Source organism: Schleiferilactobacillus harbinensis (assembly GCF_008694105.1).
Taxonomy (GTDB): Bacteria; Bacillota; Bacilli; order Lactobacillales; family Lactobacillaceae; genus Schleiferilactobacillus; species Schleiferilactobacillus harbinensis.
The window spans coordinates 2,065,497-2,122,414 of the sequence record NZ_CP041364.1 but is presented as its reverse complement, the minus strand read 5'-3'; the positions used below and the strand labels follow the sequence as shown (position 1 = coordinate 2,122,414).

The 56,918-nt window shown below is 52.0% G+C and carries 56 protein-coding genes and 3 pseudogenes (2 of these 59 cut by a window edge); 40 read left to right on the top strand and 19 right to left on the bottom strand.

The features are described 5' to 3' along the window. From FMM01_RS10550 to FMM01_RS10540, 3 genes are all read left to right on the top strand, one after another. Positions 1–544 carry the 3' portion of a ketopantoate reductase family protein gene (locus tag FMM01_RS10550; RefSeq protein ID WP_150392490.1) on the top strand. The gene continues 416 nt to the left of window position 1, outside the view, so the window shows 544 of its 960 coding nt (coding positions 417–960); the start codon falls outside the window, past its left edge; the stop codon is at positions 542–544. An 84-nt stretch (positions 545–628) separates the two neighbouring features. After that, positions 629–1,024 (top strand): iron-sulfur cluster biosynthesis family protein, encoded by a 396-nt coding sequence (locus FMM01_RS10545; RefSeq protein ID WP_146993987.1) that lies wholly within the window; start codon positions 629–631, stop codon positions 1,022–1,024. 282 nt (positions 1,025–1,306) lie between these two features. Then, on the top strand, positions 1,307–2,506 hold the full coding sequence (locus FMM01_RS10540) for a hypothetical protein (protein WP_150392489.1): 1,200 nt from the start codon (positions 1,307–1,309) through the stop codon (positions 2,504–2,506). A gap of 130 nt (positions 2,507–2,636) precedes the next feature. On the opposite strand, the gene FMM01_RS10535 is transcribed toward FMM01_RS10540, so the two are convergent. Continuing rightward, positions 2,637–3,053, bottom strand: coding sequence for a type II toxin-antitoxin system CcdA family antitoxin (locus FMM01_RS10535; RefSeq protein ID WP_150392488.1), 417 nt, complete (start codon positions 3,051–3,053; stop codon positions 2,637–2,639). 196 nt (positions 3,054–3,249) lie between these two features. Here FMM01_RS10535 and FMM01_RS10530 point away from each other — a divergent pair, with 196 nt between their 5' ends. The 4 genes from FMM01_RS10530 to FMM01_RS10515 are packed head-to-tail and all read left to right on the top strand — an operon-like array spanning position 3,250 to position 5,832. Further along, positions 3,250–4,059, top strand: coding sequence for an ABC transporter ATP-binding protein (locus FMM01_RS10530; RefSeq protein WP_150392487.1), 810 nt, complete (start codon positions 3,250–3,252; stop codon positions 4,057–4,059). A gap of 2 nt (positions 4,060–4,061) precedes the next feature. Then, a complete protein-coding gene (locus FMM01_RS10525; RefSeq protein WP_150392486.1) occupies positions 4,062–4,934 on the top strand; it encodes an ABC transporter permease in 873 nt (290 codons plus the stop codon). Between the two features lie 25 nt (positions 4,935–4,959). Further along, positions 4,960–5,418, top strand: coding sequence for a LytTR family DNA-binding domain-containing protein (locus tag FMM01_RS10520; RefSeq protein WP_150392485.1), 459 nt, complete (start codon positions 4,960–4,962; stop codon positions 5,416–5,418). A gap of 12 nt (positions 5,419–5,430) precedes the next feature. Beyond that, positions 5,431–5,832, top strand: a complete 402-nt coding sequence (locus tag FMM01_RS10515) for a DUF3021 domain-containing protein (protein ID WP_150392484.1) — start codon at positions 5,431–5,433, stop codon at positions 5,830–5,832. A gap of 42 nt (positions 5,833–5,874) precedes the next feature. On the opposite strand, the gene FMM01_RS10510 is transcribed toward FMM01_RS10515, so the two are convergent. Then, entirely contained in the window at positions 5,875–6,198 is a 324-nt protein-coding gene (locus tag FMM01_RS10510; RefSeq protein WP_027829029.1) for a magnetosome magnetite crystal formation protein family, read from the bottom strand. Between the two features lie 135 nt (positions 6,199–6,333). Here FMM01_RS10510 and FMM01_RS10505 point away from each other — a divergent pair, with 135 nt between their 5' ends. Then, complete coding sequence (locus tag FMM01_RS10505) at positions 6,334–7,098, top strand: Fic family protein (RefSeq protein ID WP_150392483.1); 765 nt, start codon at positions 6,334–6,336, stop codon at positions 7,096–7,098. A gap of 55 nt (positions 7,099–7,153) precedes the next feature. Here the strand turns inward: FMM01_RS10505 and FMM01_RS10500 are convergent, their stop codons facing one another. Together FMM01_RS10500 and FMM01_RS10495 are read right to left on the bottom strand one after the other, a co-directional pair. Further along, positions 7,154–7,735, bottom strand: coding sequence for an SOS response-associated peptidase family protein (locus FMM01_RS10500; protein WP_223849928.1), 582 nt, complete (start codon positions 7,733–7,735; stop codon positions 7,154–7,156). A 103-nt stretch (positions 7,736–7,838) separates the two neighbouring features. After that, a complete protein-coding gene (locus FMM01_RS10495; RefSeq protein ID WP_150392481.1) occupies positions 7,839–8,747 on the bottom strand; it encodes an ArsR/SmtB family transcription factor in 909 nt (302 codons plus the stop codon). Between the two features lie 193 nt (positions 8,748–8,940). Here FMM01_RS10495 and FMM01_RS10490 point away from each other — a divergent pair, with 193 nt between their 5' ends. The 6 genes from FMM01_RS10490 (at position 8,941) to FMM01_RS10465 (ending at position 15,193) form a co-directional block, all read left to right on the top strand. After that, positions 8,941–10,200 carry an ABC transporter substrate-binding protein gene (locus tag FMM01_RS10490; RefSeq protein ID WP_027829026.1) on the top strand — a complete coding sequence of 420 codons (1,260 nt, stop codon included), beginning with the start codon at positions 8,941–8,943 and terminating at the stop codon, positions 10,198–10,200. A gap of 13 nt (positions 10,201–10,213) precedes the next feature. Further along, positions 10,214–11,125, top strand: coding sequence for a carbohydrate ABC transporter permease (locus FMM01_RS10485; protein ID WP_051225378.1), 912 nt, complete (start codon positions 10,214–10,216; stop codon positions 11,123–11,125). A 15-nt stretch (positions 11,126–11,140) separates the two neighbouring features. Continuing rightward, on the top strand, positions 11,141–11,986 hold the full coding sequence (locus FMM01_RS10480) for a carbohydrate ABC transporter permease (protein WP_027829024.1): 846 nt from the start codon (positions 11,141–11,143) through the stop codon (positions 11,984–11,986). Positions 11,987–11,995: 9 nt separating this feature from the next. Continuing rightward, on the top strand, positions 11,996–12,379 hold the full coding sequence (locus tag FMM01_RS10475) for a hypothetical protein (RefSeq protein ID WP_027829023.1): 384 nt from the start codon (positions 11,996–11,998) through the stop codon (positions 12,377–12,379). Between the two features lie 25 nt (positions 12,380–12,404). Further along, the gene (locus FMM01_RS10470; RefSeq protein WP_150392480.1) at positions 12,405–14,225 is read left to right on the top strand and encodes a glycoside hydrolase family 2 protein; all 1,821 of its coding nucleotides are present in this window, start codon (positions 12,405–12,407) and stop codon (positions 14,223–14,225) included. Between the two features lie 161 nt (positions 14,226–14,386). After that, entirely contained in the window at positions 14,387–15,193 is an 807-nt protein-coding gene (locus FMM01_RS10465; protein ID WP_150392479.1) for a manganese catalase, read from the top strand. Positions 15,194–15,699: 506 nt separating this feature from the next. Here the strand turns inward: FMM01_RS10465 and FMM01_RS10460 are convergent. Continuing rightward, entirely contained in the window at positions 15,700–17,610 is a 1,911-nt protein-coding gene (locus FMM01_RS10460; RefSeq protein ID WP_150392478.1) for a M13-type metalloendopeptidase, read from the bottom strand. A 112-nt stretch (positions 17,611–17,722) separates the two neighbouring features. Here FMM01_RS10460 and FMM01_RS10455 point away from each other — a divergent pair. From FMM01_RS10455 to FMM01_RS10415, 9 genes and pseudogenes are all read left to right on the top strand, one after another. Continuing rightward, positions 17,723–19,146 (top strand): annotated as a pseudogene (locus FMM01_RS10455) (MFS transporter). Positions 19,147–19,218: 72 nt separating this feature from the next. Then, positions 19,219–19,986: an SDR family NAD(P)-dependent oxidoreductase gene (locus FMM01_RS10450; RefSeq protein WP_150392476.1), complete on the top strand. Its 768-nt coding sequence runs from the start codon at positions 19,219–19,221 to the stop codon at positions 19,984–19,986. A gap of 150 nt (positions 19,987–20,136) precedes the next feature. Beyond that, positions 20,137–20,904 carry an SDR family NAD(P)-dependent oxidoreductase gene (locus FMM01_RS10445; RefSeq protein ID WP_027829018.1) on the top strand — a complete coding sequence of 256 codons (768 nt, stop codon included), beginning with the start codon at positions 20,137–20,139 and terminating at the stop codon, positions 20,902–20,904. 291 nt (positions 20,905–21,195) lie between these two features. Next, positions 21,196–22,188, top strand: a complete 993-nt coding sequence (locus FMM01_RS10440) for a LacI family DNA-binding transcriptional regulator (protein WP_051225375.1) — start codon at positions 21,196–21,198, stop codon at positions 22,186–22,188. A gap of 141 nt (positions 22,189–22,329) precedes the next feature. Then, positions 22,330–23,199 (top strand): ABC transporter permease, encoded by an 870-nt coding sequence (locus tag FMM01_RS10435; protein ID WP_223850064.1) that lies wholly within the window; start codon positions 22,330–22,332, stop codon positions 23,197–23,199. Positions 23,200–23,215: 16 nt separating this feature from the next. Continuing rightward, a complete protein-coding gene (locus tag FMM01_RS10430) occupies positions 23,216–24,145 on the top strand; it encodes a carbohydrate ABC transporter permease (RefSeq protein WP_150392474.1) in 930 nt (309 codons plus the stop codon). A 36-nt stretch (positions 24,146–24,181) separates the two neighbouring features. Further along, positions 24,182–25,816: a type 2 periplasmic-binding domain-containing protein gene (locus FMM01_RS10425; protein ID WP_223849927.1), complete on the top strand. Its 1,635-nt coding sequence runs from the start codon at positions 24,182–24,184 to the stop codon at positions 25,814–25,816. 58 nt (positions 25,817–25,874) lie between these two features. Next, positions 25,875–26,489 (top strand): YesL family protein, encoded by a 615-nt coding sequence (locus FMM01_RS10420; RefSeq protein ID WP_186810134.1) that lies wholly within the window; start codon positions 25,875–25,877, stop codon positions 26,487–26,489. Between the two features lie 18 nt (positions 26,490–26,507). Next, positions 26,508–27,446, top strand: coding sequence for an ROK family protein (locus FMM01_RS10415; RefSeq protein WP_027829013.1), 939 nt, complete (start codon positions 26,508–26,510; stop codon positions 27,444–27,446). 55 nt (positions 27,447–27,501) lie between these two features. Here the strand turns inward: FMM01_RS10415 and FMM01_RS10410 are convergent, their stop codons facing one another. The 5 genes from FMM01_RS10410 to FMM01_RS10390 are packed head-to-tail and all read right to left on the bottom strand — an operon-like array spanning position 27,502 to position 31,575. Continuing rightward, on the bottom strand, positions 27,502–28,152 hold the full coding sequence (locus FMM01_RS10410; RefSeq protein ID WP_223849926.1) for a TetR/AcrR family transcriptional regulator: 651 nt from the start codon (positions 28,150–28,152) through the stop codon (positions 27,502–27,504). After that, positions 28,136–29,026, bottom strand: a complete 891-nt coding sequence (locus FMM01_RS10405; protein ID WP_027829012.1) for a lysophospholipid acyltransferase family protein — start codon at positions 29,024–29,026, stop codon at positions 28,136–28,138. The genes FMM01_RS10410 and FMM01_RS10405 overlap by 17 nt, the downstream gene beginning before the upstream one ends. Further along, positions 29,023–29,985, bottom strand: coding sequence for a glycosyltransferase family 8 protein (locus tag FMM01_RS10400; RefSeq protein WP_150392473.1), 963 nt, complete (start codon positions 29,983–29,985; stop codon positions 29,023–29,025). The genes FMM01_RS10405 and FMM01_RS10400 overlap by 4 nt, the downstream gene beginning before the upstream one ends. Next, positions 29,972–30,820, bottom strand: coding sequence for a glycosyltransferase (locus FMM01_RS10395; protein ID WP_150392472.1), 849 nt, complete (start codon positions 30,818–30,820; stop codon positions 29,972–29,974). The genes FMM01_RS10400 and FMM01_RS10395 overlap by 14 nt, the downstream gene beginning before the upstream one ends. Then, the gene (locus FMM01_RS10390; RefSeq protein WP_146993969.1) at positions 30,817–31,575 is read right to left on the bottom strand and encodes a 1-acyl-sn-glycerol-3-phosphate acyltransferase; all 759 of its coding nucleotides are present in this window, start codon (positions 31,573–31,575) and stop codon (positions 30,817–30,819) included. The genes FMM01_RS10395 and FMM01_RS10390 overlap by 4 nt, the downstream gene beginning before the upstream one ends. A 157-nt stretch (positions 31,576–31,732) precedes the next feature. On the opposite strand from FMM01_RS10390, the gene FMM01_RS10385 reads away from it, so the two are divergent. Further along, complete coding sequence (locus FMM01_RS10385) at positions 31,733–32,260, top strand: DUF7679 family protein (RefSeq protein WP_150392471.1); 528 nt, start codon at positions 31,733–31,735, stop codon at positions 32,258–32,260. Here FMM01_RS10385 and FMM01_RS10380 read toward each other — a convergent pair. Then, complete coding sequence (locus FMM01_RS10380; protein WP_146993968.1) at positions 32,257–33,105, bottom strand: metallophosphoesterase family protein; 849 nt, start codon at positions 33,103–33,105, stop codon at positions 32,257–32,259. The two genes, FMM01_RS10385 and FMM01_RS10380, sit on opposite strands and share 4 nt — an antisense overlap. A gap of 135 nt (positions 33,106–33,240) precedes the next feature. Here FMM01_RS10380 and FMM01_RS10375 point away from each other — a divergent pair, with 135 nt between their 5' ends. Continuing rightward, a complete protein-coding gene (locus tag FMM01_RS10375) occupies positions 33,241–33,774 on the top strand; it encodes a GNAT family N-acetyltransferase (protein ID WP_190973343.1) in 534 nt (177 codons plus the stop codon). 85 nt (positions 33,775–33,859) lie between these two features. On the opposite strand, the gene FMM01_RS10370 is transcribed toward FMM01_RS10375, so the two are convergent. Genes FMM01_RS10370 through FMM01_RS10360 form a run of 3 tightly spaced genes read right to left on the bottom strand, consistent with a single transcriptional unit; the run spans position 33,860 to position 35,738 of the window. After that, on the bottom strand, positions 33,860–34,750 hold the full coding sequence (locus FMM01_RS10370) for a DUF4097 family beta strand repeat-containing protein (RefSeq protein ID WP_150392469.1): 891 nt from the start codon (positions 34,748–34,750) through the stop codon (positions 33,860–33,862). Continuing rightward, positions 34,747–35,394: a DUF1700 domain-containing protein gene (locus FMM01_RS10365; protein ID WP_150392468.1), complete on the bottom strand. Its 648-nt coding sequence runs from the start codon at positions 35,392–35,394 to the stop codon at positions 34,747–34,749. The genes FMM01_RS10370 and FMM01_RS10365 overlap by 4 nt, the downstream gene beginning before the upstream one ends. 2 nt (positions 35,395–35,396) lie before the next feature. Continuing rightward, the gene (locus FMM01_RS10360) at positions 35,397–35,738 is read right to left on the bottom strand and encodes a PadR family transcriptional regulator (RefSeq protein WP_063516016.1); all 342 of its coding nucleotides are present in this window, start codon (positions 35,736–35,738) and stop codon (positions 35,397–35,399) included. 168 nt (positions 35,739–35,906) lie between these two features. Here FMM01_RS10360 and FMM01_RS10355 point away from each other — a divergent pair, with 168 nt between their 5' ends. Further along, on the top strand, positions 35,907–36,392 hold the full coding sequence (locus FMM01_RS10355) for an NUDIX hydrolase (protein ID WP_150392467.1): 486 nt from the start codon (positions 35,907–35,909) through the stop codon (positions 36,390–36,392). 44 nt (positions 36,393–36,436) lie between these two features. Here FMM01_RS10355 and FMM01_RS10350 read toward each other — a convergent pair whose 3' ends face one another. Next, positions 36,437–37,876, bottom strand: coding sequence for a DUF4874 domain-containing protein (locus FMM01_RS10350; RefSeq protein WP_150392466.1), 1,440 nt, complete (start codon positions 37,874–37,876; stop codon positions 36,437–36,439). A gap of 190 nt (positions 37,877–38,066) precedes the next feature. Here FMM01_RS10350 and FMM01_RS10345 point away from each other — a divergent pair, with 190 nt between their 5' ends. The 6 genes from FMM01_RS10345 (at position 38,067) to FMM01_RS10320 (ending at position 44,640) form a co-directional block, all read left to right on the top strand. After that, entirely contained in the window at positions 38,067–39,707 is a 1,641-nt protein-coding gene (locus tag FMM01_RS10345) for an extracellular solute-binding protein (RefSeq protein WP_146993962.1), read from the top strand. A 72-nt stretch (positions 39,708–39,779) separates the two neighbouring features. After that, the gene (locus FMM01_RS10340) at positions 39,780–40,718 is read left to right on the top strand and encodes an ABC transporter permease (protein WP_150392465.1); all 939 of its coding nucleotides are present in this window, start codon (positions 39,780–39,782) and stop codon (positions 40,716–40,718) included. An 18-nt stretch (positions 40,719–40,736) separates the two neighbouring features. Next, entirely contained in the window at positions 40,737–41,624 is an 888-nt protein-coding gene (locus FMM01_RS10335; protein ID WP_150392464.1) for a carbohydrate ABC transporter permease, read from the top strand. Positions 41,625–41,643: 19 nt separating this feature from the next. Then, positions 41,644–42,354: a response regulator transcription factor gene (locus FMM01_RS10330; RefSeq protein ID WP_027828598.1), complete on the top strand. Its 711-nt coding sequence runs from the start codon at positions 41,644–41,646 to the stop codon at positions 42,352–42,354. After that, positions 42,351–44,033, top strand: a complete 1,683-nt coding sequence (locus tag FMM01_RS10325; protein ID WP_150392463.1) for a sensor histidine kinase — start codon at positions 42,351–42,353, stop codon at positions 44,031–44,033. The genes FMM01_RS10330 and FMM01_RS10325 overlap by 4 nt, the downstream gene beginning before the upstream one ends. Beyond that, entirely contained in the window at positions 43,993–44,640 is a 648-nt protein-coding gene (locus FMM01_RS10320; RefSeq protein ID WP_150392462.1) for a YesL family protein, read from the top strand. Before FMM01_RS10325 ends, FMM01_RS10320 begins: the two co-directional genes overlap by 41 nt. Before the next feature lie 56 nt (positions 44,641–44,696). Here FMM01_RS10320 and FMM01_RS10315 read toward each other — a convergent pair whose 3' ends face one another. After that, a complete protein-coding gene (locus FMM01_RS10315; protein WP_150392461.1) occupies positions 44,697–45,941 on the bottom strand; it encodes a glutamate-5-semialdehyde dehydrogenase in 1,245 nt (414 codons plus the stop codon). Beyond that, positions 45,938–46,762: a glutamate 5-kinase gene (proB, locus tag FMM01_RS10310; RefSeq protein WP_150392460.1), complete on the bottom strand. Its 825-nt coding sequence runs from the start codon at positions 46,760–46,762 to the stop codon at positions 45,938–45,940. The genes FMM01_RS10315 and proB overlap by 4 nt, the downstream gene beginning before the upstream one ends. A gap of 336 nt (positions 46,763–47,098) precedes the next feature. Between proB and FMM01_RS10305 the strand changes: the two genes are divergently transcribed. Continuing rightward, a complete protein-coding gene (locus FMM01_RS10305) occupies positions 47,099–48,109 on the top strand; it encodes a linear amide C-N hydrolase (protein ID WP_150392459.1) in 1,011 nt (336 codons plus the stop codon). 51 nt (positions 48,110–48,160) lie between these two features. Here the strand turns inward: FMM01_RS10305 and FMM01_RS10300 are convergent, their stop codons facing one another. Next, on the bottom strand, positions 48,161–49,402 hold the full coding sequence (locus FMM01_RS10300) for an MFS transporter (protein WP_419554997.1): 1,242 nt from the start codon (positions 49,400–49,402) through the stop codon (positions 48,161–48,163). A gap of 151 nt (positions 49,403–49,553) precedes the next feature. Between FMM01_RS10300 and FMM01_RS10295 the strand changes: the two genes are divergently transcribed. From FMM01_RS10295 to FMM01_RS10275, 5 genes and pseudogenes are all read left to right on the top strand, one after another. Next, a complete protein-coding gene (locus FMM01_RS10295) occupies positions 49,554–52,115 on the top strand; it encodes a sigma 54-interacting transcriptional regulator (protein ID WP_150392457.1) in 2,562 nt (853 codons plus the stop codon). A 126-nt stretch (positions 52,116–52,241) separates the two neighbouring features. Continuing rightward, the gene (locus FMM01_RS10290) at positions 52,242–52,667 is read left to right on the top strand and encodes a PTS sugar transporter subunit IIA (protein ID WP_190973342.1); all 426 of its coding nucleotides are present in this window, start codon (positions 52,242–52,244) and stop codon (positions 52,665–52,667) included. Positions 52,668–52,686: 19 nt separating this feature from the next. Beyond that, entirely contained in the window at positions 52,687–53,178 is a 492-nt protein-coding gene (locus FMM01_RS10285; protein WP_150392456.1) for a PTS sugar transporter subunit IIB, read from the top strand. Between the two features lie 21 nt (positions 53,179–53,199). Then, a complete protein-coding gene (locus FMM01_RS10280; RefSeq protein WP_150392455.1) occupies positions 53,200–54,036 on the top strand; it encodes a PTS mannose/fructose/sorbose/N-acetylgalactosamine transporter subunit IIC in 837 nt (278 codons plus the stop codon). Then, positions 54,033–54,275: pseudogene (locus FMM01_RS10275) on the top strand (PTS system mannose/fructose/sorbose family transporter subunit IID); the annotation flags it as partial. The gene FMM01_RS10280 and the pseudogene FMM01_RS10275, both read left to right, overlap by 4 nt. A 188-nt stretch (positions 54,276–54,463) precedes the next feature. Here FMM01_RS10275 and FMM01_RS10270 read toward each other — a convergent pair. Then, positions 54,464–55,909 (bottom strand): DDE-type integrase/transposase/recombinase, encoded by a 1,446-nt coding sequence (locus tag FMM01_RS10270; RefSeq protein WP_150392454.1) that lies wholly within the window; start codon positions 55,907–55,909, stop codon positions 54,464–54,466. A gap of 144 nt (positions 55,910–56,053) precedes the next feature. Between FMM01_RS10270 and FMM01_RS10265 the strand changes: the two are divergent. Both FMM01_RS10265 and FMM01_RS10260 read left to right on the top strand, forming a co-directional pair. Further along, positions 56,054–56,650, top strand: a pseudogene (locus FMM01_RS10265) (PTS system mannose/fructose/sorbose family transporter subunit IID); the annotation flags it as partial. Next, positions 56,651–56,918: the 5' portion of an MgtC/SapB family protein gene (locus FMM01_RS10260; protein WP_150392453.1), read on the top strand. It continues 437 nt past the right edge of the window; 268 of the gene's 705 nt are visible here — the first part of the coding sequence; its start codon is at positions 56,651–56,653; its stop codon lies beyond the right edge, outside the window.

Sequence of the window (56,918 nt, the reverse complement as noted above, 5' to 3'; positions counted from 1 at the left end):
GAAGGGTGACGGCGGCGTGACGCTGGAAGCCCTCGGCAGCAACGAGGCCCCATTCTTCAAGCAAGTCGTTCAAGTTTTGCAGGATGCCGGGTTGAAGCCGACTGCCTCCCATGATGTGCTGGCCGCTATCTGGCGTAAAGCCGCATTGAACTCGGTATTGAATACGTATTGCACGATTCTGGACTGCAATATCGGTGAATTCGGGCAATTGCCGGACCACGATGCCATGATCGACGGCGTTCTGAGCGAATTCAGCCAAATTGCTGCCAAGCAGCACGTGCATTTCGACGCGGCCGACACGAAACAATTGATCGTGGCGCAATTCCCAGATGACAAGAATGGGCTGCATTATCCGTCCATGCACCAAGACATGGCCAAAGGCCGTAAGACAGAGATTGATTTCTTGAACGGCTATATTGCCAAGGTTGGCGCGCGGGAGCATATTGACACGCCAATCAACGCAATGCTGACCGCACTGGTGCACAGCAAAGAGAAGTTGAACGAATTACAAAGCAGTCGGGAGAAAGTCGCGACGCCGGTTTAACTTGGGGTTAAGAAAGTCGAGCTGATGCCTCGGCTTTTTCTTCCGGTTGACCGGTGGCGTACAATTAAATTGGAGGCGACAAAGATGGCAGAAATCAAATTAACGGATTCCATGGCCCAATTACTCAAGGGTGACCGCTTTGCTGGCAAGACTTTGCTCTTAGTCACAGATGATGGCGGCGGTAAGTATTCCTTGCAGGGCGGGGCGTGCAGCATTGGCGCTAACTTCACGGTGATCATTTTGGATCAGCCGGACCCTGATTATAGCGTACCGCTGAAAAACGATGCCGGGATTCCCTTGTATACGTCCAACTATGACCTGACTTTTCTGGGTCATGGCTTGACGATGGATTATCAGCACTACACGATTTCCTTGAAGGATGATTCCGGTCTGCTGGACGGCGGCATGCGAATCGCGAAGGGCACTGATGTATTGGCGGCCTTCAAGCAAGGGATTACGGTCAGCGGCGCGACGTGCTAAGTATACGATAGAGTATAGCAATAATACCCGTTTTAGCTGAATGCTGGAGCGGGTATTTTTATACCAACTTTTTTAAAAGGAACGCACGTTATTGCTTTCTGACGGTTCGGTCGATTACGTATAATTAAATTAGGGAACGTTCGTTTGTCCCACCCGAAAAAATTCGAGCTGATAGGACAGAAAGGACAGAGTGCCAATGCGCGATAACTTACAAGCTATGGGGCCGAGCAGCGCCATACCTTCACTGCCACATTTGAACGCACAGGATACAAGACAAAAGAAATGCGATATGCCACTTATTATCGACCTACTCTGCTGGTCAATGACGTGACTGACGAACAAGGCAAGGTGTTGACCGATCACTTGTGGTTTAACTATACGTTGGGTTTTCAAAAACTCGGTCATTTGGAAAAGGGTGATCGGCTGCAATTTGATGGCCGAATCACGACTTATACCAAGGGGTATCAAGGGTGGGACGCTGAACTCAGTGCCGAGCATCCGATTGAGACGGATTACAAGATTGAACGACCGACCAAGATCAAGTTGTTGGGTGTGTGTGAAGAGCGGCCGCCGCTGCCAAAAGATAATTGGGATCTGGTACAGCAGATCATGGACGAAAATGCGGCGTTTTATCAAGCGCGCGACGCCCAAGTTGCAACGGAACGGGCTGCCCGGGAAGCGGCAAAACTCGAGAAAGCGAAACAGGAATTCCGAGAAGAGAAACGACGTGAGGAAGCTGAGCGGGCGGCTGAAGAAGCGGCAGCGCAGGCGGAGGGGCGAGCATATCGGTTTGCAAGATTTTCAGTCACTGTCATGCCGCAACCGCACTGCAATGAGCAGGGGGACCTTGTCTGGCCCCGTGATCGGACACCCCGAGAGTACAGCCGGTATCGCGTTGTTGATAGAATCGATGGGCGGGTGTTGGCTGATAATCATGGTCATGGCTATCTGAACGGTCCCAAAGCATTGCGGGCGTACCAGCGGCAACTGCGTCAAGACGAAGAAACGCGACTGACTCAGGAGTGGTTGGAGAAACAGCCCAGCGACCTGCTATGGGCTTGGGTACAAGCTGCCCAAGTCAGTGAACCGATGCTGACAGCCGGTCAGCTGCGGGTACAGATGAAGCAGCGAGTGGCAAAGGCTATTGGTAATCCACTCACTGAGCAGGCAAGCGATATTTCCTTTGACGCTTTCTTCAGAAATTGGTGGCGTCAAATCCGTGATGCACTGGGGCAGATCATCAGCAAGCGACGTCATGAGTTTCTGGCAGCTCAGCCGCCAGAATTGCCGACGGCTTGGTTCCAAGAAGCGGTTGCGGCGGGTGTCCAGCGGGACGACCGGCAACAGTATGTGTTGACCAAGATGACCGAGTACATTAGTGGGCTGTCCCTTGAACAACAGGTGCCGCCAACAGATGGCTTATTGCGGCGTTGGCAGAAATTAGCTCGGCGCGCGACGCGGCAAGGAAGGCGTCGTAATTAAGCGGGGTAATCTGATGGAAGCAGTGAGTTAAAAGGAACTGCCGGCGACTTCTACAGATTTTTGCGCATGAACTGAATCCGTTGAGAGTTTATTAGATGCAGCGTGGGCCAGCCAATTTAACGATGTCGCATTATTTTGGGGAGCTTTTATCGTTCATACGCGCGTGTTTTTCGGCCAAGGTTTCAGCCAGGGCCGCTGAAAGATTGATATCGGCAGCCTCCGCCCAAGCCGCCAGATCAGCAGGAATTGTCACGTTCTTCCGGACGTGGCGGCGTAATTGGCGTTGCTTGGCCGACAAGTTCGCACTGATTACTGCCGTGAAGTCTTCATCTGCAAGCGTGAAGGTTTTGGGGTTTGCCGGTTTAGGCAAATCCTTCCGGTTGTAATTCATTTCGGCCAACACATCGCTGGCCATCACATAAGCGTCCGCCAGCCCGTACCCTTCAGTAAAAGTATGCGGGAGATCTGGGAATTTCACGAGATATAGATCACGGGCGTCGCGGGTAGGGTGAAAGATGGCGGGGTAGGCAATAAATTTATCGGTCATTGTAGGGGAACCTCCTAGGATCCAAGTCAATTGTCAACGCAAACACATGCGCTACTCCAATATTACGCAACTGGATATGGGGTTGTCACTATCCGGCGCATAATTACCACTTACCCCGCAATTTCGACCACTTACCGCAAATCGTGGGACGCCGCCCCATTCTCCTGCTAATCTACAGGCATAGGAGATGAGCGCAATGTTACTCACTGCAAAGAACTTAACGAAGACGTACGGTGATCACGTCGCTGTGAATGGCATCAACTTAACGATTGAAAAGGGCAGCCTCACCGCTGTTTTGGGACCGAACGGGGCGGGCAAGTCAACGACGATCAATATGCTGACGGGGCTGCTGGCGCCTACCGCAGGGATGGTTAGTTACGCCGATGAAACCAAAATCGGTGTGGTATTCCAAAGCAGCGTGCTGGATAAAAATCTGACCGTGACTGAAAACTTGCGGATTCGGGCCAAACAATACCGGGATGTACCGGCAAGCCGGGTGGCTGTATTAATTGAGGAACTGGGTTTAACTGATTTTCAAAACCAGCCCTATGGCACATTATCCGGCGGCCAGCGGCGGCGCGTGGACATTGCCCGGGCATTGCTCAATGCACCGACGATCCTGTTCCTGGATGAACCAACTACCGGTTTGGATATTCAAACCCGGACCGCAATTTGGTCATTGCTCCATGCGCTGCAGCAATCGCAGCAGCTAACCATTCTGCTGACGACCCACTATCTGGACGAGGCCGACCACGCGGACATGGTGTATATCGTTGACCGCGGGCAGGTCATCGCGCAAGGAACCGCGGCAACGATTCGCACGCAATATGCCCAAAATGTGTTAACGGTGACGACAGCTGCGGGGGAGCAGGTCCATCATCCCCAGACGGCGCAGGCGGCAATGGCCTTTCTCGCTGCGCACAAACAGGCGATTTTGAATTTTGAGTATCGGGCAGGCACCATGGATGACGCCTTTATGGCGTTGACGGGAAAGGAGATGCGGTAATCATGACAGCAATGATTCGACGCAATTTATTACTCTATTTTCGAGATCGAGCCGGCGTGTTTTTCTCCTTACTAGGAGCCTTGATTTCGTTCGTACTTTACTTAGTATTTTTGAAAAAAAGCATTCTCACGGAATGGAGTGCCGCGCCTAACGCCAACCAGCTGCTGGATCTGTGGCAGATTGGCGGGACGATGACGATCATGGGCATTACGACCACATTGGCCAGCTTGGAACGGATGGTGCAAGATCGGGAAAACGGCGTGCGGGATGATCTGTTGTTGACTGATGCCGGACCGTTTGGCTTGCAAGTCAGTTACATGGTGAGTGCTGCGATTATCGGCTTATTCATGCAGCTGATGGTGCTGCTGATCATGGGGCTGTATTTTGTCATTGCTGATGGCATCACCATTCCCTGGGCTGAGCTGCCCATGGTCGGGGTGATCATGCTATTGAGCACGTTTACTGCCACGGCGTTGAATACCATGCTGGTGCAAGGAATTAAGAAGATTGCTACGCTCGGAGCCGTGAGCACGGTGATCAGTACTGCTGCCGGCTTCTTGGTAGGGACTTACGTACCAATCGGGGCTTTGCCCAATGCCGCTCAAGTATTGCTCAAATGTACGCCGGGGGCCTACATCGCCGCCCTGTACCGGGAAACACTGATGGGCCCGACACTGACGACAACGTTCCAACATCATGCCGCAGCGCTGACTCGTTTCCGAACAACAATGGGCGTGCGGATTGCTTGGTCCAGCCAGTTGACAGTTGGCCAAACATACGGAATAGTAGGAAGCGTGCTACTCATCGCATTGTTTTTCGCCCTGTTACCGCAATGGCGGGCCGCTCGGCAGCGGCGGGCGTTAGTAAACGCGTAATTCTAGGCAGAAATGAGGGACAGGTATGGTCCGCAGTCGTTTTTCTGAAAACAAACGTTATGCGTCGACAGATCCGGCAGTGACCGTGGAGGCGGCTGTTGAGGATCAAAATATTCAAGCCCTCATGGCCTACATTGACCGGTATGGTGCCAATCAGACGAACATTGTGCCGATCAAAACAGAAGAACGAATTCAAATGGTGCGCCTGGACGATATTATTATGGCGGACGTGCAGGATACGCAGCTGCTAGTTTTCACCACGACGGGCGTACTGACGACCCGGGAGCGGTTGGCCCACTTTGCCGACCGGCTGGCCAGTCCGGATTTTGTCCAGGTGTCGAAACACGCCATAGTCAACCTCAACCATCTATTGTCCTTGGAAGACAGCTTCTCGGGCAGCATGACGGCGAAACTCAGCGAACACAATAAGACCAGCGTCAGCCGCAAGTACGTGCAGCTGCTCGCCCAGAGACTTGGTCTATAGGAGGCACAAAAAATGTGGAAATTAATGGGCCGGACTGTGCTCGGCGGGATTGGCATCGGCTCGTTCATGTATTTGCTGGTGGTCATGCTAGGAGTGCAGACAACGGCGCCGACACCCCGCAACATTGGTAGCGTATGGGTCATGAGTGCCTTGATCAGTTTACTGTCGCTGATCTTTAACTCAGACCGGTGGTCGTTTCTTGCATTACTTGCCGTCCATCTTGGGGGTACGGCCGGCATCGTGGCAGTGACGATCCTGTATAACCACTGGAGCAATCTGCTGACGGAATGGTCCTATTGGCTGGTTTTCCTGCTGATTTACGTGGCGGTTTGGGTCATCATTTATGTCGATCAGGCCCTGCGAGTGTCGCGGATCAATAAAGCATTGGCGGATCGACGCAAGAATCGTGCCTAAAACAAAAAAGCCACCCCGCAGGATGGCTTTCACTGATCAGCATTAGTCTTGGGCCAGCAGTTTGATGCCTTTGTACAAGTTGTAAACCACCAGTCCCAAGTCCACCACGACAATTACGATCATGATAGGAATCGTCACGCCCGTGGTGATGGGGACGCTATTCGAAGTGAAACCAGTAATGCCAATCAATAGCATGCCGCCGAAAGCTACGATCCCAGGGATGATGTGCAGCAGTAATGCATTTTTAGCATCCGCCTGGGTCTCGGATCCGGCATCGGACACCATCCAGACAATCAATGGGAAAATAATTGGTGCAAATAATACTGAAATGTAACTCAATGCGCGCAAAAGACGATGATCGTTCATCGTGATTCCCCCTTATGAAATTAGATTACAGTACCGCCATCTGGATTTCAATAATGGTGCCCGGCAAGTCGGTTTCTTTTAGTTGCGTCACCCAGCGGGATACGCTACGATGCAAGAGATGGAGGTGGCGGAAAAATGGATAACACGGCACTTGCGCGCTTTATCACGTCCCTGGGTTCGTTGAACAGTTATGGCAGCACGGTCTATCAGACGAAATTAGCGCTCGACCAGAAATCAACCAAGCCATTGCGCCAGGACAATGCGGACGTGGCAATTTTTACTGATGCCTTGAAGGGCATTAGGGCGATCCAGAAGATCGGGTTCAGCACGGATGGCATTATTGCAGTCAATCAGCAGTTTGATTCACCTTCTGATGAAGAGCCGAATATGCCGGGCCATTTACGCAATGCTTATTATAACGACGACGATCGAACAGCGATTTTGGTCAGCACTAAGGGGAGTGATGCCTATTTCCCACCAGACGTGGTCACGCGGGCTGACTTGGACAACATTGTTGATCGTTATCAGGCCTCGCCCCACCATGAAAGCGACGCCTGGCGTGTGTTTGCCGAATTAGCCAAACTGCAACCGTTCCAGGACGGCAATAAGCGGACAGCATTGATTGCTGCCAATGCCGCGTATGGCACCTTACAAACTGGCGAATATCTGATTTTGCCCACCAATGATTTGGACCGTGCTGAATTTACGCTGATGTTGATGCGGTATTACAATGCCAAAAATAATGGCGAGGAAAAGGATGCTTTCCAGCGGATGCTGGCTCTGCTGCCGAGTAAAGCAGATCGGTTGCAAGCACTGGCCCAGCCGATTGAAGACAAACCAGGTCTAGATTCGAAAACCATCCGCATCAAGCACGAGTTCCGGAATGACGAAAAGCACTGAACGCCTGCCGCACAACAGCGGACGTTCAGTGCTTTTTACTACAGCTTAGTTGAGATCAACTGAGTACCGCATCGGGATCATTCGTGGTGCTGATCAATTCGGCCATCTCTTCCCGCAACTGAGCGACGGCATAGGTGTCATCGAACAGCCACTTCTTCAGGTCCTTATGCGGAATCATCAGCGGCATACGGTCATGGACCCTAGCTACCGCGTCATTTGGCGTGGTAGTCAAAATGATGGATCGTTTACCTTCTGGGAAGTGGGCGATGAAACCGGCCACCAGCAAGATTCGGCCCTGCGGATCTTGAAAATAAGTTTTCTCTTTATCCTTGTTCCATTCGTAGAAACCGGACATCGGGAAGACACACCGCTCGTTGAGGAAGGGCGCCTTGAACATTTCTTTGATCAGCACTGTTTCCGAGCGGGCATTGATGATCAGCTGTTCCGGCTTAAATCCTGGAAAGCCCCAGACCACGCTGCCCAGCGCCATGTGCTGGGCGTGGGCCATAATCACCGCTGCGTGATCCTTGGGGAATACCTCCCCCGTTTTCACCGGCATATCGTGGTCCGCCAATGACTCAGTCAACTGGCGCAGCCGCTTATTCCGGCGTACATCGATATAATATCTGCCGCACATCTTGAAAGTCATCCTTTCTTGATACAGTTCTATTATAGTCTTGTATTCTGAGAAAGAACGGGCGAGAACAACTCAACAGTGACTAGTATTAAAGTGACTAGTATTAAGAAAAGTAGACAGTCGCCCTGATATTTTGATCGTGATTTCCAAAACCGGCACCAAACAACGTTAGGCCGCCAAACCGATCTTCGTCAGGCAGGACACCGATCCGGAAGCGGATCGTTTTTTGCTTTTCGAGCTGCAGCATTGCTGCACTAATTTCTGAAATCGATTGACTGTTTACTGAGGTGTCCAATTTTCCCACTCGAAGATGGGTCAATACCCCATACTGGCTGAAATCACTGGGCCACCAAGCTGGCGTGTAGCGTCCGCGCACATCAGAGAAGTTTCCGGGAATTTCCGTAGCGCCCACAAACACATCGTTGATCCAGAAGCCGATTTTTGATGGCCAGTTGTTGTTCGATAGCGGAAATTCGCTGGCCAGTTCAAGATCGAATTCCAGCATTTCTAAGCGGCTATCCTGACTAAGTTCGTTCGGGATAATGTATTCCAGCGCGCCCTGTGTGAACCAGAGCAGGTGGGCGTGCGACCGTTGCGGAGAAAGAAATACGTTTGGGTCATCCATCTTGCCGATCCGCTCTTTTAAACTAACCAGACCACATGTTTCACGCACATCTTGGACGGAAAAATAACTGCCGACGGGGATGTCGTAGGTCAGTTGGTGGTATTCCGGAAAAATTGTTTCTGGGAAGTTCACAACGATCTTATCCACGGTGGGGATGATGGCGACTTGCCGACTATCGCCCGCGACGGCTTGTTGGAACCGCAATAGACCGGCATCGGCTAAAATATGCAGGTTTTTCGACACGGCTGCTTTGCTGAGATTGAGCCGTTGAGCCAAGTCGGTAGCCGTGTATGCCGTATGAAAGAGGAGCCGCAATATTTCCAGCCGCACTGGGCTGGCCAAGGCCTGATAAACAGGCAGTGACGTGTCTTCAATATCCAGATCCATAAATTGATCACCACCGTTCACTTATTTGTTAACTATTATACGATACCCGAACCGTCGCGGCAATCCAGCACTCTTTTAAGTTAAACCCCGTCTAATTGGATTGACAGCGCTTACCTACGATGATATTTTCAACATGGTAAGTGGCAATTAAGAAATGTTTCAGAAGGAAAGTCAATGATGAGGTGAATTAATTATGCGACGGTTGCGTTCACTAGTGTTGGCATTGGCAACTATTCTCCTGGCCTTCGTGGCGGTGGGATGTACAAGTAGCCGGGCCCAGTCAGATTCAAAGACGATCGTATTTTGGAACCCGTTCACGGGTCCCGATGGCACCAGTATGCAAAAGCTGGTCAATGAATACAATGCGACCAAACCAGAGTATCCGGTTAAGAACATTTCCCTGACAGAAGGGGACATGTATGCCAAGATTCCCACTATTGTCAATTCAGGGCGGGGGATTCCTGATTTGCAAATTGTCCATGTGGAACGGATCAAGGATTACGTGCATAACGGCATTCTTGATACGTATGATCAATATCTCAGCAATTATCCCAATATCAAAAGCAGCAATTATGTGCAAGAGGCTTGGAACGGCGGCTCCTATGAAGGACATCGCTATGGTATTCCCCTCGATATCCATACATTTGTGATGTACTACAACAAAGACCTGGTGGCCAAATATTGTCCCGAAGCCTTGGATGATAATATCGTCACCTTTGATGAAATTAAGGCGGCGGGGGAAAAGGCCAAGAAAGACGGCATTACTGCCCTTGGACTAACTTGGTGGAAACCAAATTATCTGTCTATGCTGGGCCAACAGGGCGGCGAGTTAACTAAGAATGGGGTTGACCCAACACTCAACACAGAGCCGGCTAAAAATACGTTGAACTTTTACAAGTCGCTCTATGCCGCGGGCATTACAAGCCGCGATGGTCAGGACCCCATGCAGTTATTCTTGACGGGCAAAGAGATTTTTCATCCTGAAGGGATTTGGATGGTGAATCAGATTCGTGAAAGCAAGATCAAGTTCGGCCTGACCAATGCGCCCCAAGTGTCAGCCGATCCCAAGAAAATGGTGAATTGGTCCTCCAGTCATCAATTTGTACTGTTGAAACAAGCTAAGCGGAATACCGCCAAGACCAAAGCTACTTTGAAGTTTATTAACTGGGTCCGCACCCACTCGATTCATTGGGCTGAGGCAGGGCAGAATCCAGCTTCCCAGGCAATTACAAAAAATAAGGCGTATCAGAAGATGGGGCAGTCCTTCCTGTTGAAGAGCAAAACAGAACAAGAGTCATTGCGTATTTTCGATTATCGCTATAACGGGTATGTCGCCGACTTTCTTGATCGATATGCGTTAGACCCAGTTTTTGGTAAGACGTCGATCGAAAAATATTTGAAGGATATGCAAAGTACTGTGCAAGACAAAATTGATGCACAGATCACGGATTGAGGGGGAACTCATCATGGATAGCACGACAACACATGTTGCGGCGGGCGCAAAGGCGCAGACGCGGCGAAAGTCCAGCAAACCATATCTGTATCTATTGCCGCACTTGGTGATTTTTACAATATTCTTCCTGGTACCGTTGGTCTTCGGAATTTATGTTTCGTTTACTAAGTGGGATCTTGTACGGACTCCGCGTTTTGTGGGGTTACAGAATTATCAAACGATCCTGTTCAGTAATTCAACGTTCCATACCCAGCTCGTGGAGGGTTTGCGGAATACATTATGGTTTGTTCTGATTTCGGTACCGTTTTGTATCTTGGTCCCGCTGTTATTGGCAGTCGCTTTGAATGCCAAACCAAAATTCGGCAAATTTTTCCAAGGCCTGTTCTATCTGCCTAGTCTGTTCTCAATTTCTGCAGTGGTCATCGTTTGGACTTTGATTTTCAATCCAAACTACGGACCGCTGAACTCCTTGTTCCATCTTAATCAAGTGTGGACTGGGACACAGCCGTGGGCCTGGATGACAATCGTCATTGTCACTATCTGGTGGACGATTGGCGGCAATATGATTATCTACCAGGCCGCCTTGAATGGCATCCCAAAAGACTACTACGAAGCGGCCGATATCGACGGGGCCTCTAGTTGGGAGAAGTTCTTACACATTACCTTGCCTAGTATCCGCGGTCAGTTCCTGTACACCTTAGTGACGACCACGATTGCCCAATTCAACATTTACGGTCAGCCGTTAATGATGACGAATGGCGGTCCCAATGGATCAACCAGTGTTCTGATGATGTACATTCAGCAAAACGCTTTTGGTGCTGGTCAGTCCTTAGCCGGGTTAGCCTCAGCCATGGCCGTTGTTTTGGGTGTTTGCATCCTGATTGTGTCCATGATTCAGTTCTACTTCTTGCGGCGAGATTATTAGGAGGGAGAATAATCCATGCAAAATACACGTACTAATCGAGCCGGAAAGTGGCTAGCCTTTCTATTTCTGACCATTATGGGTGTGATTTGGATCGTTCCACTGCTTTACGGTATCACATCATCATTTAAGACCAATATAGAAATGCAATCGGTGGGGTTCCGCTTTTTGCCCATCAATTGGGTCCTTAGCAACTATACTAAACTGTTGGCGAATACGACCAATACGCCAGTGTTTCGCTGGTTTTTGAACTCATTGGTCATTGCTTGCGGCACCACCTTGCTGGTGCTCTGTGTTGTGTCTCTGTCCGCTTTTGCCTATTCGCGGCTCAAGTTCCGCGGCAAAAACATTCTGTTCTACGGTCTGTTGGCAACAATGATGTTTCCCCCGGTAATGAACCTGATTCCGCTGTATAAGATTATTACGACTCTGGGCTGGGCCAATACGGATTGGGCGATGATCGTGCCTGCCGCCACCGGAGTGTTCAATATTTTTCTAGTGCGTCAGTTTATGGATAATATTCCGATTTCTTATGATGAAGCCGCGCGGATCGATGGCGCGTCGGATTGGCAGATTTTCTTCCGGGTGATTCTGCCCTTGATCAAGCCAGTGCTGTTTGTCGTTGCGCTATTCACTTTTACCGGATCTTGGAACGACTTCCTTTGGCCATCCATCGTGTTTTCAGATTTGAACAAGATGCCGATCACGCCCGGGTTGAAGTTGTTGCAAGGTATGTACGCCGCTAATATTCCGACATTGATGGCGGGAGCGTTGGTTGCAATTGTGCCGACACTGATTCTGTACTTCTTCGCGCAGAAGTACTTCCTGCAATCCATGGCGTTATCTGTTGGTGTGAAGGGATAGGAGTGCACGATGAAAAAGAAATGGAGTCAGCGATTGTTGTTGATCTGTGCAGTGTGGCAGTTCATTGATGGAATCTTGACCATTATCTTGGGGTTTGCCGGGCCAAACCGGATTCCTGAATTACAAGGCTATGCCCAGTTTGTACCGGTGGCAACAATTACCGGTTTGGTGGGTACCGCATTTCTGCTGAGCGGGTTGGTCAATCTGCTGCTGGCGCGGTACTACCTGCGGCGGCCAACAATCGGTTGGGGGATTCCAGCCGTCATTGGCCTGGAGAGTTTAGCGGCCTACGTTTGTTTAGATATCATCAGTGTTATTCTGCTCATCCCGACACTGGTGATCATCATGTTATACCGCCATCAACAGCAAAAAACGGTATCAGCAGCACACTAATTTCAGAAGGAAAAGGATGATTGTAGTGTATAGAACAGAATATCCGCAACCGCAGTTTCAACGGGAACACTGGCAGAACTTGAATGGTCAATGGCAGTTTACTTTTGATGACGCTGATGAAGGTCAACGGAAGCAGTGGTATCGAGAGCACGACTGGTCAGAACACATCGAGGTGCCGTTTGCTTATCAGAGTCAATTGAGCGGCATTAGTGATACGACCGGCCACGCGGTGGTGTGGTACCAGCGGACAGTGACCAACCAGGCTGAATCTGGAGAGACAGTATTACTGCACTTTGGCGCGGTGGATTACGGTGCCGATGTTTGGCTGGATGGCCAGTTTATTGGTCACCATCAAGGCGGGCATACGAGCTTCAGTTTTGATATCACGAATCAAGTCAGTGATTCAGCGGAACATACGTTGACAGTCCGCGTGTGGGATCCAATCCATGACGAAGAAGTCACACGGGGTAAGCAGAGCTGGACCGGACGCAGTGAGGGAATTTGGTATACTAATACGACTGGTATCTGGCAAACAGTTTGGTTGGAATATGTGCCCCAGACTTATCTGGAGAGCGTCCAGTATTTCCCAGATATTTCAGCAGGAACAATCACGATCAAGGGAACCATCAAGCATTTTGTTCCGGGTACGCAAGTCCAAGCGGTGATCACCTTCAAAGATGATCCGGTGACTGAAACGATAGTCACTCCCGAAATCGATTCGTTTACTTTCACGGCTGATGTATTTGCCAAAAAGATTTTCCGCAGCGGCTATCATAATGACGGTCGACTGTGGACCCCGGAACATCCGCACTTGTTCGCCATACGGTTTACCACGAAGACTCCGAATGGTGAGCAAGACGTCGTCGATTCCTATTTTGGTATGCGCGAAGTCCGTACCGAAAGCGGCATGGTCTTTCTGAATAATCGGCCGTACTATCAAAAATTAGTTTTGGACCAGGGCTATTGGTCGGAAGGTTTGCTGACTGCCCCCTCTGATGAAGCGTTCAAGAAAGATATCAAATTAGCGAAGGCCATGGGCTTCAATGGCGCACGACTGCATCAAAAGGTGGAAGATCCGCGTTTTCTGTATTGGGCTGATCAATTGGGTTTCATCTGCTGGGGTGAATGTGCGTCAGCACCAGTATTCAGTGCCCGGGCCGAGTCAGCGTTATATGCAGAGTGGCAAGAAATTATTGCTCGAGATTTCAATCATCCGGCGATCATCACGTGGGTGCCGTTAAACGAAAGCTGGGGCGTGCGCAGTATCCATGATGATCGGCAGCAGCAGCATTTCAGCCAAGCTCTTTACCACCTGATCCATTCATTGGACCCCACCCGGTTGGTGCAATCCAATGATGGTTGGGAACAGACAGAAACTGACATCTGTGCGATTCACAATTATAGTCACGGGGAGTCTGCCGAATCACCGCAGTATGCCTACTTCAAAGACAGCTTGAGCACTTGGCAGAAACTACTCAGTCAGCCGCCAGGCAGTTTTGACATTTTTGCCAAAGGCTTTGCCTATGCAGGGCAGCCCATTCTATTGACTGAGTTTGGCGGGATAGGCTATAACAAGGCCGATGCCGATGCTGGCTGGGGATACACGGGGGCTCATTCGGATGCAGAGTTCCGCAACGAGCTGCAGCGTATCTTTACTGCGGTGGCTTCGTCAAAGAGTCTCAATGGCTTCTGTTACACGCAGCTGTACGACACCGAGCAGGAAGTCAATGGGTTAATGACTTACGAGCGGACACCAAAAATTCCGGTGAAAGAGATTCACGAAATTCTGGACTACTTCGTGCCGAGCTATATTGAATCGCAGGCGCGGGAGCAAATGCTTTCTTAGTGGGTCAAAATGATTTGAGGACCAATCGGGCAGCACTGGCTAAAAACCAGTGCTGTTTTTTCCTGAAGAAAATTTTCAAACCGTATTGACCTTCGCAAAACGGTTGTGCTAATTTAAATTGTGTACAATGAATTACATTTTCAGGAAAGAAGGCAGTTTCTATGTTCAAGCACACTCGGAAGTTACAGTACAACGCCACCCCAGATAAGCCGGATCCATTGATGGCTCGGCGGCTGCAGGAATCCCTTGGCGGTCAATGGGGCGAGATGACGGGCATGCTCTCCTATCTATCGCAGGGCTGGTCGTCATCAGGCGATGAGAAGTACAAGGATCTGCTTTTGGATACCGGTACGGAAGAAATCGGCCACGTGGAAATGATTTCCACGATGGTGGCTCAACTGCTGGAAGGGGCTCCAATTTATGCCGAAGAAGAAGCTTATCGGTCCGATCCGGCATTGGCCGCAGTCATGGGCGGAATGGATCCTGAACAAGCAATTGTGCATGGTTTAACTGCCAGTCTTAACAATCCCAATGGTGCCGCCTGGACGACCGGCTACACCACCTCCAGCGGCAACTTGGTGGCGGATATGCGCTTCAACGTTGTCCGGGAATCCGAGGCCCGGCTGCAAGTGAGCCGGCTTTATTACATGACCCGCGATGAGGGGGTCCGGGATATGCTGAAGTTCTTATTAGCTCGGGAGACTCAGCACCAGCTGCAGTTTATGAAGGCTCAGGAAGAGCTGGAAGATAAATACGGCGTAGTGGTGCCCGGTGATATGAAGGATATTGAGTATCAAGAGTATTCTCATGTCTTGATGAACTTCTCCGATGGCGACGGTTCTCGGCAATTCGAAGGCCAGGTGGTTAAAGATGGTGAGAAATTCACCTATCAGGAAAATCCGGAGGCGATGGGTGGGATTCCAAAGCTTAAGCCCGCGGATGAGCAGTTGCATAATCATCAGGGGTAGTTTGAGCGACGTCCGGCTTGATTCAGTTTGTTGGACTTTATCTGGCATTCTGCTATACTATTGATAGACAGAAGAAATGACACAAGAGCCACCGCAGCGGTTTTACCACCCGCTGTACGCGGTAACTCGGTCGGCGGCTATCCCGTAAAGGGTAGCCGTTTTTTGGATTCAAAAAGCTCTGGGGTACCAAGCCCAGAGCTTCTTTGTTGACCACCTTACATGTTAGGGACGTCGATGATGATGACGTTTGACATGCTTACGAGGATGCGTGTATACGTGATAAGCGTATTTAATGCCAGCAATGACACCGGAGGTCAGCACCCCGGTAGCCACCGAAGTAGCTACAGACAGAAGAAATTCCACATTGACCACCGTCAACGGGGCGGTATGACGGAGCCCGTTAACTGTAATAGGATATCACGTGATGACAGGGTAACGCACTAACAAAAAAGTCCCACCAAATAGGCCACGTGGGCATTGGTGGGACTTTATGAGGCTGCTTTAACTCACCAAATCACAACCCGTTTTGCCGGCTCGCGATACATCTTATCTCCTTGTTTCACGTGGAACGCACTGTACCATTCCGGGAAATTCGGGACCGGTACATTCGTCCGCAGCAAGGCGGGCGCGTGCACGTCGGTCTTCAAGATAACCCGTTCAAATTCTGGGCGAATCTTGGTTCGCCAGGAGCGGGCGTAGTTGATGAAGTACTCCTGGAAGTCGCTGGCGGGGGCATCGGCGCGGTGCAGGATCTGCAGTGCCGCGTTCAAGCCGGCGTTGTCGGCGATGTTTTCGCTCACCACCAGTTTGCCGTTGATCTTGCCGCCGGCGTAGGGAATGCCGTCGAACTGGGCAATCATTTCCTCGGTATATTTCTTGAAGTGGGCGAAATCAGCTGGCTGCCACCAGTTCTTCTTGTTCCCGTGTTCATCATACAAGGCCCCGTTATTATCAAAGGCGTGGCTGATTTCATGGCCGATGGTGGCGCCAGCGCCGCCGAGGTTATCAGCTTGGCTGGCGTGCACGTCGTAGAACGGTGCCTGCAGAATGCCCGCGGGGAAGGTGATGTCGTTGGCCGTCGGGTTGTACGCGGCGTTGACGATTTGCGCGGGCATGACCCATTCGCTGCGGTCCACCGGATTGTTCAGGCGGGCAAAGCTGTATTGCAGCGTCACCTTGGCGATCGTATCCAGCGTCGTGGTCAGCGGGGTGTCTTGGTCAATGGCCATGCGGTCATACAGGGGGCGGGCCTTTTCGGGATAGCCCATCTTAATGACCATCGTGTCCAGCTTCTTCACGGCCATCGCCTTGGTCTGATCAGACAGCCAGGTATTGTCATGGATCTGCTGTTTATACGTGGCAATCAAATCTTCGACCATGTGGGTGACGTCGGCCTTGGCCTGGGGTCCAAAATATTTCTTGCCATAGAACACGCCAACCGGTTCAGCGAAGAACCGGTTCACCGTGTTGTAAGCGAACCGCTCCGGCGGGGTCAGCTCCTGTTGACCGGTGATCGCTTGGTTATACAGTTCGCCAATCTTGCGCAGGTCGCGGCTCAGGTAGCGGGCATGGCTGACGAGTTCGTCCACATAGGCCCAATGCTGCCATTCGGTGAAAGTATCGGCATTGAAGGTATCCGAAAAGTGCTGATAATACTTTGTGTCAATGATGTTCACCGTGCGCGGGGTGCTGGGCAGCAGCGGCTTCAGGCCGGCGGCGACAGCAACACCCGCCAGTTTGCCCAAAGTAGTGTCCCAAGCCGCTGGATTATCCAAGTTGTCATCGACCGCCGCATCTTCATGGCTCAAATGATGTGCTGCAATGCGGGCGTCGAAGGCCAGGGCGTCTTTGACGTAGGCTTCCTGATCAGCCGGATTCAGCGGGGACTGAGCGAGCAGCAGGCGGGCCATTTTCCCCCACACCGGCAGTAGGGCTTGTTTCTGCGTGGGGTCATCATACATGGTCACATCCGGGAGAATCGTGTCCGGCGATGTGAACATCACCTGATACTTGGTGGCATCGTGCATGTCCGTTTCCACGAAGACATAGAAAGGCAGTGCGTATCCGTCCTGAATCAGCTCGGGCAGGGCCGCATTGAAAGCGGCCAGACCGGGCAATCCCTGGATTTTGGCCAGTCGGGGCAGAATCGGTCCGAGGCCTTCCCGATCCCGCTGGTCGAAGTCGAGGGCTTTGCCGAAGAGTACAGCGGCCTTATCGAAGTTGTCCTTAGGTTTGGCAGGGGCTTTCGCCAGCGCTGCTTTCAGGTCGGCCAACAGCTCTTTTTCAACCTTTTTATCCAAGTCGGTGGAGACGCCGGCCGACACCCGATCCGGGTCGATCGCGGCGATCTGCTGCCAAGCACCATTCACATACCCGTACAGATCATCCTGTACCCGCGGTGTTTCATTTTGTGCCATGAGATAATTCCTCCTTTTGCAGTACAATGGGAGACACGTACCGTACGGCTATCATAGCCCAGATGAGGGAATAATGATAGCCCGTGGGCTGAATGATTAAGAAAATGAAGGAGTGTTTCACGTGGAACAACGGTCCCGCTGGATCATGCTGTTTGCCACCTCTATGGTGTCGTTTATGTCGACCCTGGACGCCAGCGTTGTGAATATTGCGATTCCCCATATTTCCCGAGAGTTAGGGGTGCCGATGAATCAGGCGGAATGGGTGGTTTCTGTTTATTTGGTAGCGATTTGCGCGCTGCTCATTTTCTTTGGCCGGCTGGCCGATCAGATTGGCCGGATCCCGGTCTTCCAGACAGGTACGCTGATCTTCGTGGCGGGATCGCTGGCCTGCGGGTTAAGTGTGAGCCTGCCGATGCTGCTGGGTGCTCGGTTGTTTCAAGCCCTCGGCGCGTCGATGGTGATGTCTTCGAATTTCGGCATCATCACCCAAGCGTTTCCCATGGGTGAACACGGTCGCGCCCTGGGGCTGAATAGTACCTTTGTGCAGATCGGCAATATCGCCGGACCGGGAATCGGCGGGGTGATTCTGGCCATTGCTAACTGGCATTGGATTTTCTTTATCAATGTGCCGATTGGGATCATTGCGTTCATTGTCGGTTATCGCATTTATCCCCACGAGCCAGTGGTGTTTCGCCATGTCCAAGTGGACTGGCCGGGGTATAGCACCTTTGCCTTGGCGGTCATCAGTTTCTTCATCGCCATTTACTGGGGCCAAGGGGTTGGCTTCAGCCATCTGGGCGTAATTGCACTTTTTGCTCTGGCTGCAGTCCTGGTGGTTGGATTCATTTTCATTGAACAACGGGTGGCAGCGCCGCTGATCACGCTGGGGATTTTCCGCTCACCTGGGTTCACCATTGGCATCATCACCGCGATGCTGGTTTACATGGTGGGTTATTTCAACAATGTGATCATGCCGTTTTACCTGCAAGAAACACTGGCTTTGTCCTCGGCGACCGCCGGCCTGATCCTGATGGCAGTGCCGTTGCTGAATATGATCAGCGCGCCCACCGGCGGCATCATTAGTGATCATATTGGCGCGGAAAAAGTGTCCTTTTACGCGCTGTTCATTTTCTTCGTGCCGCTGCTCCTCTTTCTTTTTGTTCAGCCCGCTTGGTCGCTGGGCTGGCTGATCTTTGGGCTGGCGATGTTCGGGGTGGCCAATGGCGCATTCCAGAACAATCCAATGATCATGGGCAATGCCGGTAAGGAATATCAAGGAATCGCCGGGGCGATGGCGGCGCTAGGCCGCAATATCGGCATGGCACTGGGGTTATCGCTGGCCACCTCGCTATTGTATTGGGATATGTCCCAACAAGCCGGTCGGCGGGTGACGGCCTATCCCCATGCCCAGCCGCACTGGTTTATTCAGGCGATGCACTTCAGCTACGGCTGGGCCGTGGGGCTGATTGGCAGTGCGTACTGTTACTAGGCGGACTGTTGTTTTATCGTGGGCACATTGCTGAGGCGTCTCGCTAGCCATCGGCTGTCTCCCTGACTACAATATAGTCGGTTATTGTGATTGCAGTCACATAAAAGGAGACGGTGAAAATGGCTCGTTTAGCAAATAAAGTATTGGTCATCACCGGTGCGGGCAACGGCATGGGGAAGGCCATGGCGCTGCGGTTTGCCCAAGAGGGCGCCAAGGTGCTTGCCAGTGATCGCGATCCGACTTGGATCAAAGAGACGGTCAAAGAGATTACGGCTGCTGGCGGTACTGCAGTGGCGGATGTCACCGATGTCAGTGACGAGGCGGCGGTGAAGGCACTGATCCATCGGGCGGTCGCGGAATTTGGCCGGTTGGACATTTTGGTCAATGATGCCGGCATTCCCGATAATTTCAAGACTGTGGTGACGGCCACGGATGAGTCGTGGGACCGGGTGTTGAAAATCAATTTGTACGCACCGTTCTGGGCTTGCCGGGAAGCCGTGCCAATCATGAATGCGCAAGAAAGCGGCGGGGTCATCCTGAATGTCAGCTCGGTAGGCGGTTTGTTCGGTGCCCTGGGCGGGGCGGCGTATGTGGCCTCCAAGCATGGTGTCATCGGTTTGACGAAGAACATCGCCGCCACGTATGGCGTGCATGGTAAAGTCCGGGCTAATGCATTGGCCCCTGGGACGATCACCACGAACATTCGCGCCGCAATCACCGACCCTGACCCGTTGGGCGATCAAGCCCTGCGGGATGCCGGCGGTTACGACGGACCGGTGGGCGCCAGCGAAGACATGGCCAATGCGGCTTTGTACCTGGTATCTGATGAGGCCAAGTTTGTTAATGGCGCGGTGTTAGTTGCCGACGGCGGCTGGACAGCACTTTAATATGGAAGAAAGGCGGCACTTCGCTTGCGCGGAGTGCTGTTTTTTTGGCGTCAGGCGCTCCGCAAACAGCACTAGCCAAAGCAAGCCCGGTATCGGTATAATAGAAGAGTAGATTGTGATTGTAGTCACATGGATAAGGAGATTGATAAAATGGCACGTCTAACGGATAAAGTTGTCGTTATTACCGGCGCCGGTAACGGTATGGGGAAGGCCATGGCTTTGCGCTTCGGCCAAGAAGGGGCGAAGGTACTCGCCAGTGATCGGGATGAAAAAGGAATCAAGGCCACTGCCGAAGAAATTACTGCGGCAGGCGGCACCGCCGTGGCGGATGTCACTGATGTCAGCGATGAAGCAGCGATTAAAGCACTCATTCACCGCGCGGTAACCGAATTCGGCCGGTTGGACATTCTGGTCAACAACGCCGGGATCGTGGATAACTTCAAGACCGTGGTTACCGCTACTGACGAATCTTGGGACAAAGTATTGAAAATCAATCTATACGCACCGTTCTGGGCGTGCCGCGAAGCGGTGCCGATCATGGAAGAACAAGAAACGGGCGGGGCAATCTTGAATATCAGTTCCGTTGGCGGAATGTTCGGAGGCCGCGGCGGCGCCGCATATGTTACTTCCAAGCACGCCATCATCGGGCTGACGAAGAACATTGCTGCGACCTATGGTGTGAAGGGTAAAGTCCGGGCCAACGTGCTGGCCCCCGGTTCCGTGGTGACCAACATTGGGGCGACGATCACCGATCCAGACCCAGTTGGCCAAAAGGCGCTGCAGGCTTCTGGCGGCTTTTCGTCACCGCAAGGTTCTGGGGAAGACATGGCCAACGCGGCGTTGTACCTGGTATCTGATGAAGCAAAGTTTGTTAACGGGGCAGTGCTGGTCGCTGATGGCGGGTGGACAGCCCTGTGACGATTAGGCGGTAATTAACAACACTCCTTAACTGAGGGGTGTTGTTTTTAGTTATTTAGTAAAAACGTTTTTATTCCGTATAGGTGGATTTCATTGACACTGGCGAGTGATATATCAGAATAAACCAATAAGCATGCCGGTGTGTGGGTAAAATTTACTAAATTACTGTTATTTCAGATAATGACGTTCCATATTTCGGGACATGTTTCTCAAGGGTAACCGCTTGCATTTATCAAAAAGAGATGCTATTCTACAAGAGTAAAAACGTTTTCAAAGTGGGAGGCGATGAAGATGAAGCCGACGATCCGTGATGTGGCCAAAGCAGCGGGCGTTTCGATTGCCACTGTTTCCAAGGCATTGAATGGGGTGGACGTTGTTAAGGCGGAGACCAAGCTCAAAGTATTGGCCGCGGCTAAAGAGCTCAATTATGTACCTAATCTTTTAGGTAAGCAATTGAAATCTGGCCAAACCAACATGCTGGGGTTCTTCACCAACAGTGTTTCCGGGCCTTACTTCTATGCGTTGATCGAATCCATCGCTCGGACGGCCGATAACATGGGTTTTGGGCTGAACGTCTTCGTCACCAAGCGCCATGATACGATTCAAAACTATCTCTTCGGCAACGTGGTTGACGGGGTGATCGTCTTTGAAAGTCGAATCACTGGCCCAGACGTTGATATGATCAGTCAGCACCGCGTCCCAGCAATCTTCTTGGATCGGCCAATGGTTGCGGACAAGATTGGCAGTATTACGTTCAATTCCTATCAGGAAGCGTTTGACGCCACAGCGTATCTCATCAGCCTTGGTCGTCGCAAGATCGCCTATCTTGCGGGTTATCCAGATAACTACGATAGCAACGAACGGCAGCGAGGCTATGAGGATGCGTTAAAAAAATATGGGTTACCCGTGAATAAAGACTTGATTATTCTCGGGTTGTTCGAAGAACCGACGTCGTATAGCGAAATGCGCCGGTTCATCAGTCTGCATCCGGAGGATATCCCGGACGGCATTCTAGCTGGGAATGATATTTCAGCCATTGGTGCTATGCGGGCATTGAAGGAGAGCGGCATCAGTGTGCCCCAAGAGGTGAGTGTCATTGGGTTCGATGATGTCGAAATCGCGCAGTATTTTCAACCGTCGCTCACGACTACCCGGAATCCCATCGGGCGGCAAGGCGTGCTGGCGGTGAAGCAGTTGGTGGGCATGATCAGCAATAATGATCAAGGCCAGTCAGAAGTCTTGGACGGTCAGCTGGTTGTCCGTAATTCGACGACCATCAAGTGAGCTTGCAGTTTCCAATATAATAAAAACGTTTTTATTCAGTGCAAAGGGGTGTGTACAATGAAAGCAGTTCCTGCGGGGAGAAAGCGGAGTGTCGGGACTCGATTGAAGAATTGGTTCACCGATTTCCGCTCGCAATGGCAGATGCAGTCGATGATGCTTCCAGGTATTCTCTTTATGATCGTGTTCAACTTTATTCCCATCTATGGCTTGACCTTAGCCTTCAAGAGCTATTCAGTCACTGATACCATTGGCGGGGCGAAATGGAATGGCATCCAAAACTTTCAAACGATCATGGGCGACAAGTACTTCTGGCAAGCCGTGTGGAACACAGTGGGCATCAGCGCCATCAAGCTGACGATTGAGTTCTTCTTGCCAATCGCCTTAGCCATCATGATTTATGAAGTGAACTGGGGACCATTCAAAAAAATCGTGCAGACGATTACCTACCTGCCCCACTTTCTATCGTGGATCATCTTAGGCGGGATGCTGATCAACTGGATGTCCTCGAATGGGTTGATCAATCAGTTCCTCGGTTTGATTGGGATCCATTCCCAGGCCAACTACATGTTGGATGCCAATAAGTATTGGAACATCGCCGCCTGGTCCGACGTCTGGAAGGAAGTCGGTTGGGGTACCATCCTGTATCTGGCCACGATGGCTGGGATCGATCCGACTTATTACGAAGCGGCGGAAATGGACGGGGCGTCGAAGTTGCGCCAAATTTGGAGTATTACCTTGCCCGGCATCAGCAACATTATTTCATTGAATTTGATTCTCTCGGTATCCGCCTTGTTCGGATCCAACTTGGACCAGACTTTGGTCCTGATGAATTCCCAAAACCAACCGGCTGCTGAAGTCATCAATTCCTATGTGTATCGGGTCGGGCTGACCCAGGGCGACTTCTCGTATGCGACCGCCGTTGGTCTGGGTGTATCAGTCATCTCTGTGATCTTGCTGGTCGGCGCCAACATGATCACCAAGAAACTGAACGACAACCAGTCGGTATTGTAAGGGGAGGGCGAAGATCATGGAGTTAAAAAGTGCACGAAAATCGCCATTCGGTACCCGCAAGTCTGGCAGTCGCGTCCGCGAAACCAAAGGCACCCGGGTGTTCAATGTCGTCAATATCATCATCCTGAGTTTGTTTACCTTGATTATCGTTGTGCCGCTTTGGAACATTGTCATTTCGTCCTTTGCGTCATCCGGCTCGTTGAACAGCGGCAACTTTATTTTCTGGCCGCAGCAGTTATCGCTCGATAACTACCGGGCAGTGTTCCGCGATCCGGGCCTCTGGCGGTCATTCTTCATCTCGTTTGCCAAAACCGGCGTCGGGGTCATTACCCATACACTGTTCTGTGCGATCGTCGCTTATCCGTTAAGCAAGCGGCGGCTGCGGGGCCGTAAACTATATTCCACCATGGGCATCATCACGATGTTCTTCTCCGGCGGGATGATTCCGACTTACTTGCTGATCAAGTCCCTGGGCATGCTGGATACCTTCTGGGTCTACATCATCCCGTCCTTGTTCAGCTACTACGACGTGATCATCTTGATGAACTTCTTCCGCCAAGTACCGGATTCGCTGGAAGAATCTGCCAAAATCGATGGGGCCAGTGATTACAAGGTGTTCTGGAGCATCATTCTGCCCCTATCCAAGCCGGCCTTAGCCACGATTGCCCTATTCAATGGGGTATGGCAATGGAACGACTTCATGACGACGAAACTGTATGTGACCAATGAAGGTCTCTATCCATTGCAGATGCGCTTGTATGACATTATCGTCCAAGCCCAAGCAGCGAGTACAACGGGGTTGAAAGCCCAAGTAGCGATCAGTACCACATCAAGGGGGGTGCAGCTGGCCACGATCATGATCACGATCCTGCCGATTCTGATTCTGTATCCGTTTGTTCAGCGATACTTTGTAAGCGGCACCATGCTGGGCGCCGTGAAGGAATAGTCTGTTATGAAGAAATATTTGAGGGAGATGTCCACAGTGAGTATTACAAAACGTTTGGCGCGTCTTGGCGTCATTGCTGCCGTTGCGACAGCTACTATGTTAATTGCCGCCGGGTGCGGTTCCTCTGGTTCTGATTCAGCAAAGTCGGGCGATAATCTACCGAAGGCGGGTTACAAAGTATCAAAGAACACCCCGGCTTGGAAATCCGATAAGAGCAAAGACAACACACTGACCTGGTATGTCAATGCGGATTGGTGGAACAAGTCTTATGGCAAGGACATGATCACCAAGCAAATCAAGAAAGATTTGAACTTAAACATCAAGTTTGTCACCGGGGATGACACCAAGTTAAACACGTACTTTGCCTCCGGCAAATTGCCGGATATCGTGACCATCGGTGATCCAAACTCTAAGGTTGCCCGGACGGCTGATCAATGGGCTTATCCGTTGCAAGACTTGGCTACGAAGTATGATCCGTATTTCTACAAAGTCGCTCGGACCGATACTTTAAATTGGTACAAGCTGAAGGATGGCAAGACTTATGGCTATCCGAACTATTCCAATACGGAAGCCGATTACAAGTCCGGCAAAGTACCCGCACGAGATGCCTTTATCATCCGTAAAGATGTCTTGGCGGCTATCGGGAAACAGGACTTCACAACTCCAGAAGGCTTCGTCAAAGGAATGGCTGCAATTAAGGAGAAATTCCCGAAGCTGAGCCCGTTTGGCTTCAATGATTTCTCTGGCGGGAACAGTTCGCTGGACAACGTCGTTCAGGATATGTTGGGTGTGCCGATCGTTACCAAAGACAATAAGTACTATGCTCGTAACCTGGACAGCGATTATCTGAAGTGGCTGAATGCGTTCCGTGAAGTCCATGCAGCGGGCAATATCAGCGATGACAGCTTTACCGATGACTCCAATGCCTTTAATGAAAAAGTCAACGCTGGTAAGTACGCCACAATCATGATGGGTAGTGACGTCAATCACGGGATCAACTTGCAAACCTTTGCCTCTAAGCATCCTGATGAGCAATATATCGCCATTGACGGAATTCAAAGTACCGTTGGCCGTAAACCAACATTGTCCCAAGCAGGGATTTCGGGTTGGTTGATCAATTACATTTCGAATAAGTCCAAGAATCCAGCTAAGGCCATTCAGGTATTTGAATATTTGTTGAGTGATCGCGGGCAAATGTTAGTCAATTTCGGCATCAAGGGCCAGACTTATGAAGATGCCGGTGACGGCATGGTGAAGTGGACGCCGAGTGCGTTGAAGGTTCAGCAATCTGATCCGGATAAATGGCAGAATCAGTACCGGATGGGCGAATTCATTCTCTTTGGTCATGACCGCTACAAGGCCTTGAACAAGGATTCCTACGTGAAGGCCGTTTGGCAGATGCAGGCATGGGGTCAGAAGTATCTGACACCGCAATTCAAGACTGAAAACATTGCGCCGGATCCTGGTACGCAAGAAGCTCGGGCGTACTCTGCGATTCAAACGAACTGGAGCACAACGCTGGTGAGCTTGATTCGGGCCAAGTCAGAAGCTGATTTCAATGCAACCCTGAAGAAGTATAAAGACTTCGAAAAGGATAACAGTATTGATCAGATCAACAAGACCCGCGACAAGAATATTCAAGCGAACATGAAGAAATTGAATATGAAGTAACTTGTATAATGGGGAAAGGGCCGGCGGCGGCCCTTTTTCTTTAAAGGAGATGATGACGATGGCCCGCTTCTTTGCACTAGACGGCAAGGCTTATCGGATATTGCAGAAGATCTATCAGCTGATTGTCTTGAACGTGTTATTCGTTATCGGAGCACTGCCCATCGTGACCGTCGGGGCATCACTGACGGCGCTGTACAGTATGGCGTTGAAACTTGATGATCCCAATACGGTCGCTGTGGCGCCTGGATTTTGGCGCGCTTACCGGGCCAATTGGCGGCAGGGCAGCCTTCTGGGTCTGCTGGTCATTGGTTTGGCCGCGGGAATGGTGGGCGGCTACTGGTGGATAGGCAGTGTGGTCGGCGGCACTTCACCGGTCATGATTGCGGTGATTGCCGTCTACGCGGTGGCGTTGCTGGCGGTGATGTATATCTTTCCGCTGGCCGCTCGCTATCAGGAAACCATTGGGCAGATTCTGCGCAATTCGGTGACCCTGGCGGTGGGCAATGCCTGGGAATCGATCGTCATCTTTCTACTGATGATTGCCGTCATCTTCTATCTGCCGTTCAAGTACCATTGGCTGTTCATCATCATCTTACTGATGGGCTTTGCCGGCACGGCGTATCTGCAAAGCTGGCTGCTGCAACGGGTGTTCGCAAAATATGATCAAGACTAAAAGGAATGGGGAAGCAGTATGAAGTATTACGTGGGATTTGATATGGGTGGTACAACGATCAAGTACGGGGTAGTTGATGCTGCCGGAAAGATTGTCGAGAAGGGAGCACTGCCGACGGAGAAGAAGCAGGTCCCGTTGCTAGCCGGGATGCAGAAAGTTGTTGCACAGTACAAAAACAAGTTCGCGGTAGCCGGTGTCGGCGTGTCGATTCCCGGTATTGTCCGACGAGACGGCTACATGATTACGGCTGGAGCAATCAAGTGTCTCAACGGTTATCCTTTGGCTGATAAATTGAAAGAGATGACTGGCTTGCCAGTCAAAGTAGAAAATGACGCGAATGCCGCGGCGATTGCCGAACACTGGCTTGGCAATGCCCAGGGCGTCGAAAATTATCTTTGCGTGGTCCTGGGGACCGGCGTTGGCGGCGGCATCGTCATCAACGGCGATGTTTACCGGGGCGCCCATGGGATGGCCGGCGAGTTCGGCTGGAATATCACCCATGACATTGATCTGACGCAAAAACTGGAAGATGCATCGCTGAATTGGCATGCAGCGGTGGTCAGCGGCATGGTCCGGCGCTACAATATGTCGGTTCACCGGGTCTATCCCGATGAGCCCACGGTGACCGATGCTCGGCAGATTTTGCAGCTGGCCCAAGATAAGGACCCGATTGCCGAACCCATTGTTGATCAATTTATCGAAGATGTGTGCATCATGCTGCTGAACTTGTTTGCGAACTTTGACCCGGAACTGATCCTGATTGGCGGCGGTATCAGCGCCAACACCGAGTTTATGACCATGCTGCAGGCCAAGTTCAAGGAGTTCCTGATTCGTCATGAGAGTTTGCACTATATTCAAGATAAGGCCCTGGGTACCGTCAAAACAACCGGTTTGCATAATGATGCTGGGTTGATTGGAGCGGTGTATCCGTTGGTGCGGGAGACACTGAAAGCTTAAGCTGAAAAAATCTCCCCCAATCGTGGTGCGTGTACACACGATTGGGGGAGATTTTTTAGACCCGCGGTGTCAAAACGGTCACCAATGTATCGATCGTTCGTTGGACTGTTGCGTCCGACAAGGGCTGGCCAAAGAAAAGATACCCAAGGAAGACTTCGCCGATGATGCCGGACATTACTTCCCCGATTTCTCCATTTTTCCAGTTGACCAGCTGACCGAGCCGCTTCAAGTGGTGAAATTGGCGATCAAATTGCAGCCAGTAGGCAACGGGAAACTTGCGCACGAATTGGCTGCGCATGTCTTGATCATAGAATAATTCCGAGACAAAAATTTTGATCACTTTGCTGTTCGCCCGCAAGTAGCCGATGCGGTCCCGAATGATGTTGTCGAGAAATTCGCGCAGGGTGGTGTACTTCACGGCCAGCTTGTATTTGACGAGTTCATCCATAGCCTGGGGAAACAGCGACTGGCGTACCGGATCGATAATGGCGTGGAGCAGTCCGCGTTTGTTCTTGAAAGTGCTGAAGATGTTACCTTCCGCCACGCCAGCGCGGCGGGCAATTTCTTTGGTGCTGGAATTGGCGTAGCCGTTGGCCGCGAAGACATCAATGGCGGCCGCCAAGATGCTGACCTGTTTGTCGGTCAAGCCATCCAGGATGTGGGCGTCGCGAAAGAGTTGCAGATCGTCATTAGTGGTCATCATCATGCACCGCCTCCTGCCGAGCGGGAATCCAACCGGCAATATCGCTGGGAGAGAAATTATAATCTAAAGGCTGCCGATAGATGGCTTCGTATGCCGCCTTTTTCTGAGCATAATCCTGGGCAGCCATGCGCAGGCTGTTATCCCGGGGGGATATGGCGGGGTCGGGGAAAATTGGCTTCAGAATGTGCAGCCGATATTGGGTTTCGTTGAATTGATCGGTCAACTGGCGGTGCATATCCGCGATTTCCACGAAGCAGGACACGATGGGTACATTGAGGCGGGCGGCATAGAAGTAAGCCCCGCGCTTAGGCGGCCGCGGCTTGCGGTAGTTGAACCACATTTCCTGTTCGGGATAGATCAGCACCTTGTGACCAGCATTCAGCCGCTCGGTCAGCAAGTCCGGCAGAGTCAGACCGGCATAATGGATGTCCTTACTGACTGGGATGGTATCAGCATAGCGCATCAGGTAGCCCAGCCACCCATCCATGAAGAAGTTCGTCGCTTCGCTGACGATATACAACCGGTGCATACCCAGGGCTTTGCGGACCAGCATGTTTTCAATGGGACTGAAGTGGTTGCTGGTAACGATCGCGCCGCCAGGCGTTGCCGCTAGATTTTCTTGACCGGTGACGATCATGTTCCGGGTGACGACTCGGGCGGCGGTGTTCATCGCGGTACGGGCAATCAGATTGTTGGCGCGATAAGACCAGGTATGAATATCCCGGACATAGTTGGTCAATAATTCCTGTTCCCGGTTGATTGAAATGTTTGGGTCGTCCGTTTCCACTTTGCTGTTGAACTGGTCGGCCGCGACGGCTTTCTCAATATTAGCAATGACCGGTGCCCGGTCACTGGGGGCGAATAGTTGAGCAATCATAATGCAACACTCCCTGTTTGCGCCTGAATTTCTTTGAAGGTGGGGTGTTTGGCGCAAATGTCCCGCCCGAGCTGCTGCATGTGGGCCAATTTGTCTAAATCAGTTTGCCGATCCGTTGCGGTGTAGGCTTGCAGGCTCTTTTGAAAGTCCGGGTAGATCGGCAGACGCTGGGCCTCTTGCCAGAAAAAGTCGGCATGGGGCGCGTCGCTGTAGTGCCAGGGCTTTCTGAACAGATTATAGTGCACCAGATGCGGCGTCGCGGCGGCGTCACCAGTATTGCGTACCTGGACATTCCAGGCAGTGGGCAAGTAATGGATCCGGCCGTGGCCCATGGCGTTGATGTAGTCTTGGTCTGGGGCTAAACTGGCGAAGTGGTACTGATTCAGCAGGGATAAGAAATGCTGACTGAACTGCTCCCGCCGCAAAGCGGTCAAGTTCAGCAGCAACATACCTGAGTTGATATAGTCTTCCCGGGGAACGCCGACAGCTTCTTCAGCGTAAGTCCCCATGACGTCATCACTGTTCATGTAACTATCCGCGACACCGGCAAAGAAGTTATCGCCCAAGTCTTCGGCGAAGAGATCGCCCAGATCGGTTTCGACCACGATATCGGCGTCTAAATACAGTGCCTTATCGTATTGTGGGAACATGTCGGCGATAAATAAGCGAAAATAAATCGTATAAGTGAAGTAATCCCCGCGCAGACTGTTGCTCTGGTCGTTAATTTGTTTTTCCAATTGCTCGTCCATGGCCATCAACGTCACTGCCACATTGGCTGTGCTCAGTGCCTGCAATTTAGCTTGGTTGGCGGGCGTCAAGCCTTGGTGCAAAACGATGATTTTGTATTGGCTGGCCGGGGCCGCGTGTTCGGTAAGGGAATGCAAGGCGACGGTCAGACAGGGGACATACGCGTCATTGATTGCGAAAAAGATGGGCATTTCAGAATTAGTTTTTGTCATGGGAATAACTTCCTTTCAGGGCCGGCGCCAGGGCGGTGTATTCTTTGAGAATATCGTCGTAGGCGTGGACGTGCAGTACTTGGTGCATCGCTTGGGGCTGCCACGGTTTGACCGTTTGAGTATGAAAATAAGGAAAAAAGAACAGCCGGGTACTGAAGTGCTGAAAAACCGTATCGGGTTTCATGTCGTGCTGTTCGTTATATTTGGCTGGGGCCAGCCGTTTATGGACAGCCAGCTTGTTCAAGGCCGATTGATCCGGCATGAACATCTTGCGGGTGCGGCACCGTTCCCGGGTTTTGGCGAACAAACCAGTCTTTCTGATTTGGGGCATGTTCAGCAGTAAAACACCGGAATTAATGTAGTCAAAAGGCCGCAGAGCGTGGTGGAAGAACCATTTGCCATAATGATCCAGGACGCCGACGAATTCGGCCTGCCCCAGGTCCTGGGCATAAAAGTCGGTGGGGTCTTGCCGGCAGACCACGTCGGCGTCCAGGTACAGCAGCCGATCGGGCAATTCCGGCACTTGATCGCTATATAGCCGGAGCATGCAGCCCGGGGTGAAGCGAGTGGCCATATTGGCCAACGGCGGATCGGCGGTAAACAGTGCAGTGATATCGATTTTTTTCACCGTGGATTGTGGATTGCGCTGACTTACCAGCCGATTCAAAAATGCGGCGGTGGTATCTTTCACCGGCGCATAATGCTGGCCGTTAGCGGTCATGGCGGCCGTCAGCAGATAAATGTGCAGCGGCTGGCGAACGTGCTTTAATAATGACAGAATTGAAATGAGGACGCCGTCGCTGATGCGGGCGTCGCCGGAATAAAGAATATTCATTGGATTACCTCCCGCTTGCGATAGGTTACGTAGGCGTAGGTACTGTATTCCTTAGCCCGGGCAACCATCCGCGCGTGGATCTGGTTCATCAGTGCCGCTTGCTGGGCCCGGGGGGCTAAACTGCGGTCGGGGAGAAATGGGCCGTCCAAGTAGACGGTGATTTTCGGCCGGCTGCCCCAGCGGCGCTGCTGATAAGTAGTGGTCATGGAAAAACTTGGGACCTGTAACGCCACCGGATAATGGAAGGCGGCCCGGGTAAACGGCCGAATATGCGTATCATAGGGCCACACATGGGCTTCCGGGTATACCGTCACTGGTTGGCCCGCCTGAATACAGGCAGTGACCTGGTTCAAAAATTGAGGCATTGCATGCAGTTCCGGCGGTACGACCAGGGCGCCGCCCATTTGCAGATACGGTCCGAGGATCGGTACTTGCAGATTCTCGACGTTGGCGATAGTGCGAGCCGGCCGGCCGTGGGTCAAAACCATGGGAAAGAAAGCGTCCCCCATCGGTTGCGTATGATTGCCGTAAAGAAAATATCCTTGATCCTGATAGGGGGCTAACACTTCTGGATTAGCTACCCGTACATGGAGTGCACCGGGACAAAGTACATAGCCGAAAAGCTTAGCGGCAGTGTACACTGGTTTACTATATTGACGGGCCAAAGCTTTGGCCACGTTGGGGGCACGGCGCTTGCCGGCCGGCTGAACGACATCTTGCGTTTCGGAATCGAAGTCGTATACTCTTTGAATCATGTGCTGCTCCTCCTCCCCGGTATTGATTGAGTGCTCACTCAATCAATACACACCGTAGTATACCACCCTTTTTCTGAAAATTGGGAATCCAGGTGGAAAATATTGACAAGGGTGCTGGGAGTTGCGACAGTAGTCAGTGGGAAAAGGGAGGGCAACTATGACTCAGCGGAATCGATATATCGCAAAAATTGAGGGCTTGGACGGGCATGGCAAACACCGGTCCCAGTGGATGACGTTCTCGAATGATTTGCAAGGCGCCTTAAAGCAGTACACGGAGAATGTCGGCCTTGACGCGGCGACTCAATTTCTGCGCGGCGCACTGATCGTTTACCCCCTTGGCCCTTACACGGACAAATCGGTGCCGCCCATGGGTCTGGGCCGAATCGTGGCCGTCCAGCGCAAAAAACAAGGCTTCCACGCGCGGCCCCGGGCGCAGTTCCTGATGCCGCAACGGTGGCACGGAACAGACGACCAGGACATTCGGGATGCCCTGCGTTATGTGCAGCATGATTATCAGTATTGGACCCGTCAGCAGATTGCCGCGGATCTGGCGGCTTGGCGGCACAAGTACAAGTTGCGCAACGCCTTTATCCATTGGCCGCGCTGGGGAATGCGGCTCGTGACCCAATGGCGGATCTGGCGGGCGCGGCGATATTTGGACTGTCGGGCTGCTCAGCGCCGCTAGTTCTGATGCAACCGGTGGGCAAAGTCGATGACATCTTGGCGATAACCATGGTCGGCGTTGACTTGCCGCAGCAGCGCATCGTCATGGGTGAAAGTATGCCCGTGCCGGCGTAGTTTTGTATACAATTCTAAGTAAGGCAGATCCGTCGCCTTGGCCAACTGCAGTTCTTTCTCGGCGTCGTAAGGGACCCGGCGCATATCGACTTGGTTGATACCGTTGTCCGCCACGTCCACCAGCGCATATTGAGCGCGGTGGTCGGTGGAAAGCACCGCGTGCGGGTCATAGGCCTGACCGACTGCCCCGGGATTGATGATCAGTTGGCCTTGGCTGCCGTAACGCAGGAGCTGCTGATGGATATGACCGAAGACGGCGACATCAATGTGCTGATTGGCAAAGAGCATATCATAGTTGCGTTGGGGTTGATTGGGATACAGCGAATGGCCGCCGGCGTGATCCGGTAAATTATGGGTGAGACCGAATGTCAATGACGCCACTTGGCGCGTGACGGCGATCGGTCTTTTTTTCATGGCGGCAATCGTGGCTGCCGACAGGTGTTCTGCCAAGTATTCGCTGAGCCGGACAAAGTAAACGTCCGATGGGTCATCGGGATAGATATCGCCAGTGAGGGCGTCGAAGAAGGCCTCTTCCCAATTACCGTTGAGGATCACTTCCGTATCCACATCGGCCAGCAGCTGGAACAGATTTTCTGTCCCCGGACCGGGCATGATCATGTCCCCCAGGAACCAATAACGGGTGGCCTGATGGACTTTGGCATCTGCCAACACGGCCTCCAGAGCGGTGGCGTTGCCGTGGACATCGGCTAATAGGGCAATACGTTCAGACATAGTGGGTATCCTCTCCTTCGCACTTTATTGTTCCCAGTGTAGGCCGGATCGCCCGCGTTGACAATGAATCGCCATATTTCCCGGGGAATAATTTGTTAAAATAGGAATGGAAATAAATCGAGAGAAGGATCAATGATGCAAATTACGCCAGTTACCAAGGATCTGGCAGAAAAAAGTTTGCCGGTAATCACCGCGGCATTCGCCACGGCCGCCCACAGTGACGGCAATGAAGCTGAGCTGGTGGCGAAGCTTCGGCAAAGTAAAACGTATCGGCCGGAATATGATGCCGTGGCAGTCAGTGATGACGGCCGTGTCCTGGGCTACGCCATGCTGAGCCTGGCCCAAGTCGTGGCCGCGGATGGCCAGCAATGGCCAATTTGGGTGTTGGCCCCCGTCGCAGTATTGCCAACGGAACAGAAAAGAGGTCTAGGTACTGCCCTGATCATGTACTTAGAGGCCATGGCGTTTGGCGATGGCATTCGGGCCATTTCAGTATTGGGCGATCCTGCCTACTATGGCCGGTTCGGCTTCGTCCCCGCTAGCCAGTACCGCATCACCGCCCCGTTCACGGTGGCCGATGAGAACTTCATGGTGCGGGAGCTGCAAGCCGGTGGCTTGGCTCAGGTGCAAGGCGTGTTGCGGTATGATCCGGCGTTTGGTATCAATTAACAGTTGATAAGCAGAAAGACACGGTCAGTATCCGGAATGTTGGATGTTGATCGTGCCTTTTGGTTAACGCGATAATAAACACGGTTTAGCGGACGCTATTATCGCCGTCACTGCTGTTCAGATAAAGATGATCCGCTGCATCTGCATTATGCGTCAACGTTCCACCATCTTCTTGGTGCTTGCCGAAAAGAGAATTGTCATCGTCAGCGCTATGCACCGTGTAGCCCTTCTGCTGATCCGCTCCGGTAACCGTGTTGTCGCCATCGGAGTTGCTCACCCGCACCGTCTTGTTAAAAATGCTGTCGTGAGCGGTGAAGTCGCCGTCACTCAAGTCAATTGTGCCGCCAGTGAGCGTCACCTGGCGCAGCACGACATCGCCATCGCGGCTGATCAATCCCGTTTTTTGCAACTGACTATCATTGACCGTCACATCGCCGTCCAGGGCCTTGATCGTTGTGGTGCCAGATACGACCGCTGTAGTCAGCGTGACATCGCCGTCGCTGCTGTCGATCGCCAAATCAGTCATCGTCTGTTCGGATAGCGTGACATCGCCATCTTTGGCGGCCAGGGACACGCTTTGGAGTTTTGTATTGTGCGGTACAGTAATGACCACTTGATGGCCCCGTTCAAAATCGAAGACCCGCATACTAAAGTATTGATCGTGGGTGATGGGTTGGGTGATCGTCAATTTACCTTGGCGCACTTGAATCGAGAAATCTTTGCGCGGCAGGCCATTGATCGTCACCTGGTAGTCGTTGCCGGGACGTACGATCACGTCGCCATCGGTGATGTCCGCCTGGATACTGTGGAAGGCGGACACTTTACTGGTCGTTTTTTTGGTCGTTGCAGTCCGGACTTGCGGCTGACCATCGCCCCAGACAACGGTTTGCAGTCCGCCATTGGCCATGCCAATACCGGCTAGGACAAATCCAACCAGCAGGAATAGCAGACCAGTTTTCAACATTTTCTTCATCATGATTGCGAGCCTCCTTCAGCCGATAAATGTTTGTTCCGGGTGACCTTGTTATAAAGATAACGGGAAAAATTGCTGGTGGCATGAACAAAGAACAAGGTGGTTTGGTAAGTGAAAGGCGCCAAGAGCAGGGTCAAACCGATGCCGATCAGAGCGAAGCCTAAGTAAGCCATGCCGACGAATAAATTGGAAAAGATCAGTGTAAAACCAATGTATAATCCGGCAATGGTGACACAGATGCCCGCCAGAACCAATGCCCCCAGGGTGATGAGCACCGCGAACGCCACGGCGGCGATGGCGATCAACCCGGCAAAGAGAATGGCGCCCACTGCAATCGATAACGGCAGTGATAGGGGCAAGGAGAGTACAGCCAGGACGATCAGCCATGTATTGTGGGCGTTCTGGCGATAATGGGGTTTCGTCGGTGCGGTTTCGTTCACCGTGACGGTCTCCTTGATGGATTGATTCGCCAGCAATTGAGCGGCCAACTGCTTCGGCGTACCCAGCTGCACCGTCAAGGCATCCCCGCTGGTGATGTGCGCGTCCTCGGTGTATTCGTGGTAATACTCCAGAACGCTGTCCCGGTCAGCGGCGGCCATGGGCTGCAGCTCCTGGGCCAGTTCAGAAAAATACTCTTCTATGGTCATGATCACTTGACTCCCTCCCTAGTACGATGCTTTTCGTTCTCTGGATACAGGATCTCATCCAGACTGACTTTGTACTGCTCCCAATCCTTTAAAATCTCAACCAATTTCATGCGTCCGGCGACAGTGATCCGGTAGTAGCGCCGGTTGCGGCCCTGGAAGGGCTTATCGTAGGTTTCCAGCAAACCAGCGGTAGTCAGGCGCCGCAGGACAGGATACATGGTGGAGACGGAAATCGATACCGACTCGGCGATTCGGTTGGTGATGATGTAGCCATACATGTCCTCACGCTTCAGTAAGGCCAGCACCATACCGTCGAGCAGCTCACTGCTCACTTGAATACTCACTGGGGCACCTCCTTTACTATTTCACGTCTTATGCTATATCCAATATAATATTACTTCAAGGGTAAAATGGGGTGTATCAGACTTTAGATGTAAGTTTGTCAGTGCGCCTCTTGCGATATACTGTCATTATTGGCTGAATACAGTATATAAGAAGCAGGCGCTGATGCAGTGCAGCAGTCAAAGAAAGCAGGCAACAAAGTGACGACATATGGTGCATTCGGTGTTATCCGTGATTCCGCTGGCAAGGTACTCCTCGTCCGCCGCCGGGATTATCCGCTTTGGGATTTGCCCGGCGGCACCCAGGAAGCGGGTGAGCTGCCGGAACTCGGCGTGCGGCGAGACATCAGAGAAGAAACCGGCCTGAATGGGACGATTGATCACCTGGTCGGAACGTATTTCCGATTATTGCACGACGATGTCCAATCCATTTTTGTGATCAACGTCAGCAGCGATCAACAGCCAATCGCTGCCGGTCCTGAGACGAAAGAATTGGCCTATTTTGCCCCGGATAATCTGCCCCAGAATTTGGTTGCCTTGCGGGCTGAACAGATTCAAGATGCGGTGGCAGGCAAAAAGGCCTTACATGTGATTGTGCAAGAGAATCGCTGGGTATACCGCGGAGAACGCATCCTCCGGTGGTTCAAACGGCGTTAATAAAAAAAACAGTCCAACACACGTCGGACTGGCGTCAATGTCAACTAATTATTTGGCAAGGCAAACCAATTCGTCCCATCGAACTGCTGGACAATATTTGCCAACCGGGCGCCGCGGCCATCCCGGGCAGCTAAGCGCACACCAACGCGGTGTGCTTTGGCGGTGACCGGTACCGGCACGACGGCCAGAACATCGGCCCCGGGCTGCACACTAGCTAACGGGACGGTGGCAGTCCCAATAATTTGATTATCAGCGGCCGCTGCATCAACGACAATCTCAGCCAGCCCCAGCGGTGCAGCAAACCCATAATTGTGCAAAGTCACCTTGATCGGACCAGCAAGCAGGTCGCGGTCATAGGTGATTTTTTGGACTTGAATGCGGTAGCCCAAGTGGTCCCGAATATAGTCATAGGCGGTGCGGGACAGCAGCTGACCGTGGGCATCGCGGAACCACTCCGGTTGGTAGGGCCAATGGCGGGCGTCAAGGTCAGCGGCGGTGAGCGCCTCTTGCCGCCAGGCCAGCATACTCGTTGTGGTGGGAATCCCGGGATAGTCTTTAACCCCTTGGTTGTGCAGTTCGTTGGCCAGCTCTTGGGCGGAGAACGAACCGCTTTCGGCCTCTAAATAATTATGGGCCAAGCTGAGGGATGTGAAGTGATTCCGCAGCAAGCGGTCAATGAACGGCCGGCTGGCGATGGTCGGTGTCTGGAGATAGATCGGATTAGCCCAGAACCAAATCATTTCGCCGTCCTGCAAGACGTAGGCGCTGTCCGCCAGGTAGCGCTGATATGCCGAGGAGGCTGGGTCGGTGCCGCCGATATTCCATTCGTGGGGGACACCGATGAGAAAGTCGTCGTGGTATCCCAGCCGGGCTTGGTCGGCAGTACTGAGGTACGGCGCGTTCTTGGTTTTCATGTCGTCCATCCGCAGCTGCACCTGCAGTTCTGCTGGGACACTGTGCAGGATCGCCTGTAAAATCGCCGTCTCGTTAGTCCGCTGGCGGGCATCGCCATGCCATTCACCCCAAGGGCCAATGAACCCCGCCTGAACGACATGAATGGTGTCGGCGTAATCGTGCCAAATCGTCGTCAGCTGGTCAATGTGGGTCAAGGTTTGGGCCAGGGTCGGTTCCTGCACCCGGGGATGGGCGTCGTCCCACACGTAGGCAAAGCGCAACAGAGCCTTGATATGGTGGTCCCGCAGCATTTGCAAGTAGGCCGTCATGCGGTCAAAGGCGGCCCGATCCAGCGGCTTATCCTTGTAGTCCGTTAAATAGAAATACACTTGGGCTAAACGAGGCTGGTCGGCGGTATGAAAGGCCAGCTCTTTTTCAAACGCCGCGTGGGCATCGGTATCCTGATAGTGATACATGCCTTTCCCCGTGGCAACGTTCAAGTAGACTTCCAATCGAAAGCCGCGGTCCGGGTTGGCTAAGAGAGTCGCTGTATCGCTGCCAGGCAGGGCGGCGGGGACGATGGTGAACATGGTTTCTTCCTTCTTTCTGGAATTCTGTACCTTGACTCTAGCAGAATTGGGCGGCGGCACAATGGCGATTGGTCAACATCTGTAATTTGTCCCACAAAACTGTATTTTCTCAGATATGAAGCGGTTACATTATATTCTACACTAAAGGTGATGGAGAAGCTGTCGGAAAAATCAAAGGAGAGGAATTACCGTGGGAATCAAAAAGATTGTGTTCGGCATGGGGGCAATCGCCGTGGCGGGCTTGCTCCTCGCCGCTTGCGGTGCGCAAAATAGTGCCGACACCAGCACAAAGGTGGATACTGCAGAACTGAAGCCTTACGGGAAGTACAAGGAACCTATTACATTTACCATTGGCAAGCAGCAACGGGACCGGTCATCGTTGTTCAAAGGTGATACGATCAACAATAACCCGGCGACCCGCTACTTGAAGCAGGAAACCAATATTTCGGTGAAGATTGCCTGGGAAGCCGCCGACTTCCCGCAGAAGGTGTCGCTGGTCATGTCCACGCAGGATCTGCCGGATGTGATGGGAGTGTATCAGGACCAATTTACTCAGTTGGCGAACAATGATTTGCTGGCCGACCTGACAGAAGTGTATAAGAAGGCTGCCTCACCTACAGTCAAGAAAAACATGTCGTCCTATTCCCAGAATATGATCAAGATTGCCAGCCGCGACGGCAAACTGTTGGGCATCCCGTCGCCCTATCCATACGGCGAAGAAAACATGCTCTGGATTCGCAAGGACTGGTTGGATAAGGTAGGCCTGCCGGTTCCGGAAACATTGGATGACGTCGAAAATGCCGCGAAGACATTCATTGCTAAAGATGTCAGCGGGACAGGCAAGACCATGGGGATTACGTTGACTCCGCAAATTTCTGGCCATGATGGGGCGCAGATGGATGGCGATCTGTGGTTCAACCAGTTCAACGCCTTCCCCTCCAGTATGATCAAAAAAGACGGCAAAGTGGTTTACGGCAGTATTCAACCGGAGACCAAACAGACGTTAACAATGCTGGCCCGCTGGTATAAAGAAGGGCTGATTGACAAAGAATTTGCCACCCGCACAGATGATGAAAAGAAGGCCTTATTAGCTAAACAGATGGGGATCTATGTTGCGCCATTCTGGGGATTAGATTTCACGAACTCATACGAAGCAGACAAGAATGCCAACTGGATCGCCATCCTCCCGGTATTGAAAAAGGGCGACAAGTTTATCTCGACCCACCCGGCGCCTGTTTTCCGCTATATCGTCGTGAAGAAAGGATATAAACATCCGGAAGCGGTGATGCGGGCCATCAACAATGTTGTGGACTTCAACGAGAGCCGCGGCTCGGCCAATGCATTCCGCCGGGCAGAAGCCAAGAAGGCCGGCCAGCCGGCAGTATCCCTCAGCTGGCTGCTGGATCCCATCGACGTGCAAATTACCAATGCGCATAGTACTGATTCGGTCACGATGGATAAAGCACTGAAGAATAATGATCCGTCTGGCCTGAAGGATTCGCAGATCAACTCCTATTCCTTGATCAAAGCATATATGGATCATAAGGACCGTAAAGGACTGGAGACCTATTTAGCCTCACAAGTAGGCGCTAAAACGGCGAACAGCAAGAATGTTACGTTCATTGATAAAGCCTTCTACGGCCAGACCAAGGCTATGACCCAAATGGGCCCGAACTTGCAGAAACTGGAAAACGAAGCCTTCATCAAGATCATCATGGGCCAAGCACCAATCAGTTCCTTTGATACGTACGTTAAACAATGGAAAGCCCAGGGCGGCGATACGATCGTTAAGGAAGTTCAAGACGCTGTCGACAAGGGTCAGGTGCAATAAGCAGTCAGACACATCAAGGAGGCTGGGGAGATTGTAACCAGCCTCTTTTCATTAGAGAGGAGCAGATCAATCATGGAACTGACAATGCACCGCAAAAAGAAGCTGACCAAGGCGCGGAAACCGGCTGCCCGCAAATTTGTGATGGCCTATCATTTGATGCTGCTGCCAGGCATTATTCTCCTGATATTATTCAACTTCTTACCCATGTTTGGAATCATCATGGCGTTTCAGGATTTCGTGCCAGCGCGCGGTTTTTTGCACTCCACTTGGGTGGGATTAGCCCATTTTCAATATATGTTCAGTTTGCCGGACAGCTTTCAGATTTTCAGAAACACCATCGTGATTGCTGGCGGAAAAATCATCTTTGGCACTCTGGTGCCCATCATTTTTGCCCTGCTGCTCAATGAAATTCGAGTGAAGTGGTTCAAACAAACGGTACAAACCATCGTGTATCTGCCGAACTTTCTTTCTTGGGTCGTTTTGGGGGCTGTGTTCACCATGATTCTGGCCAATGAAGGGATGGTCAATCAATTCCTAGGAATTTTCGGCATTCAGCCGATTTCGTTTCTGGCCAGCAATACCTGGTTCCAGCCAATCATGATCATTACCGATGTTTGGAAAGGCTATGGCTACGCCACCATCATCTATCTGGCGGCCATGACCAGCATCAATCCTGACTTATATGAATCAGCGGCGCTAGATGGGGCGAACCGGTGGCAGAACATGATTCATATTACGCTGCCAGCAATCATGCCAATGGTTATCCTGGTGGCGACGTTGAGCCTGGGGAACATCCTCAGTGCCGGCTTTGACCAAATCTATAACCTGTACAACCCCATTGTGTATCCCACCGGGGATATTATCGACACCTATGTATATCGCTTTGGCTTGCGCGGGGCGCAGTATTCCTTCGGGGCGGCGGTCGGGTTGCTCAAGTCGGTGATCAGCCTGGTGCTGATCGTGATTTCGTACAAACTGGCGAAGAAGTTTGCCCACTATACCCTGTTTTAGGAGAAAGGAGTGCACATTATGGTCCGTTCAAAATCATTAGGATCGCGACTGGTCACTATCCTGATTTATGCGTTGATGATCCTGGCCGCCTTTCTATCATTGGCCCCATTGGTTAATACAATCGCTATTTCGTTCAGTTCGGGGACAGCAGCTGCCTCGGGCAGTGTGAATTTCATTCCGGTGCAGTTTTCTTGGCAGTCGTATGCCAAGATCATCGCCGACCATGCTTTCTGGCAAGCATTCGGGGTGTCAGTCATGCGAGTGCTGGTGGGCGGCTCGCTGAGTCTGGTGCTCACCGTGCTGATGGCCTTCCCGCTATCCCGCTCCCAGGAACAATTTCCCGCCCGCAATATTTACATGTGTGTGCTGATCTTTGCCATGCTTTTCAGCGGCGGGATGATTCCTACGTATATGGTGGTCTATAAACTGGGGCTGATCAATTCGTTCTGGTCCCTGGTCTTGCCTGGTGCGGTGAATATCTGGAACGTCATTTTAATGATGAATTTCTTCAAAGGAATTCCCAATGCTTTAGAGGAAGCGGCAGTGATCGACGGGGCGTCGCCGTTGCAAATTCTGCTGAAGATTTATTTGCCCTTGGCGATTCCGTCACTGGCCACGATTACCTTATTCACTGTGGTGGGGTACTGGAATGACTTCTTCAGCGGCTTGATTTATATCAATGATCAGACGAAGATCCCGTTGCAGACGTATCTGCAGCAATTGAGCATTCAGGCCCAGAACCTGACAACGATGAGCAAAGAAGAGATAATGGCATTGGCCCGGGTGTCATCGCTTTCACTCAATTCGGCAAAGATTCTGGTCTCCATGATTCCCATTTTGCTCATCTATCCACTGATGCAGCGATTCTTGGTGAAGGGATTGGTGCTCGGTGCCGTGAAGGAATAACGCAAGGGGGAGGATATTGATGAAACACGTCTTGTTGGTCGATGATAATCAATTTGAACGGGATAATATTCGTCAACAGATTCAAGACCAGTTCCTGGATGTCGTGATCCATGAAGCGGATAACGGGCTGACGGCCCGGCGCTTCACTGATGCTCATCCCATTGATGTATTGGTGACTGACATTAAGATGCCGTTGATGGACGGGGTGGAGCTGATCAAGCAGATTCGATTTGTGAACAAACAGGTCAAAATCCTGGTGATCAGCGGATACGATGACTTTGCCTATGCCCGCGGTGTGCTGCCCTACGACGTCAGCGACTATCTGTTGAAGCCGGTGAACGGCGTGGAGCTGCGGGATGCACTCGGCAAGTTTTTGTCGCCGAAAGACGCCCCGGCGGCGGTATCGCCGCCGGTGGCCCAAGTCCTGCAACTGATCGAAGACGAGTATGCGACCAATCTGACTTTGGAGTACGTGGCCGATCAAGTACATCTGGTGCCCGCCTATCTGGGCTCATTGTTTAAGAAAGAAGTGGGTCACAGCTTTTCCCGCTACCTGAATCAGCTGCGTCTGCAAAAGGCAGCGGAATTACTCAGCCAGACCAACATTCGGGTCGTGAACGTGGCCGCCTTTGTCGGGATCAATGATCCGTCGTACTTTGGCAAGCTGTTCCGCCAAGAATACGGCGACACGCCGGCCAATTATCGGAAGAAACAGGGCCAAACGGTATGATTCGGCCGTGGCAGCGCTGGTCATTATGGGTCAAGATCTTCGTGTCCATGTTGGCCGTATCGGTGCCGGTGATTCTGTTGCTGGGGACGATTTCCTTTGTCCAAGGCCACGAAATGGATAAGGAAACCACCCAAACGTACCTGAAGAACGAAGTGGACAGCAGTCTGGAGATCATGAAGGGCAAGGCAACCACGGCAGAGGGTATTATCAATGCATTGTCGTTCAACAACGCGATTGGCAACACGTTCGAGAGCCAGGCGACGCAGCGGGACATTTATGCCGCGTATCTGAACTTTCGAGATTACGTTGATCCAACTCAGAAAGTGTTGATGACTCTGAATCCGGATTTGCAGCGGATCGATTATTACACGGATTCCCAGGTCGCAGGAATGCGGGAAAATGTCCATAGTTTGCAGGATAAGACGAATCCGCCCTTTGTGGCCAAACTGGGTTATTCTGAGAATCCCCAGTGGTTCGCCGATAGCGATCATGTCTACGCGATTCGGGCTTTTCCCATTTCGATCACCCCGGAGACCCATACACTGGTGATGCTGACGTATGACCGGCCGACGTTCTTTGCGCCGTTGGTAAAGAAAAATGCCATGCTGATCTTCACGGTGACCAACGCGGCGGGGCAGACAATTTTTACCGACAAACGGTGGAACAGTCGGCAATTCACCGCTGGCGGCCCAGCGATCCGCATTGGCACCACGGGCTGGCAATTGCGGATGCAGTATGATGGGGCGCTGGATCGGGATAACCGGATCGTTTCTTGGACGATTATCGGCGTGATCATCAGTCTGGCGTTGATCATGCTGCTGACGCGGTATTTCACCAACATGATCAGTGCTAATTTTCGCCGGTTGAAGGGTAACATTCAGCAAGTGATTGCCGATCCAGCCCAGAATGTTTCTTTCACCACGAATGAACAGGATGAATTCGGTCAGTTAAGCAATTCGGTGGGCGCAATGGTGGACCAGTTGAAGGCGCTGAATGACCAGGCAATGCAGTCGGAAATTGAGAAGCAGAGCAGCAAGTATGATGCGTTGGTCAATCAAATCAACTCGCATTTCTTGTACAATACGCTCTCGATGATCGATTGGCAGGCGCGGCAATCAGGCAATCCCGTGATCAGCATGGCGGTGCGCGAATTATCGACATTCTACCGGACGACGCTGAATCACGGCCACAGCGGGACGTTGTTGAAGAATGAAATTGACAACATTAAGGCCTATATTACGCTGCAGCTGGTCCTGCACGATACATTTCAGGTTTCTTACGACATTGATCCCCGCCTGTTGCGGGCGAAGGCCATCAACCTGATGATTCAGCCCATCGTCGAAAATGCCATTGAGCACGGTCTGCATGAAGAAAAGGCAGACGCAGAGATTTTTATCTCTGTCCGCCAGGAAGCAGATCAATTGTGGGTCCAGGTGACCGATAACGGGGTCGGCATCGCGCCGGCACAGCTGCCGCTCTTGCTGAGCCGGGAGGCGGCGGGGTATGGGCTGCGCAATGTGGATCAGCGGATCAAGTTCTATTTTGGTCCGGCATATGGCCTGACCATTGATAGTCAATTGGGTGTGGGCACGAGTGTCACGATCAAACTGCCATTATTGATTGAGGAGGACAAAACCAATGGATCTGCTGGACATGAGTCGATTGATGCGCCTCATTGAGCGCTTGGGGAATGTGGTCATCAGCAGCGGACTGCTGCTGATGACCAATCTGCCGTTGGCCTTTTCGCTGGCCTTTATTCCCATTCAACGGAATAATGTGCTGATTTTAATCGGCTTGAGCGTAACGCTGGGGCCGTCTTTGACCGCGCTGAATTATGCGTATTTCCATGAGGATACGCTGGTCCGTCATTTCTTTAAGGGGTATCGCGACAACTGGCGGCAGGCGTGGGCAGTGTCCAGTGGGCTCACCGGCCTGCTCCTGCTGTTCACTTACGATAGCTTGTTTGTCTTAGCCAATCCGCAATTTCAATTTTTCCTGATCCCATTGGTGTTTGTACTGGCATTCCTCGTGCTCTTAGGATTTTACACGGCCCTGCTGTTGGCGCGCTATACGGGGTCGATTCGAAATCAGGTGCGCAATGCAGCTATTTTGACTGGCCGCCATGGTTTTCGCAATATTGGGCTGCTGGTCTTTGCCAGCAGCGTCTTCCTTGTGACCAAGGCGACGAATATGCCGCTGCTGCAATTATTGCTTGCGGGCGTGATTGCCATTGGCAGTTTCTATTGGCTCCGGGGGACGCTGGCGCGGGTGATTAGTAAACCATAGAATGAAAAAAAGACATTTTTCTCGGGTTTTCCGGTGAAAAATGTCTTTTTTATGTTTCATGCCCGCACTTGGCCGTCCCCGCGAATTTCGTATTTGATCGTGGTCAGCTGGGCCAAGCCCATCGGCCCGCGGGCGTGCAATTTCTGGGTGCTGATGCCGATCTCGGCGCCGAAGCCGAATTCAAAGCCGTCGGTGAACCGGGTCGAAGCGTTCACGTAAACGCAGGCGGCGTCGATTCGTTGCAGGAAGCGTTGACTGGCGGTGTAATCATTGGTGATGATGGCTTCCGAATGTTTCGTATTGTGGGCGTTGATGTGGGCGATGGCTGCATCCAGAGAATCGACCACTTTCACCGCCATGATCAAGTCGTTGTACTCGGTATCCCAATCGGCTGCAGTGGCCGGGATCATGTCCGGCACGATCGCTCGGGCCCGCGCGTCGCCCCGGAGTTCGACCCCATGGGCGCGCAAGGCGGCGGCTAATACCGGCAGATAATCAGCGGCCGCGTCCTGGTGGATCAAGAGCTTCTCGGCGGCATTGCAGACGGAAGGGCGCTGGACCTTGGCATTGACGACGATATTTTCTGCCATTTGCAAGTCGGCCCCTTGATCCACATAAATGTGGCAGTTGCCAGCACCAGTCTCGATGACCGGGACGGTCGCATTTTTGACCACCGTCTGAATCAAACCGGCGCCGCCCCGGGGAATCAGGACGTCCACGTACCCGTTTAAGCGCATCAGTGCTTGGGCGGTCGCGTGACTGGTATCCGTGATCAGTTGAATGGCGGCCACCGGCAAGCTGTGATCGGCTAACACGTTTTGCAAGACCCTCGCCAAGGCCATGTTACTGCGCAGAGCTTCTTTGCCGCCGCGCAGGATCACGGCATTGCCGCTTTTGAACGTGAGACCGGCGGCATCCACGGTCACGTTCGGCCGGGCTTCAAAAATGATGCCCACGACTCCCAGCGGGACGCGCTGCTGGACGATGTGCAGCCCCGCGTCCGTCGTCCAGCCCTTGTCCGCTTGGGCAGTGGGATCCGGCAGTCCGGCGACCTGGCGCAGGCCAGTGGCCATATCTTGGATACGAGCATCAGTGAGCCGCAGGCGATCAACGAACTTGGCCGGCAGATCCGCGGCATTGACCAGATCGTCAGCATTGGCCGTTAAAATTGCTTGGCGATGGGCCACCAGCGCATCCGCCATCGCGTTCAGGACGGTATTCTTTTGGGCCGCTGGCAAAACAGCTAATTCAGCGGCGGCATTTTGGGCGGCTTGGCCCATTTCTTCTAACGTGGTGATCATGACTGTTCAACCTCTGCTTTCTGCACAAACCAGGTGCCGACATTTTCGCCGGCGATAATATGGGAAATAATGCGCGGATCAGCGCCGCTGGCCAGAACCATTTGGGCGCCAGCCTGCATCATGCGGCCAGCCGCCTTCAGCTTTGTCACCATGCCGCCAGTCCCTAAGCGGCTGCCGCTGCCGGCGGCACCAGCCAGGATGTCTTCCGACAGGTGATGCACCGTGGTCAGCCGCTGAGCATCGGCGTGGCGGCGGGGATCCTGGTCATAGAGCCCATCAATGTCCGACAGCACGATCAGCAGGTCCGCCCCGATCTGGGTGGCCACCAACGCCGACAGCTGATCATTGTCGCCAAAGGTCGTCCGGTGGTCCAATTCATCCACAGCCACAGAGTCGTTTTCATTGATCACCGGAATGATTTGGTGGGCCAACAGGGCATCGATCGTGTCCATGACGTGGGTCCGGCTGACCGGATAATCGAAGACATCGTGGGTCAGCAGCAATTGGCCAATTTGTGCGTCATAATCATTGAACCGTTGGCTATAGAGCCGCATCAGCTCGCACTGCCCGACCGCGGCCAGCGCCTGCTGTTCCGCAATACTGCTGGGCCGTTCCGTGAGGTGCTGCTGGGTCAGGCCGACCCCAATCGCCCCGGAAGTCACCAGCACCATGTCGCAGCCTTGATGATTCAACGCCGCCAGGGTGAAGGCCAGGCGGTCGATCGTCTGCAGCTTGATCTGGCCTGTGGCGGCGTCGATCAGACTGCTCGTGCCGATTTTGACGACGATGCGCCGGCAAGTCAGCTGTCTCTTTTCTGTCATTTCTATATTCCTCCCAAAAATAAACAAAAATCCGCTTCGTTCGAGGCACCCATTTCTGGGCGGTACCATCCTCGTTCAAAGCGGATTTCTTTGCTCTTTTGCGTTTGCTATGACCAGCGATCACTGGATGTGACACCATCGGTTCGGATTCGTGCACGCCGCCGGCGTCTCAGTGATGGCCGGCTTCCTGTAGGGCACTTCGTTTGCACCGATTGAATAACCGTAGCTTAGCCGGAACGGAGTAAAATGTCAACTTTCTATATGTTCCTGAGGATTGACTATTGGTTGCAGAAATCGCATCATAGGGGCAAATACATAACTTGGGGGTAATAGAACATGTGTACATCAATGCAGATCAGAGCCATCGAGGGTGACGTCTTTTGGGGCCGGACGATGGACTTTGCGGATACGTTCTTCCATCAGAATGATCCCAAAGGCGGCATCAACTTCCCTGGGAAAATCACCAGCTTTCCCCGCGGTGTGAAAGTGCCCAGCCAGACCCCGGATTGGACGACGCAATATGCTGCCAGTGGTGTTGGGGTTGCCGGCACGGCCGGCTTGTTTGACGGAGTTAATGAACATGGCCTGGCCGGTGACATGCAGGTGCTGGTCGAGGCCACCACGGCATCGCCGGAGTCCTTGAGTCAACGCGGCTTGAAGGGTGTCTTTGCCACAGAATATGTGGCTTACATTTTGACTACCTGTAAGACGGTGGCGGATGTCCGCGCCGCAGCGGCGAAGACGGGCATTCTGGCAGATGACGCGGCCAAGGGGATTCCGCTGCACTATGCCTTTGTGGATGAAACTGGGGCCGGCGTGGTGTTGGAACCGACTGATCATGGGGCATTCAAGGTTTACGACAACATTGGTGCGATGACCAACAGCCCGGAGTATGACTACCATACGACCAACCTGCGCAATTACGTTTCTCTGGACGCCATCAACCGCGGTCAGGGGACTAAGCTGGGTGATTACCAGGTCCAACCCATTGAATTCGGGACGGGTTACGGCATGTTTGGTTTGCCGGGGGATTATACATCGCCTTCCCGCTTTGTCCGGGCCATGGTTGTTTCCCATAACCTCCCGCCATTTCACCGGGCTGACGGTATTCAGCAGCTCTATAACTGCTTCAAGACAGTAATGGTACCGGAAGGCTTGGGCCGCGATGCGGATAATGAAAATCGGACCGATTCCACCCAATATTGGGCAGGCTTCGACCTGGCTAAACGGACCATGACGGTGCAGGATTCCCACTACATGACGCCGACGGTCAAGACGGTGGATCCGGACATCACCGAGATCACCTACCAAGATTTGAATAAAGACTATGTGGCGCACGTTCTGTAAACCTGTTTAAGACAAAGGTCCATCGCTGAGAATCTGGCGATGGGCCTTTATTCATGTATTCAACCATTGTTTGACAGTCCGTTGATGACCAAGCAGCACCGGCACGGCTAAGACCAGCGCCAGCAAACCGCAGGCGGGGAAGCCCCACAGGCCGCCGGCCACGTCCATTAACTCACCGGAATAGAGACTGCCGATGGGGGTGGACCCCTGATTCAGCAGCACATATACACTCATAATTCGTCCGCGCAATTCATTTGGAATGGAGAATTGGAAGGCCGCATTGGACTGATTCAAAAAGACCATGTTGCAGAAACCAATGACCACCATAAAAATCATCGCCAGCCAGTATACGCGGACGAAAATCATCAATGATTGGACCAGCGCCGTGCCCAGAGCGACCATTAAATATAGGTCGCGCCGCAGGCCAAAGCGGGATAGGTAGCTCATTAAGAAGGCGGCGATGAGTGAGCCGATTCCAGTGGCTGACAGCAGGTTAGCATAACCCTGGGCACCGCGGCCCAGCACTTCTTGGGCGTAAATCGGAATAATGACGTTGTTGTTGAAGTTTAGCGTGCAGATGATCATCATCAGTTCGGCACTCAGCTTGACATTGTCGTGGTGGACAACGTAAGCCAGGCCTTCTTTGACATCGGCAATAATATGCCGCGGCGTGTGGCTGGCCACAGGGTGTTCTTGATGGATCATCAAGAGACCAATGATGATCGCGATGTAGCTCAACGTGTCGATGAGAAAACACGGCGCTACGCCTAGCGCGACCATCAGAATACCGGCCAATGATGGGCCGGCAATCTTCGCCAGGTTGAAAATGGATGAATTGAGCGAAATACCGTTCATCAAGTCCTTTTTGCCGACCAACTCAATGACATAAGACTGCCGTGTGGGCGTATCGAAGCTTTGCAGAATGCCGTAGCCCAGGGCAATAAGCAAGATCTGCCAGTATTGCACGATCTTCAAGTAGGTAATGGTGGTCATGATTGCCCCCAGGACCAAAAAGCCAGCCTGGGTGATCAACAGAATACGCCGCTTCGGATACCGGTCAATTAACGTCCCCGCCACTAGAGTGAGGGCCATGATCGGGACAAACTGGGCGGCGGCCAACAGGCCCACCAAAAAGGCGGACTTGGTCATTTGGTAAACCAGCCAAGTCTGCGTCGTGCGCTGGATCCAGGTGCCCATAACGGAAATACATTGGCCAATCCAGAAGCGGCGGAAGTTTTTGGAACGAAGGGAAGAAAAAGTGTCACTGAATACGTGCCAATTCACTGCAGTCATCGCCTTGTCTGTGTTATATAACTTCTTATGGTTGGCCTTTTTATGGCTGATGTCAACGCAAATTATGGATACCGCTTTCTCAAACACTGATTATTCTGTATACTAGCAAAGAGTGTTTAATAGTGTGCAAAAAGAGCGAGGAGCGACAACGATGAGTGCAGAAGACCGGGTATTGACCTTGATCCGCGATCAAGGTGGCCCGCAGACGACCCAAATGGTAGCAGCGCAACTCCATTTGTCCCGATCGGTGACGAGTCACTATCTGAACCGATTAGCAGACCAAGGCTTGCTGGTTAAGAACGACGAACGGCCAGTCCAATGGCGCTTGGCGACAAACGAAACGGCAGAGCAGCAAACTGACGGGTTTCGCCAATTTGTTGGCGCGACCGGCAGCTTACGTGACATTATTGACCAATGTACCGCTGCCGTCCATTATCCGCCCAATGGCTTAAATATCTTGATTACAGGAGATTCAGGCGTCGGCAAGAGCTTTTTAGCCCAACAGATTTACGAGTATGCGCGGGCAAACAAAGTGATCGAAGCGGATGCGCCATATATCGTACTTAATTGTGCTGACTATGCGAACAACCCGGAATTATTATCTAGTATTTTGTTTGGCTATGTGCGGGGCGCGTACACCGGCGCGGAAACAGATCATGACGGACTACTGGCCCAAGCCGATGGCGGTTATCTATTTCTCGATGAAGTTCATCGATTATCGAGTGAAAGCCAAGAGAAGCTGTTCACCTTCATGGATACTAGCCGCTTCTTTCGTATGGGCGAAAACCAGCAGTCTCGGCACGCCACCGTTCGCTTGATCTTTGCCACGACTGAGGACCCGGAACAGGTTATGCTGGGTACATTCCGCCGCCGGATTGCGGTTACGGTACACTTGCCCAATTTTTCGGCCCGGCCGGTGGATGAACGGTTAACTCTATTGACTGCTTTATTTCACCAAGAAGCGAAGGTGCTGCAACGGCCCGTGGTCGTCACCGGCGCAGTACTGAGTATTCTGGTCCACTGCCGGCATCAAGGCAATATCGGTTATTTGAAGAATTGGATTCGCCGGGGGTGTGCGTCCGGCTTCAAGGATCAAGCCAAACAGCCGGTGATCCGCTTAACGGCGCATGATTTTGGGTTAACTGGGCAAAATACCCTGGATAACTGGACTGATATCACTATTGAACCCACGGCTGCCGTTCAGCAGCAGACAACGGACACATTGGACCAAGCGTGGCAGCGCTTCACGACGGCCATCGCAGAAATGAAGGCCCCAGCCGATTGGGAGTACCAATCGTTAATGACTCAGTTACAAACCATGGTGCCGAGTGTCCCCGCCTGGGAGGCAGCCCACCCCTTGCATGGTCCCCATGCGTATTGGTTTCATTCAATTTTGCAACAGCAGTTTGGCCTGGCCGTGGACGCCACTTTGGAATCATTACTCTTTGCGCTTTATCGCCGACGGATGGTGCTGCCCGCTGCACAACGAGCGGACTGGGGTGCGGCCATCCGGCATCATTATCCCCGGGCGGCCCATGTCGCCGCGGCTTTTTATCAGCACCTTGAGGCATTGACCCCAGCGAGTCAGGAGAGCTTGCAAGCCTGTCTGACGCTGCTGCTGCATGACTATGTGGATGAGACCATTCAGCTGAAGGGGATGATGATCGCCCATGGCGAAAGAACCGCGACCAGCATTCAGGCGGTCGTCAATCAATTGTGCGGTACCTACGTGTTTGATGCCATCGATATGCCGATCAACACGGGGGTGGCTGCAGTGATTGAGAAGGCCCAGCGCTCCATCGATGCGCTGGATACCAGCGAAGGATTCATTCTTTTAGTGGATATGGGTTCGTTAAGCCAGCTCTATACTGCATTGCGGCCGCATCTGGATGGTGATCTGATGGTGGTGAATAACTTAACCACTGTGACGGCGCTAGATCTGGCATTGAAGATGAAGCAGCATTTGCCGTTTAAAGAAATCGCCGAAGCGGCGGAACAGTATACGATTGAAACCCAGTATTATACGGGCTTTTCACAATCGCCTAATATTCTGATTTCTTGTATTTCTGGCTTAGGTATTTCTGAAAAAATTAGTGAAATCATGAAGCAATACGTCCCAGCACCAATTAAAGTCTTGCCAGTGGATTATGCGCAGATGAAACGCAAACTGGCGGATGCCGAGCAGGCCAACTACTTTGATCAAACACTCTTTGTGTTGACCACTAATGATTTGCCGGCTAATAGCTCAGTGCCGTTTCTAAACATCTATGATTTGCTGGAACAAGAAGGGACGAAGCAATTTACCGATTGGCTGCGGCCATACGTTGAACCGGGCCGGTTGCAACAGCTCAACGAAGAACTATTGCGATTCTTTTCCATTGAAGGAGTGAGTGAGCGGCTCAGTTTCCTTAATCCGGATATTGTGATTAAGGAAGTTGAAGGTGTCATTACCAAGTACGAGGCGGCTTATCACATGACGCTGGATGGAAAAGTAAAGCTCAATCTGTACATGCACGTGGCACTGATGCTGGAACGGCTATTAGTCCGCCGCAACGTCGCGGTACCGGCGGTGCATCCGAGCCCCGCAGAAGCGGAATTTATTCAGTTGTCCCGGGGTATCTTCCGACCGTTGGAATTGAAATACAATATTCGGGTGGATGATTACGAGCTTTCCCTGATGTTTGAAGTGTATAAGCCTTATATGACTGTCTGAATCAGACCGAAAAGAGTGTGTAAAATTCTGCACACTCTATTTTTTTGCCGTTATGACGGGTGTTTCACCCACTTGGAACTAAAGTTGCTATTAAACGGGTGAAGGAATAATAAAGGAGGTCCCAGCGTGACAGAGAAAAAAATATTGGTGGCCAGTCATGGGCACCTGGCCAGCGGATTACAGAGCTCAATTCAGATTCTCACCGGGATGGGCGATCACCTGCAAGTGATCGACGCCTACGTTGATGATTCGGACTACACCCAGCAGATCAGCCAATTTGTGGCGGCGGTCAGGGATCAGCCAGCTATTATTTTCACCGATTTGCAGGGCGGCAGTGTGAATCAGAAGGTAGTCCTGGCAGTAGCCGGGCATTCCAATATCATGGTTGTAACGCAAATGAATTTAGCCATTATTTTGGCAGTGTTATTGGATAACGAACCGCTCACAGCCGCTCATTTGGATGAGCTGATCAATCAGAGTCAGGTCTTGCGGCTCGTTGTTGCTCCGCCGGAGGATGACGCTAAGGGAAACGAAAACAGCTTTTTCGGTTAATACGAGGAGGAAAAATAAGATGATCGCACAATTACGCGTTGATGATCGATTGATTCATGGTCAGGTAGCTTTGGTTTGGACAAAAGAATTGAACACACCCGGCATTGTGGTGGCCAATGACAATGCCGCCAGCAACAGCATGGTTCAGATGACGTTGAAGATGGCCACTCCCACCGGTAAGAAACTGCTGATTCGCTCAGTGGATGATGCCATTGAAGTATTTAACAATCCCAAGGGTAAAAATATGCGCATGTTTGCTCTGGTGAACAGTGTGACGGATGCACTGAAAATTGCCCAACACGTCCCAGATATTGACGGAATCAACGTCGCTAACGTCGGGCGTTTCGCAGAAGGAGACGGCGACCGAACGCAGTTGAGCAGCACATTGATGCTGACGGCACCGGAGTTGGCAGCCCTCAAAGAATTGGTCAAATTGGATGTTCCGGTATTTCAACAGGTGGTGCCAAGCAACAGTAAAACGCCCATCGCCAATCTGCTGAAGAACGCATAACGAAATGAGGAGGAAACAGATATGTTAGGTACTGCAATATTAGCCGCATTGTGCGTCTTTATCTGCTTCGGCGGCAACTGGCTGTGGGGTCAGACAATGATCGAACGGCCGCTTGTTGTGGGGCTGGTCGCCGGTCTGGTATTCGGCGATGTGCGCACCGGGGTCATGATGGGTGCTTCCCTGGAAGCTATTTTTATGGGTGCTGTCGATATTGGCGGCGCATTATCTGCTGAGCCGGATACAGCCACAGTATTGGCCACAACCTTTGCCATCACTTTGAATGTGGATGAAAAGGCTGCCTTAGCGCTGGCCGTACCCATCGGGGTATTCGCGGCATTTATTTCTATGTTCATGAAGAATGTCGTAATGAATATCTTTGCACCGCTGGTCGATAAGGTAGCTGAAAAAGATAATCCTCGGCAACTGACTTGGCTGCATTTTGGCATGTGGTTTGTGAACTACTTTATCTTTTCACTGGTGACTTTTATCTCCGTATTGGCTGGCGCGAAGCCGGTGCAGCAGATGGTTTCGGCGATCCCCAAGAACTTGATGGCCGGACTTTCGGCCACCGGCGGACTGTTACCCGCGGTCGGGTTTGCCATCTTGATGCGGATGCTTTGGAGTAAACAGTTATCCCCGTATTACTTCTTAGGCTTTATTTTAACTGCCTATATGAAACTGCCCAGCGTCGCCGTCGCAGCCGTCGGAATCATTATCGTGGCGCTGCAATGGATGCGGGATAAGCAGCTGCTGGACATTGAAAATGCCCAGAAAAAGGCGCCAACCGCTGCTGCGGTAACTAATGGGCAAGACGGTGCGTCAGCGAACGAACAAGAAGAGGAGGACTTTTTCTCATGAAAATGACCAAAAACGTAACCCCGGAAGACCGGAAAATGCTGAATTCTATTTTCTGGCGGTCCTTCACCGTTTTCGCCAGTCGGGCAGGGGCCACGAAGGCCCATGCACCGGGCTTTATGTACTCCGTGATGCCCGCTTTGAATCGATATTACAAGGATGATCCGGAAGGCCATAAAGAAGCCATGCAACGGCACACCACCTGGTACAATATTACCCAGAACGTGGGCACATTCGTAATGGTAACGTCAAAACCGCCATGGAAAAGTGAAGTTCAAAGTCAAAACCGTGGTTCAGGAGGTGGGCGGCAGAGATCAGTTTAATCAAAGAATGATTTTCCTTATTCAAACGATATTGATGCACTGATATCGGCGCTAGAATGTTTCTAACGCACACAAATAGAGCGCCTGAGATTTTCTTCGTCAGGTGATCAAGCAGCGACAGGCAGCTGTTCCTGAGCGAGTGCGATTAGTGCAAGCCACTTATCAAACATCCGCTCGTGGGCCAGCACTGCATCGATTGGCACAGGGACGTGATAGTTCAGCGCCTCGTGCGGCCGCAAGAAGTTGTAACACGCTGAGAACAGTGTTGTGTAGCTGGCTGAGCCTTTGGCTGAGCCGAAGCCGGTCGTTGAGCGGTAGTGGCCCTTATATTCGCGATTCAGACGTTCAATGATCTGTTTCAAGTAGCGAAACTCGGTAGAGACTTCGTCTTTGTTCTTCAGACCGATGACTTGTTTGATGTCGAAGTTGATGCCATGTTTGGCAAAGTAAATTCGGGCTACCTGATAGATGGGGTTCGCATCGACGATGAAGCGCAGCTTCTCGGGGATCACATCAAACTTCTGCAGTACCTGGTTGATCGCGATGGCCGCTGATTCGCTAGTGCGATGCGGTGTGACGTAATCGGCCAGAATCAGCTTGTTCAGGGCATCGTAGAAGTAAAAGATGTAGTTCCACTTGCCCTTCACGCGGATGTAGGTTTCGTCGCCAACCAGTTCCTCAGACAGCTTGTACGGATAGTTCGCCCAGAAAGGACGAACGACGGCGGCCACCGCTTCTTCATAGTTATGAATCGTCTGGTGCGAGATCTTGATACCGTGCACGTCGTACATCAGGGCCGCGGTCTTCCTGGCCGACATGCCGTAATTGATGTGGTAGGTCAAGACCAGACCCAATACTTGCGGTGTGGCGCGGATCCGGCCCAGGTCAACAGTTGTTTGAATTGGCGAGTCGGCGTCGACACTCTTCAGCTCAAAACGAAAATCCCGGTACGTATAGCGGACTTTAAACCGGGTTGGTTCGGCACTGAACGCGGCCAGTTGTTTGGGTGATAACTGAGCTACCTTGCCTTGGCGATACGAGCAATTGTCGTTTGGGCAGACCCAAACATCGAAGTTCACGCGCTTGTTATGCAGGTACAGTGCGTGTGTGCAATACGGACAGCGCAGTGATACGTCCTTCTTGTAGTCGCCGTCGCGTCGTTGAAACTTGAAGTGACAGACCTTGCACTCTAACTGACCGCCTTTGCCGTTGTTGGCGTAAAGGTAGTCGCTCGGTGCGTCGCACCGCGCACACCGAAGTGCTTGAAAATCAATCGGTTTGCGTCGACGCACAGCCTTGATGGGTTTGCCGGTATCCGTCAGGTGTTGGGCTAAAAGCTCTTGATAGTCCAGTTTCTCGGGCTGAATGTCTGCGGCCAGCAGGGGCACTGCTTCGTCTACTTCAAACTGGTTGAACCGTTTGTAGATTGGCTTGTCTGGCTGGGGCATGCGCGAGTTACTGATGAACTGGAACAGCCATAACGCCAACAAAATAATTAAACGGCGTTGGTACTTGATTATCTCAATTAAATACTGTATCAATAGTGTATGCACTCGGATTCCTCTTTTCGGAATTTCTTAGTTGTAGTTGTGTACACCTAGGATACCAGAACAAGAGAAAAATCCGGGTGTTTTTCTTTTGCCTGAAGGCAAGAAAAGCACCCGGAAAGCAGAAAGAAAGGTACGTCTTTTGACAGTACCTTCGTAATGGGGCTGGTGGCGTCCATGGAAAAGAAGAATGCCAGTGATCCGAACTTCGATGAAGAGTCTATTGTCGCCTTGAAGACCTCTTTGATGGGTCCTTTATCTGGAATCGGCGATTCCATCTTTTGGGGTGTCTTGCGGGTTATCGCTGCGGGAATCGGGATCAGCTTAGCGGCACAAGGTTCCGTGCTGGGGCCTATCCTATTCTTGCTGATTTACAACATCCCATCCATTCTGACCCGATATTACCTGACTTACATGGGCTTTACCCTGGGCGACACTTTTATTACTGATATGTATGAAAGCGGCAGTATGCAACTATTGAATAAAGCCGCTTCGACTTTGGGTTTGATGATGATTGGCTGTATGACTGCCAGCATGGTGAAGTTTCAAAGTGTGCTCTCTATTCCGATCAAAGGGGCCAAGCCGATTTTGATTCAAAGTTACTTGGATCAGTTATGGCAAGGCTTAGTACCGTTGGCGGTGACGCTGGGATGTTACTGGTTGTTGAGTAAAAAGGTGAACGTGAATTGGATCCTCCTGGGTGTCCTGGTGCTGGCCATCGCATTAGGGTTGCTGGGTGTTGTTTAAATTTTGTTTCGGCTAACCATTGATGAAGTGATTCTGCGCCTATTCCTGGCCGTCGCAGTTTCTGGTCTGATCGGCTACGATCGGGAACACAAAAATCGGCCAGCGGGCCTGCGCACCCATATTTTAGTTTGTGTGGGGGCGTGTATCATTGCCATGGTGCAGAAAGAGATTGGTTTCAATGCACTGAATATTGCCCGGGCGTATCCCAAGATGGCCGGGGTCGTTCGGGCCGATGATGCCCGCCTGATTGCGCAAGTTGTGAGCGGCA

What these genes read in the sequence shown, in the direction of transcription:
- FMM01_RS10525 (WP_150392486.1), top strand. Translation starts at nt 4,062, where the DNA reads ATGACAGCAATGATTCGACGCAATTTATTACTCTATTTTCGAGATCGA.
- FMM01_RS10395 (WP_150392472.1), bottom strand. Translation starts at nt 30,820, where the DNA reads ATGAATATTCTTTATTCCGGCGACGCCCGCATCAGCGACGGCGTCCTC.
- FMM01_RS10420 (WP_186810134.1), top strand. Translation starts at nt 25,875, where the DNA reads ATGGCCCGCTTCTTTGCACTAGACGGCAAGGCTTATCGGATATTGCAG.
- proB (WP_150392460.1), bottom strand. Translation starts at nt 46,762, where the DNA reads ATGACAGAAAAGAGACAGCTGACTTGCCGGCGCATCGTCGTCAAAATC.
- FMM01_RS10465 (WP_150392479.1), top strand. Translation starts at nt 14,387, where the DNA reads ATGTTCAAGCACACTCGGAAGTTACAGTACAACGCCACCCCAGATAAG.
- FMM01_RS10315 (WP_150392461.1), bottom strand. Translation starts at nt 45,941, where the DNA reads ATGATCACCACGTTAGAAGAAATGGGCCAAGCCGCCCAAAATGCCGCC.
- FMM01_RS10410 (WP_223849926.1), bottom strand. Translation starts at nt 28,152, where the DNA reads ATGATGATGACCACTAATGACGATCTGCAACTCTTTCGCGACGCCCAC.
- FMM01_RS10320 (WP_150392462.1), top strand. Translation starts at nt 43,993, where the DNA reads ATGGATCTGCTGGACATGAGTCGATTGATGCGCCTCATTGAGCGCTTG.
- FMM01_RS10415 (WP_027829013.1), top strand. Translation starts at nt 26,508, where the DNA reads ATGAAGTATTACGTGGGATTTGATATGGGTGGTACAACGATCAAGTAC.
- FMM01_RS10330 (WP_027828598.1), top strand. Translation starts at nt 41,644, where the DNA reads ATGAAACACGTCTTGTTGGTCGATGATAATCAATTTGAACGGGATAAT.
- FMM01_RS10545 (WP_146993987.1), top strand. Translation starts at nt 629, where the DNA reads ATGGCAGAAATCAAATTAACGGATTCCATGGCCCAATTACTCAAGGGT.
- FMM01_RS10475 (WP_027829023.1), top strand. Translation starts at nt 11,996, where the DNA reads ATGAAAAAGAAATGGAGTCAGCGATTGTTGTTGATCTGTGCAGTGTGG.
- FMM01_RS10280 (WP_150392455.1), top strand. Translation starts at nt 53,200, where the DNA reads ATGTTAGGTACTGCAATATTAGCCGCATTGTGCGTCTTTATCTGCTTC.
- FMM01_RS10350 (WP_150392466.1), bottom strand. Translation starts at nt 37,876, where the DNA reads ATGTTCACCATCGTCCCCGCCGCCCTGCCTGGCAGCGATACAGCGACT.
- FMM01_RS10530 (WP_150392487.1), top strand. Translation starts at nt 3,250, where the DNA reads ATGTTACTCACTGCAAAGAACTTAACGAAGACGTACGGTGATCACGTC.
- FMM01_RS10340 (WP_150392465.1), top strand. Translation starts at nt 39,780, where the DNA reads ATGGAACTGACAATGCACCGCAAAAAGAAGCTGACCAAGGCGCGGAAA.
- FMM01_RS10495 (WP_150392481.1), bottom strand. Translation starts at nt 8,747, where the DNA reads ATGGATCTGGATATTGAAGACACGTCACTGCCTGTTTATCAGGCCTTG.
- FMM01_RS10305 (WP_150392459.1), top strand. Translation starts at nt 47,099, where the DNA reads ATGTGTACATCAATGCAGATCAGAGCCATCGAGGGTGACGTCTTTTGG.
- FMM01_RS10515 (WP_150392484.1), top strand. Translation starts at nt 5,431, where the DNA reads ATGTGGAAATTAATGGGCCGGACTGTGCTCGGCGGGATTGGCATCGGC.
- FMM01_RS10500 (WP_223849928.1), bottom strand. Translation starts at nt 7,735, where the DNA reads ATGTGCGGCAGATATTATATCGATGTACGCCGGAATAAGCGGCTGCGC.
- FMM01_RS10430 (WP_150392474.1), top strand. Translation starts at nt 23,216, where the DNA reads ATGGAGTTAAAAAGTGCACGAAAATCGCCATTCGGTACCCGCAAGTCT.
- FMM01_RS10335 (WP_150392464.1), top strand. Translation starts at nt 40,737, where the DNA reads ATGGTCCGTTCAAAATCATTAGGATCGCGACTGGTCACTATCCTGATT.
- FMM01_RS10365 (WP_150392468.1), bottom strand. Translation starts at nt 35,394, where the DNA reads ATGACCATAGAAGAGTATTTTTCTGAACTGGCCCAGGAGCTGCAGCCC.
- FMM01_RS10510 (WP_027829029.1), bottom strand. Translation starts at nt 6,198, where the DNA reads ATGAACGATCATCGTCTTTTGCGCGCATTGAGTTACATTTCAGTATTA.
- FMM01_RS10520 (WP_150392485.1), top strand. Translation starts at nt 4,960, where the DNA reads ATGGTCCGCAGTCGTTTTTCTGAAAACAAACGTTATGCGTCGACAGAT.
- FMM01_RS10440 (WP_051225375.1), top strand. Translation starts at nt 21,196, where the DNA reads ATGAAGCCGACGATCCGTGATGTGGCCAAAGCAGCGGGCGTTTCGATT.
- FMM01_RS10300 (WP_419554997.1), bottom strand. Translation starts at nt 49,402, where the DNA reads ATGACTGCAGTGAATTGGCACGTATTCAGTGACACTTTTTCTTCCCTT.
- FMM01_RS10435 (WP_223850064.1), top strand. Translation starts at nt 22,330, where the DNA reads ATGCAGTCGATGATGCTTCCAGGTATTCTCTTTATGATCGTGTTCAAC.
- FMM01_RS10450 (WP_150392476.1), top strand. Translation starts at nt 19,219, where the DNA reads ATGGCTCGTTTAGCAAATAAAGTATTGGTCATCACCGGTGCGGGCAAC.
- FMM01_RS10505 (WP_150392483.1), top strand. Translation starts at nt 6,334, where the DNA reads ATGGATAACACGGCACTTGCGCGCTTTATCACGTCCCTGGGTTCGTTG.
- FMM01_RS10535 (WP_150392488.1), bottom strand. Translation starts at nt 3,053, where the DNA reads ATGACCGATAAATTTATTGCCTACCCCGCCATCTTTCACCCTACCCGC.
- FMM01_RS10460 (WP_150392478.1), bottom strand. Translation starts at nt 17,610, where the DNA reads ATGGCACAAAATGAAACACCGCGGGTACAGGATGATCTGTACGGGTAT.
- FMM01_RS10380 (WP_146993968.1), bottom strand. Translation starts at nt 33,105, where the DNA reads ATGTCTGAACGTATTGCCCTATTAGCCGATGTCCACGGCAACGCCACC.
- FMM01_RS10540 (WP_150392489.1), top strand. Translation starts at nt 1,307, where the DNA reads ATGCGATATGCCACTTATTATCGACCTACTCTGCTGGTCAATGACGTG.
- FMM01_RS10375 (WP_190973343.1), top strand. Translation starts at nt 33,241, where the DNA reads ATGCAAATTACGCCAGTTACCAAGGATCTGGCAGAAAAAAGTTTGCCG.
- FMM01_RS10445 (WP_027829018.1), top strand. Translation starts at nt 20,137, where the DNA reads ATGGCACGTCTAACGGATAAAGTTGTCGTTATTACCGGCGCCGGTAAC.
- FMM01_RS10370 (WP_150392469.1), bottom strand. Translation starts at nt 34,750, where the DNA reads ATGATGAAGAAAATGTTGAAAACTGGTCTGCTATTCCTGCTGGTTGGA.
- FMM01_RS10480 (WP_027829024.1), top strand. Translation starts at nt 11,141, where the DNA reads ATGCAAAATACACGTACTAATCGAGCCGGAAAGTGGCTAGCCTTTCTA.
- FMM01_RS10295 (WP_150392457.1), top strand. Translation starts at nt 49,554, where the DNA reads ATGAGTGCAGAAGACCGGGTATTGACCTTGATCCGCGATCAAGGTGGC.
- FMM01_RS10390 (WP_146993969.1), bottom strand. Translation starts at nt 31,575, where the DNA reads ATGATTCAAAGAGTATACGACTTCGATTCCGAAACGCAAGATGTCGTT.
- FMM01_RS10405 (WP_027829012.1), bottom strand. Translation starts at nt 29,026, where the DNA reads ATGATTGCTCAACTATTCGCCCCCAGTGACCGGGCACCGGTCATTGCT.
- FMM01_RS10485 (WP_051225378.1), top strand. Translation starts at nt 10,214, where the DNA reads ATGGATAGCACGACAACACATGTTGCGGCGGGCGCAAAGGCGCAGACG.
- FMM01_RS10490 (WP_027829026.1), top strand. Translation starts at nt 8,941, where the DNA reads ATGCGACGGTTGCGTTCACTAGTGTTGGCATTGGCAACTATTCTCCTG.
- FMM01_RS10285 (WP_150392456.1), top strand. Translation starts at nt 52,687, where the DNA reads ATGATCGCACAATTACGCGTTGATGATCGATTGATTCATGGTCAGGTA.
- FMM01_RS10325 (WP_150392463.1), top strand. Translation starts at nt 42,351, where the DNA reads ATGATTCGGCCGTGGCAGCGCTGGTCATTATGGGTCAAGATCTTCGTG.
- FMM01_RS10385 (WP_150392471.1), top strand. Translation starts at nt 31,733, where the DNA reads ATGACTCAGCGGAATCGATATATCGCAAAAATTGAGGGCTTGGACGGG.
- FMM01_RS10400 (WP_150392473.1), bottom strand. Translation starts at nt 29,985, where the DNA reads ATGACAAAAACTAATTCTGAAATGCCCATCTTTTTCGCAATCAATGAC.